Source organism: Micromonospora sp. NPDC000668 (genome assembly GCF_042897975.1).
In the GTDB taxonomy this organism is placed as follows: domain Bacteria; phylum Actinomycetota; class Actinomycetes; order Mycobacteriales; family Micromonosporaceae; genus Micromonospora.
Map to the genome: position 1 here is coordinate 811,652 of NZ_JBIAYP010000003.1, position 54,804 is coordinate 866,455.

The following is a 54,804-nucleotide window of genomic DNA, read 5'->3' on the forward strand; positions in this document are numbered from 1 at the left end:
GCTCGGGCACCAGGTGGTCGACCCGGACGGGGATGCCGACGCCGCCCGCGGCGGTGACCAGCTCGGCGGTCTCCTCGATGGTCTCCGACCGGTCCATCTCCGAGCGGCCGGCGCGGCTGCTGCGGCCGGTGGCGTACACGGTGGCCCCGGCGGCGCCGAGCTGGACGGCGATCTGCCGACCGGCACCCCGGGTAGCGCCGGCGACGAGCGCGATCTTTCCTGCGAGCGGTTGTGTCATGCCTTCGAGGCTGCCAGCAATACCTGACAGCCTCCGTCCGAATTCCGGATCGGGTCACGAGCGGCCGGCGGGCATCCACGCCGCCCTGTCGAGCTGCCCCATTTGTGGGGCAGCTCGACGTCTGGGCACGCTCGACGTCTGGGCACGCTCGACGTCTGGGCACGCTCGACGTCTGGGCACGCTCGACGTCTAGGCCCGCTCGACGTCTAGGCCCGCTCGACGTCTAGGCCCGCTCGACGTCTAGGCCCGCTCGACGTCTGGGCACGCTGGACGTCTGGGCCCGCTCGACGGGCGGCGAGCCACCCGTGCCACGCCCCATATCTGGGGCAGCTCGACAGGCCCGCATCCAGTCATGCCCGGCCGAACGGCTGCCCGGCTGTCACTGCACGTCGAACTCGTTGCCCTCCGGGTCGGTCATGGTGGTGTGCACGCTGCCCCGGTCGGCGACCTCGCGCAGCACGGTGGCGCCAAGCCCGACCAGCCGCTGCACCGTCGCCTCCCGCTCGTCCGGGCCGGCGTGCAGGTCGATGTGCAGCCGGTTCTTGACCTGCTTGGGCTCCGGCACGGCCTGGAACAGCAGCCGGCGGCCGAGACCGATGCCGCTGACCGGTTGGACCGGGTCCTCCGGGTGGCGGACCGCCGCGAGTTCCCGAAAGGCCCGCCGGCCGTCGACCTCGACGTACTCGTCCGACCCGACTCTGCCGGCCGCGGCCAACTGGTCGATGAGGGCGCTGTTGTCCTCGACCTCGTATTCGAGGGCCGCCGCCCAGAACCGGGCCAGCGCGATCGGCTCCGCGCAGTCGACGACGAGCTTCCATGCCAGGGCCATCTGGATCCCCTTCACCTTCGTCGGCGACCCGCAGCGTGCGGACCACCCCTGTAACCGTTTATAGTGGTTACGTGACCGACGTCGCAAGTGGAATCACCCTGGTGTCGCTGCAAGGGGCCCGTTTCCTCTTCGATCCAGGAGCGCTCTGCCTGGAGTTCCTCACCAGCGGCGGGCCGGGCATCGGGGCCCGTTTCGAGGTGCTGCACCGCCCGGCGGATCTCGCCGACTGGCTGGGGCGGTCGCGGCTGCGCTTGGACCCTGCCCGGGTCGACGTCGACCCGGCGGAGTTGGCCGCCGCGCGGCGCCTGCGGGACGCGCTGTGGCGGCTGGTGTGCGCCCGCACCGGCACCCGGCCACCGGCCACCACGCCCACGGACTTCGACGCGACGCCCGGCGACCTCGACACCCTCAACGAGGCGGCGGCCGCTGCGCCGCTGGCACCCCGGCTGGATGCGGACGGGACGCGGCACTGGGTGCTCCCGGCCAGCGGGCAGCAGGCCCTCGCCAGCATCGCCCGGGACGCGATCGACCTGTTCAGCGGGCCGTACGCCGACCGGATCCGGGAGTGCGGCGCGCACAACTGCTACCTGGTCTTCGTGGACACCTCACGCCCCGGGCAGCGCCGCTGGTGCAGCATGGAGCGCTGCGGCAACCGGCACAAGGTCCGGTCGCTGCGCGCCCGCCGGGACGCCTAGTCCACCAAGCGACAGCGCCCCTCAGTCCGCGAGGCGACAGCGCCGCTCAGTCCGCGAGCCGGACGCGGACCCGGCGATTGGCCCGGCCCTTGCTCTCCACCTTGACCACCTGCACCTTGCCGATCTGGGCGGTGGAGGCGACGTGGGTGCCGCCGTCGGCCTGCACGTCCAGCCCGACGATGTCGACGATCCGGACCTCCTGCTCGTCCGGCGGAATGAGGTTGGACTGGGTGCGGATGATGTCCGGCAGAGACAGCGCCTCGACGCGCGGCAGCACCCGGACGGCAACCGCACGGTCGGCGGCCACCTCGGCGTTGACCAGCTCCTCGATCCGGCTCTTGAAGTCGGCCGGCACCTCGGGCAGGTTGAAATCCATCCGAGCCTCGCCCGGTTCCATGTTGCCGCCGGTGACCAGCGCGCCGAAGTCGCGGAACACCACTCCGCAGAGCACGTGCAGCCCCGAGTGGGTGCGCATCAGCCGGGTGCGGCGCTCGTCCTCCACCGCGCCGGTCACCTCGGTGCCGGGCGGCGGCAGCGGATCACCCTCGGCGGGAATCAGGTACGGGTCGTCGCCCTTGCGGGTGCCGACGATCCGGGTCTGCACGCCCTGCCAGAGCAGCACCCCGTGGTCCGGCGGCTGCCCCCCGCCGCCCGGATAGAAGGCCGAGCGGTCCAGCACGATGCCCTGCTCCGGGTCGGCGTGCAGGACCGTGCAGGTCCACTCGCGCAGGGTCGGGTCGGCAAGGTCCAGCCGGTGCGTCCGGCCATGTTGTGTGACGCCCATGACAGGGAACGCTACTCGTTCAGGAAGCTGGACACTCGCTCCCGCAGGTCGGCGCGTTCCGTCCAGAGCACGCCGGGCCGGTCGTACACGTGCAGGGTGGCCTGGGGCAGCGCGGCCGCGAGCTGCTCGGCCACCTCGACCGGGTGCAGATCGTCGCCCGCACAGCCGATCACCAGCGCCGGTGCGGTGACCGCCGCCAGGGCGGTGGCGTCGCGCAGCGGCGCCTGCTCCGGCAGGGTGGCCAGACCGTCGGCCAGACCGTCGCGGAGCAGCTGGTCGAGCCGCTGCCGCAGGTACGCCCAGCCGGCCGGGGTGTTGCGCACCGCCGTCGGCAGCTCCAGCGAGACGATGTCGGCGACCGCCGAGGCGTCCCCGCTCTCCACCGCCTCCAGCAGGTCCGTGACGCGTTCCTGGGCGACCTGGCCGCGCGGCTGGTCAAGCACCGCCGGGAGGAAGAAGACCAGCTTCTCGAAGCGTTCCGGGCTCTCGGCCAGCAGCCGGCAGAGCGCACCCGCGCCGAGGCTCACCCCGAACGCCCGACTGGCGCCGCCGAGATCCGCGACGGCGCGCAGATCCCGGGCCAGGTCCAGGTAGCTCCACTGCCCGGCCGGCGCGTCGGAGCGGCCGTGCCCGCGGAACTGGAAGAACACCTTGCGGCCGGTCACCCCGCTGCCGAAGGGGCGGGTGGTGGCGATGCCGTTGCCCAGCCCGTGCGCGAACACGGTGACCGGATCACCGGTGCCGGTGACCAGCCGCTCCAGCCGTACCCCGTGCGGGGTGGTGATCAGCTCGGTCTCCGGCTCCGGCAGCGCCGGCCGGCCGGTACGCGGACCACCCGGACCGGGCCCCCAGGTGCGAGGCCCACCGTCCGGCGGGGGTGGCCAGCGGAAACTTCTCACCAGAACCCTTTGCCGTCGCTCAGGTCGCGCAGGCCGACCCGGACGTCGAGCAGGTAGATGAGGGCGGCGGCGATGCCGATCAGTCCGAAGAGGCTGATCGGACCGAAGCCGAGAAGGGTCAGCACCAGGCAAACCGCCAGGATGGCGATCCAGCCACCCTTGGGCAGCGTCCCGATGGCGGGGAAGCCGTCGGAGCGCTGTGTGACGGCGTGCACCAGCGCGACACCCTGGATGATCAGCGCGAAGACGAGCAGGATCAGCTCGATCACGTAGCGGACTTCGAACGCGAAGATCGGCGCGGCGTTGGCCATGCCGGCAAGCTTATGTCGACGACCCCGACTACGTCCGACAAGGACGCCGCCGGGGTCGTCGACACCACGAACTACTCGGCCGCCGGACGGGTCCGCTTGGTGGCCCGGGGCAGCTTCGCCGACGGGGTCGCGGCCGGCTTGGCGGCCGGCTTGGCGGCCGTCCGCGCCCGGGCGGCCTTCTTGACGGCGGCCGGCTTGGCCTCGGCGATCTCGGCCACCTCGGCCGGGCTCGGCACGTCGGCCGGGCTGGACACCTGGGCCGGGCTCACCGGGGCGGTGGCTACCGCGTCGGCGGTCGCCGGCGCCACGGCCTGGGTCGCCTCGATGTCGGCGTTGACCGTCTCGGCGGCCTCCAGCACGCCGGCGCCGACGACCCGCTCACCACGGGCGACCAGGGCGCCGTACGCGGCGAACGCGCGCTCCTGCGCGGCCTGGGCACCGGCGACCACCACAGCGGCGTTACGGGTCGCGGCGGCGCGCAGCTTGTCGAGGTCGGTGACCTCGCGGAGCTTGGCCAGGTCGGCGGACTCACGGAGCTTGGCCAGGTCCAGCTCGGCCTGAGCCCGGCCGCGCAGGGTCTCGGCGGTCTCGTTGGCGGTACGCAGCGTCTCGGTGGCCTTCTGGCGCAGCTCGAAGCCGGTCAGCACGGCCCGGCCGCCCAGGTCGGCGACGACCCGGGTGCCGAGGACGCCGACCACGGCCGGCAGCTTGCGCAGCTGCTGGAGGGCCAACTCTCCGGCACCGGCGGCGGCGTAGATCGGGGCGGGGATGCGGTTGGTCTTCGGCTCGGTCATGAGGTCTCCTCTTCGGCCGCGTCGGCGGCCTTCCGGACCGCCGGACCGGCGGCCTTCTTCTCGGGGGTGCTGGTGCTGGGCGGGGCGGGGGCGGACCCCGCCTCGGTGACGGCGACCGACTCGAGCACGGCCTCGGTCGGGGTGCCGCCCGCGGTGGTGGGGCCGGTCGCGGCCAGGTTGGCCACGTCGGCCGGCTGGTCGGCGATGTCGGTCGGGGTGGTCACCCCGGCCGCGCCGCCGGTGTTCGTGCCGGCGCCCTCGGCCTTGGCCTCGGCCTCGGCCAGCCGGGCGTTCTCCCGGCGGAAGGTCTCGTAGATCTGGCTGAGCGACTGCTTCTGGGCCATCGTCAGGTCGGCGTCCACCGCGATGGCGGCGAGCACACCGTGGCCTTCCTTGTCGTCGAGCAGCCCGGCCCGCAGGTACATCGCCGGGGTGGATACCCGCAGGGCGCTGGCCAACTGCTGGAGCACCTCCGCGCTGGGCTTGCGCAGGCCGCGCTCGATCTGGCTGAGGTACGGGTTGCTGACCCCCGCCTGCTCGGCGAGCTGCCGCAGCGAGATCTTCGCGTTGCGCCGCAGATCGCGGATGAACCCGCCGACGTCGGGGAGGTCCTTCGGTGTGGCCATGACACCGACGCTAACCGACCCCGCTAGCTCCTGCAAGCAAAACGCTAGCAAGAGTTAGCAAGGTCTCAGCATCTTGTTTGCGCGCCGCTCGTCGGATCCGTACCGTCCGTCCGTGCACAAGACCACAGTCAATGGAGCAGTCATCGCGTACGACGAGGCTGGCAGCGGCTCGCCCGTCGTGCTGCTACACGCCGGCATCGCCGACCGTCGGATGTGGCGGGGGCAGTTGTCCGCGCTCGCCGCCCGGCACCGGGTGATCGTCCCGGACCTGCGCGGCTACGGCGACTCCGAGTTGCCTCCGATCCCGTTCGCGCACCACGACGACGTGGCCGGCCTGCTGGACGCGCTCGACCTGCCCCGGGCCGCCCTGGTCGGCTGCTCCTTCGGCGGGTCGGTGGCCATCGACACCGCGCTGGCGTATCCGGACCGGGTGAGCGCGCTCGCGCTGTTCGGCACGGCAGTCTCCGGCAACGAGTGGTCCGAGGAGGCCAACGACCTCTGGGACAGCCTGGTCGGCGAGGTCGATCCCGACGACTTCGCCGCCGGAGCGGCCGGTGAGGTGCGGTTCTGGGTGGTCGGCCCGGGCCGTCAGCCGGCCGACGTCGACCCCGGGCTGATCGCGTTCGCGCAGGAGATGGATCAGCGCGCGCTCGCCGCCGAACTGGCCCTCGGCGCGGTGGAGGTGGGCGAGCTGACGCCACCGGCGATCGAACGCCTCGGCGAGCTGCGGCTGCCCGTCCTGGTCACCGCTGGCGCGGCGGACGTGCCGGACATCCGCCGGCTCGCCGACCGGATCGCCGCCGAGGCGCCCGACGCGGTACGGCTGCCCGACGTGCCGGACGCCGCACACCTGCTGCCGCTGGAGCGCCCCGAGCCGGTCAACGCGGCCCTGCTCGACTTCCTGAGCTGAGCCCGCCCGACTCCGCAGAGCCCGCACCGAGGGTGTCGGGCGAAGAGGCTGATACCTCAGAGGCATATTTATGCCTCTGAGGTATCGCGCTCATCCGTGAGTGGCCGGCCCCGACGGTCGGGACCAGCCGCCGCTCACCAGAGCGGACGGACCGCGCCGACCGGGACGCCGCCGCCGAAGAGCGGCACCTCGGCGTATTCGGCAAGCACCGGGGCGTCCACGCCGAGCCGGCGCAGCGCGGAGACCAGCACCGGCATCCGGGCCCGGTCGGCGCCATCGTCGATCTTGAGCGCCACCGCGCCGACGCCCGGCAGGCCCACGGCGATCACGCCCTCGGCGCCAACCTTCGCCAGCAGGCCCGGAACGCCGCGCATCAGCCGGGTGTCGTCGGCCCGGGTGCCACCCACGATCTCCGGGTGGGCGCGCATGGCGTCGGCCACCGCGCGCGGCACCGAACCGGGCTCGGCGTCGACCAGCCGGAGGTACGCCCCGGCCAGACCGGTCAGCGATACGGCGAGCACCGGGGCGCCGCAGCCGTCCACCCCCACCGCCGCCGCCTGCTCACCGGTGAACTCCTCGATGGCTGCCCGCAACCGCTGCTGCAACGGGTGCTCCGGCCGCCAGTAGCCGTCCAGCGGCCACCCGGCGGCCTGGCAGGTCAGCAGCATCCCGCTGTGCTTGCCGGAGCAGTTCATCTGCACCCGGGTCGGGCCGCCCCCGGCGCGCAGCACGGCCTCCCGGGCCGCCGCGCCCACCGGCAGGTCGGGCGGGCAGTGCAGGGCCGAGGCGTCCAACCCGGCCCGATCCAGCAGCGCACCGACCCGGGCCAGGTGGAATTCCTCACCCGCGTGACTGGCCGAGACCAGCGCCAGGTCGGCCGGGTCGGTCAGCGGCAGGCCGGAGCGGAGCATCCCGATCGCCTGCATCGGCTTGCTGGCCGAGCGGGGAAAGATCGGTGCGGTCACATCCCCGACGGCTGCCACCGGCACACCGGCGGCGTCCAGCACCACCACCGAGCCGCGGTGCGCGCCCTCCACGAACCCGGACCGGACCACCTCTGCGAGCGGCGCGCCGCCCTCGTACGTCTTTCCCACGTGCTGGACGGTACCGACGGTCCCGGGGGTCTCGGCGGCGGGGTGACCAGGTCGTCCACCGCCCGGGTGACAGGGGTGCCCGACAGAGCCGGCCTTACAGGCCGAGCAGCTCGCGGGCCTCCGCGGTGGTCAGCGGCGGCCGCTGGGCGAGCTGGGCGAAACCGACCGCGCGGGCGACCAGTTGCATGTTGGACTCCACCGGCCGGCCCTTGGCGTACGTCACGGTGTCCTCCATGCCGACCCGCAGGTGCCCGCCGGTCGACAGCGAGGCCAACATGACCGGGATCGTGCTGCGACCGATGCCGGTGGCCGCGAAGGTGGTGCCCTCCGGCAGGTCCCGCAGCATCCGGTGCGCCGCGACCAACGTCTCGGTGGTGCCCGGCATACCGCCCGGCACACCCATCACGAAGTCGACGTGCACGTGCCCCCCGGCCGGCAGGCCGTACTTGCCCAACAGCCGCTGCAACGCGGACAGGTGGCCGAGGTCGAAGATCTCGTACTCCGGCACGATCCCGCGCTCCTGCATCCGGGTGTGCAGGTCGACGATGAACTCCCAGCGGTTGAGGAAGACGTCGTCGCCGAAGTTGACCGTGCCCATGGTGCACGAGGCCATGTCCGGGCGGGCGTCGAGCACGGCCAGCCGGGATGCCTCCGGGTCGGTCACCGCGCCGCCGGAGGAGAGCTGCACGATCAGGTCGGTGCTCTCGCGGAGCGCCGCCACGGTCTCCCGCAGGCGCACCGGGTCGAGGGTCGGCCGCGCCGCGTCGTCGCGGATGTGGACGTGGATCACGGCAGCGCCGAGGGCCTCGCACTCCTTGGCGGTGAGCACCAGCTCGTCGAGCGTCACCGGCAGCGCCGGCACCTCCGCCTTGGCCGACTCCGCGCCGGTCGGGGCTACCGTGATCAACGTCCCTGTCGTCATGCCGGCGATCCTAGACGGCCCGGTCAGGCCGGGTCGATCGCCGCCGCGGTCTCGCCGATCCGCAGCGCGGCGTCCTCCGGGACGTTCCGCTTCAGCACCGCCAGGGCGATCTGGCCCAGCTCGTGGTGCAGCACGGCGGTGCCGACGAAGCCCACCGCCCGGCCGTCGAGGGTCACCGGCGTACCGGCGGTCGGCGGCTGGTCGGTGGTGATCCCGTCCAGGTGCAGCAGCACCAGCCGACGCGGCGGACGGCCCATGTTGTGCACCCGGGCCACCGTCTCCTGCCCCCGGTAGCAGCCCTTGTCCAGGTGCACGGCCGGGCCGATCAGGTCCACCTCGGCCGGGATCGTCCGGTGGTCGGTGTCCACCCCGACCCGGGGCCGCCGGGCAGCCACCCGGATCGCCTCGTACGCCCAGAGCCCGGCGACCGGTACGCCAGCGCCGCGCAGCTCCGCCACCACCTGCTCCATCGCGGCCCGGGGCACCAGCAGGTCCACCCCGAGCGGGCCGCGTCGGGCCCACCCGCCGGTGGGTAGCGGGCGTACGTCGTACCGAACGCTCGCTCGGGGTGGCACGGCACCGGCGGTGAACTTCGGACCCGGCACGGCGATCAGGTCCGGTGCGGCCATCCCGGTCACGCCGAGCACGCCCAGCACGTCCGTCGCCGCCGGCCCGACCAGGGACAGCAGCGCCCGCTCGGCGGTGGCGTCGCGCGGCTCGACCTTGCTGAAGAACCGCATCTTCTCCAGGTACGCCAGCAGGCCGGCGGTCGCCCCCGGCTCAGTGTCCAGCCAGGTGGTCTCGCCATCCTCGGCGACCATGGCATGTTGCTCGACGTGCCCGTGCGGGGACAGCACCAGCAGCTCGGTGCCGTCGTTGGCGGCCAATGTCGCCAGGTGCTGCGAGGTGATCGTGTGCAGCCAACTGGCCCGCTCCTCCCCCGGCACCGCGATGATCCCCCGGTGCGACCGGTCGACCAGGCCGACCTCGGTGTCCAGGATGCGCTGCTCGCGCAGGGGGTCGCCGTAGTGCGCGGCCACCCCTCGCACCCCGGCCGCCGCGTGTGCCGGCTCCGGCTGGTCGCGGCTGGCCTCGTCGATGCTCTCGACGGCCACCGCACCCGCTATGTCGATCATTTCTGGTCCCCGTTCTCGCAGCGTCCGCAGACACCGAAGAGTGACACGTGCCCGATGTCCACCCGGAACCCGCGCTGCGCGACCAAATGGTCGGCGAGCGGGCGGAGCAACTCCGGATCGATCTCGTCGATCGCGCCGCACTCCCGGCAGACCAGGTGGACGTGCTGGTGCTCACCGGCCGCGTGGTAGGTCGGCGAGCCGTGCGAGAGATGCGTGTGGGTCACCAGGCCGAGCCGTTCCAGCAGCTCCAGCGTGCGGTAGATGGTGGTGATGTTGACGCCGGCAGCGACCTCCCGCACCGCGTTGTGCACCTGCTCGGGGCTGGCGTGGCCCAGATCGAGCACCGCTTGGAGGACAAGCTGCCGCTGGGCCGTCAGCCGCAGCCCACGGGCCCGCAGCATTTCCGCGAGGGAGGATTCGGACACCGTCCGATCATAGTTCGGCAACCATGCCGATCTCCGCATCGCGATGGACCGCCGCTAGGCTCGACGGTCATGGTGATGTCGTCCGTCGGAAAGGTCGCGGCCGACCCGACCGCGCGGATCGTCGTCCTCGGCCGCGGCCCGGTGCCGGCCGGCGAGCCCGTGCTCCGCGGTGACGACCTCGGTGTGCTGCGCGGCGACGGCCTCTTCGAGACCATGCACCTGCGCCAGGGCCGGCCGTGGCTGCGCGACGAGCACCTGGCCCGGCTGGCCGCCTCGGCTGCCGCCGTCGAGCTGGCCCTGCCACCCATCGCCGCGCTGATCGACCTGCTCGACACCGTGCGCGCGGGCTGGCCGGCGCGGGTGGAGGGGGCGCTGCGACTGGTCTGCACCCGGGGCCCGGAGGCCGGCGGCCCGCCGAGCGTCTACGCCACGCTGACCGAGGTGCCCGCGTCGTCCCGGGTGGCCCGTCGGGACGGGATCAGCGTGGCAACCCTGCCGCTGGGGGTGCCAGCGGGGGCACGCACCGGACTGGACTGGCTGCCCGCCGGGATCAAATCCACCTCGTACGCGGTCAACACCGCCGCCCGCCGCTGGGCCGACCGGGCCGGGGTGGACGACGTGCTCTGGATCTCCTCCGACGGGTACGCGCTGGAGGGCCCCACCGCCAACGTGGTGTGGCTCACCGGCGGCACGCTCTGCACCGTGCCCGCCGCCACCACCGGCATCCTGCCCGGCACGACCGTCGCCTGGCTGCTGGGCCACGCTGGCGAGCTGGGCCTGGCCGCCGCCGAGCGGATGGTCACCCCGGCCGAGCTGCACGCGGCGGACGGCATCTGGTTCACCTCGTCGGTCCGCGGGCTCACCGAGATCCACACGCTGGACGGGGTGCGCCGTGCGCGCTGCCCGCGTACCCCCGCCCTGCACGCCGTGCTGGGTTTCCCCGTCCCGTAACGGTCAGCCGCCGACCCGGACGAGCCGGGCGGACAGGTGCGGGCTGAGCCCGTGCCCCATCGCGGCCATGTCCTGGGCGTAGAGCAGCGCGCCCTCGACGATGCCGAAGAGCCGGTGCCCGCCGGTGACCTCCTTGGCGGTCGCCGTCCGGACCACCGCGTCGGTGGCGAACTCGACCTGGGTGCCGTTGCGCTTACCGAGGTGGAGCTCCATCACCCCGCTCGGGGTGGTCAGCAGAGCCTCCAGCTCGTCGGTGGCCCGGCCGTCCACCAGCACCGGCCGCCACCAGCCGACCTCACGCCCGGCGGGGCGGACCGGCTTGCTCTGCTCGTCGAGGATCCAGGCGCGGGACTCGTAGTGCAGGAACGGACGGCCGTCGTGGCTGATCCGGATTTCCTGGGCGTAGTCGAAGTCCTCGACGGTGGGGAAACCACCCTTGCCCCGGCCGCGCCACAGGCCGATGTAGGGCAGCAGGCCGTCCAGCGCCGGGTGCAGCTTCGGCCCGACCCGCAGGTCGTGACTCTCCTCGAACGGGTACGGGTCGACCGGCGGCGCGTTCAGCCACGGCGGCTGCAGCGGGTTCTCGTCGCTCACCAGCGTCACCAACGTCCTCTCGATATGCGTACGGCGAGGTAGACCAGGCCACCGGCGAGCCCGCCCAGGCCGGCGACCAGCAGGCTGACGAACCCGATCTCGGTAACCATCCCGGCCATCCTATGCTGGGCCTCATGGCCCGCACTCTCGTCGTCAAGGCCACCGCGGGGGCGGACGCCCCGGAGCGGTGTGCGCAGGCGTTCACGGTCGCCGCCACGGCGGTCGCGGCCGGGGTGGACGTATCGCTCTGGCTGACCGGCGAGGCGACGTGGTTCGCGCTGCCCGGCCGTGCCCAGGAGTTCGAGCTGCCGCATTCCGCCCCGCTGGCCGAACTGCTGCACGTCATCCTGACCAGTGGCAGGGTGACCGCCTGCACCCAGTGCGCGGCCCGGCGGGAGATCGGCCCGGACGACGTACTGCCCGGCGTCCGGATCGCGGGCGCCGCGGCCTTCGTCGAGGAGGCGCTGGCCGAGGGCGCGCAGGCCCTGGTCTACTGACCAGCGGCGGGACGACCCGGACGGTAGGGGCGGAGTGCGGATACCGACCCGACATCTCGGACGGCTGCCTACGATTCGGATGTGACCGAGGCGACGGAGAGATTCTTCGAATCACTGCCGGCGCGTGCCCCGGAGGTCCTCGGCGGCCTGGTCGCCGGAACCCTTCAGATTGACCTCGGCACCGACGACCAGACGACCGAGCACTGGCTGGTCCGGATGCGGCCGGGGTCGGTGCAGGTCAGCCGCAACCGCGGGCCTGCCGACGCCATCTGGTACAGCAGCACGGCCCTGTTCGACCGGCTGGTGACCGGCGAGGCCCAGGGGGTCGCGGCGGTGCTGCGCAACGAGAGCACGTTCAGCGGGAACGTGGTGCTCTTCCTGGCCTTCCGGCGGTTCTTCCCGAACCCGCCGGGCACCCGCGACCCGCGCGAGGTGGCTCGGAAGCAGGCCGGGCGGATGGCGTGAACGATCTCGTCAGCATCCTGGACGGCAACACCTTCCTGGTCAGCGACCGGACGGGGGACATCGAGCCGTCCTACGACTTCCCGACCGGGCTGTTCTCCTTCGACACCCGCTTCCTGTCCAACTGGGTGCTCACCCTGGACGGCGAGCGGCTGCACGCCCTGTCGATGGACGATTCCGAGTCGTACCGGACCAAGTTCTTCCTGGCCCCCGGCGAACCGACGCACTACCTGGACGCCAAGGCGTCGGTGATCCGCAGCCGGGCGATCGTGGGCAGCTTCGAGGAGGAGCTGACCGTGCTGAACCACACCGGCGAGGAGGTCGAGTTCACCGTCCGGGTGGAGATGGCGTCTGACTTCGCCGACCTTTTCGAGATCAAGAACGCCCGGCGGAAGCGCGGTCAGACGACGATTTCGGTGGCCGACAACGAGTTGCGCCTGACCTACCGGCGGGAGGCGTTCCACCGGGAGACGCTGATCACCTCCAGCGCACCGGCCATGGTCGACTCCTCCGGGATGACCTTCCAGATCCGGATCGCCCGGAACAGCGAGTGGAGCACCCGGCTGCACGTGTCCACCGTCGTCTACGGCGCGCGGGGAGAGGACATCCGGGCCACCCTGCCGTACGGCGGCAGCCGCAGCGCGGACGCCATCCGCGCCGAGCAGCAGGAGCTGATCGACCGGGCGCCGAAGCTCGGCTGCGACTGCGAGCCGCTGGCCGGGGCGTACCGGCGCAGCCTCAACGACCTGGCCGCGCTGCGCTATGAGTCGATCGCCCTGGGCGTGCGGCTGCTCGCCGCCGGGCTGCCCTGGTTCATGACCCTGTTCGGCCGGGACAGCATCATCACCTCGTTGCAGGTGCTGCCGTTCCTGCCGGAGCTGATCCCGCCGACCATCGTGATGCTGGCCGGCCTGCAGGGGCACCGGGTGGACGACTTCCGGGACGAGGAGCCGGGCAAGATCCTGCACGAGCTGCGGTACGGGGAGACCGCCGGTTTCGAGGAGCAGCCGCACTCGCCGTACTACGGGTCGGCCGACTCGACGCCGCTGTTCATCATCCTGATCGACGAGTACGAGCGCTGGACCGGCGACTCCGAGTTGATCCGGCGGCTGGAACCGCAGGTGCGCGCGGCGCTGGAGTGGATCGACACCTACGGCGACCTGCTCGGCACCGGCTACCTCTGGTACCAGACCCGCAACCCGGAGACCGGCCTGCAGAACCAGTGCTGGAAGGACTCCTGGGACGCCATCTCGTACGCCGACGGCCGGTTGCCCGGCTTCCCCCGGGCCACCTGTGAGCTGCAGGGCTACGCGTACGACGCGAAGATCCGGGCCGCCCGGCTGGCCCGGACGTTCTGGAACGACCCGGCCTACGCCGACCGGCTGGAGCGGGAGGCCGCCGCGCTCAAGCAGCGGTTCAACCACGACTTCTGGATCGCCGACCGCGGGTACTACGCGCTCGCCCTAGACGCCGACGGGAAGCAGGTCGACGCGCTGTCCTCGAACATCGGGCACCTGCTGTGGAGCGGAATCGTCGACGAGTCCCGGGCCGGCAAGGTGGTCGAGCACCTGCTCGGGCCGCGGCTGTTCTCCGGTTGGGGGGTACGGACCCTCGCCGAGGACCAGGGCCGGTACAACCCGATCGGCTACCACGTGGGCACCGTCTGGCCGTTCGACAACTCGATCATCGCCTGGGGGTTGTGGCGGTACGGCTTCCGGAACGAGGCCGGGCTGATCTGCGACGCGATGCTGGCCGCATCCCGCTACTTCGATGGCCGACTGCCCGAGGCGTTCGCCGGCTACGCCCGCGACCTCACCGACTACCCGGTGGAGTACCCGACCGCGTGCAGCCCGCAGGCGTGGTCGACCGGCACACCGCTGCTGCTGCTGCGGGTGATGCTGGGGCTGGAGCCGCAGGGCGAGCACCTGATCATCGATCCGGCCGTGCCGCCGGGCATGGGCCGGATCGAGCTGCTGGACATCCCCGGCCGGTGGGGTCGGGTCGACGCACTGGGCCGCAGCCGCGGCCCGGAGGAGCAGCAGCCGGGCGTCTGATCCGGCGGGATGCTCGGCTCAGCCAGGGCAGCCGACGGTGGCGGCCAGCCGGGCGGCGTCCGGGGTGAGGTCGGCCAGCACGGTGACCGGGCCGGCGCGGTACGCGTACACCGGGGGGTTGTCCAGCAGCGGGTTGCCGCCGGCCAGCGGTGCGAGCCCGCCCGGCGACGCGGCCGGGTCGGGACCGGCGGCGGACCGCGCGGTACGGGCCGACGCGCCGCCCGGACAGGGCGCGGTGACCAGCTCCGGCGCGGCGTCGGCCGGCCGGCCGAGCGCCCGCAGCGCGGCCGTCAGGGCGGCGACCTCCGGGCCGCCGTCGGTGGTCGAGGGCGGGGTGTAGCCGGAGCCAATCGGCCGACAGCCGGTGTCGACGGTCAACCGGATCCGACCGTCCCCGGTCGGCCGTCCCTGGACGGCGACGAACTCACCAGCGTCGGCGCGCAGCACCGGGCCGTCCCGCCCGGACCCGACCCAGGCCCGCCAGTTCGCGGGAAGTCGCTCGGCGATCCCGGCCAGGACGGTGCGCTCGGTGCCGGCGGGCGCGAGCACAGCGACCTCCCGGCGAAGCGTGGCACCGTCAGCGAGCGGGGTGACCCGGCAGCCCGACCCGATCCGCGCCGGGCTCAGCTCCAGCAGCCCGGCCGCGCCGGCCGCCCGGGCCAACTCGCCGACCGCCCGGTCGACCACCGGGCCGGCCTGGTCGAGGGAGCGCTGCTCTCGCACGGTCGGTGGATCGTCGCGGACCGACGTCCAGGCGAGCAGGGCCAGCAGCACGGCCCAGACCGCGCTCGCGACCAGCAGCCAGCGCCGCCGTCGCCGGGGTGCCGGCGCGGCGGGACCGGTCGACGGGGCCCACCCCGTCCGGACAGCACCGCTCACCCGGCCATGGTGTCACGGGCGATCCGCCGGCCCGGCGGCGACCGGCGCCCGCCGCGGCGGGTAGGCAGCCCGGGTCGTCGGGCGGTGATCAGGCGGGCCGGGATGGCGGGTCGAGCCGGTAGCCGACGCCCCGCACGGTGTGCACCCGCGGGCCGCCCGGCAGGCTGCGCAGCTTGTGCCGGAGCCGCTTGATCGCGGAGTGCACGACTGCGCTGTCGCCCAGGTACGCGCCGTTCCAGACGGCCGCGAAGAGCTGCTGGTAGCTCCACACCACCGGCGGCGGACCGATCAGCCGGGCGAGCAGCTCCCGCTCGGTGCGGGTGAGCGGGAGCGGATCACCGCACCAGGTGACCAGGCGCCCGGCCCGGTCGACGACCAGCTCGCCCCACGTGACCGGCCCCTGCGGCACCGCCGGCGGGCTGACCGGCGCGACGGCCGTGGCCGCGCCGCCCGGCGGCGACGGGAACAGCATGGCCCGCAGTTCGGCCAGGTCGACGCAGCTCACCACCGGGCCGACCCCGTCGAGCTGGCGCACCACCCGCTCCCGCACCGAGACGTCCGCGGTGACGCAGACGACGATCGGGACCCCTGCACCGGGCCTGGCACCTTCACCCGCACTGACCGTGAATTCCACCCGACGATAGTGACGTACGCCGATGGGTTTCGGGGGGCGACCCATGGCCGGGGTCACGCTACGTAACTGACTCCGACCATCTCGACCGGGAAACGACCGGGGCCGGTCACCCCGCGAGGGTGACCGGCCCCGGTCGATCAGAGGGTGGGCTGTCAGGCGACGGTGACGCTGACCTCGTTGATGCCCCGGCCGGCGGTGACGGCGGTGTCGCCGTTGCCGTGTCGGGACAGCGCGCGCAGCGTCCAGGAGCCCGGCGCGGCGAAGAACCGGAACTGGCCGGCGGCCGAGGTGACAACCTCGGCGGTGAACTCACCGGTCGAGTCGAGCAGCCGGACGTACGCGCCCGCCACGACCTCGTCCGCCTCGGAGCGGACGATGCCGGTGATCACGGTTTCCTTCTCCAGGTCCAGGCTGGCCGGCAGCGGCGCGGCCTGGTCCGGGGCGGCGCAACCCGCGGTGGTGGGAGCAGTCATGGTCAGGCCTCCCCGGGCTCGTCGCCGAGCGCGACCGGCACGCCGACCAGCGAGCCGTACTCGGTCCAGGATCCGTCGTAGTTCTTCACGTTGCGGTGACCCAGCAGCTCCTGGAGCACGAACCAGGTGTGCGAGGAGCGCTCACCGATCCGGCAGTAGGCGATGGTCTCCTTGCCGTCGTCGAGCCCCGCGTCCCCGTAGATCCTGCGCAGCTCGTCGTCGGACCGGAAGGTGCCGTCCTCATTGGCCGCCTTGGACCACGGGACGCTGATCGCGGTGGGGATGTGCCCGCCACGCTGCGCCTGCTCCTGCGGCAGGTGGGCGGGGGCGAGCAGTCGGCCGGCGAACTCGTCGGGGCTACGCACGTCGACCAGGTTCTTGGTGCCGATCGCGGCGACGACCTCGTCGCGGAAGGCCCGGATGGAGGTGTCCGGCTCCTGCGCGACGTACTGGGTCGCCGGACGGGTCACCGCGTCGGTGACCAGCGGGCGGGCGTCCAGCTCCCACTTCTTGCGACCGCCGTCGAGCAGCTTCACGTCGCGGTGGCCGTAGAGCTTGAAGTACCAGTAGGCGTACGCGGCGAACCAGTTGTTGTTGCCGCCGTACAGGATGACGGTGTCGTCGTTGCTGATGCCGCGCCCGGAGAGCAGCGCCTCGAACTGGGTCTTGTTGACGAAGTCCCGGCGGACCTGGTCCTGCAGGTCGGTCTTCCAGTCGATCTTGATTGCGCCGGCGATGTGGCCGGTGTCGTAGGCCGAGGTGTCCTCGTCGACCTCGACGAAGACGACGCCCGGGGCGTCGAGGTTCTTCTCGGCCCACTCGGCCGAAACGAGTGCGGTGTCGCGACTCATCGAATCACTCCCTGGTGAGGATGGATGGTGAGCCAACGCGCGAATATCGATGGGTTTGACTGTCGCACCGCGCGCGGGACCCAGCGGAAGGACGGGATCACGGGTTCGTGCGACGGCGCCGCTGCCGGGCGTTCGGTGGGATCACCGGAGGGTACGAGAACCCTGCGTGCCGGTGGCCGCCGTCAGGCGGCCGAAAACAGCCCCGCCGTCAGATGACGGGGCGACACAGGCAGGTGGCCACGCGGCACAGGTCGACCGCGCGCCGTTTGGTGAGGTGGGTCCCCATGGCCACGGAGCCTACCAGCCAGTGACCGTGCTGCCACTGGGTCGACCAGCATCCGGGAATCCAGGGCCGACCGCCGGCGTCCCTCCGCCCGGCGGCCGGCTGGCCGATCAGCTCGCGGAGTTGATCGGCACGTTCTTCGCGTCGGCGGTGACCGCCAGCCCTTCGGGCAGCGGCCGGACCTCCCGAACGGCAAGCTGGAAGGGAAGGTCGGGCAGGGGCACGTCGATGGAGATGCCCTTGGCGTAGTTGTTCAGCAGCGCGCGGGCCAACGGCAGGTTCGGCAGGCCCTCGGCGTCCAGGTCGTTGAAACGCAGCGCGACGGCGCCACTCTTGGCGACCGTGACGTCGGCGGTGCCGCTGACGGTGAGCGTCTGGCCGAGGATGTCGACCGGGGCGGTGACGGCGAGCTTGCCGCCCTGCTCACCGAGGGTGAGCCCGGGCCGGTCCAGCAGCGCGGCGAGACTCTCGTAGCTGATCGTGCCGGTGCCGTTGACCGTGTCGGCGACAACGTCGCCCTGCCCGGTGCGCAGAGTGTCCAACGAGGCCCGCACGTTGCGGGCGTCCACGTCCAGCACCAGCAGCCGCACGGCGTCGCCCTCAACCGAGGCCTGCACGTCCCGCAGCTTGATGGAGATCCGCTGGTAGCGGCCGTCGAGCACCTGGGTCAGGAACGGAGTTCCGCCGACCTCCACATCGGGCGCGGCGGCCTGCGCGCCCTGCTTGGTGACCTCCTGGCTGACCCGGTCGGCGATGGCCCGCTCGGCCACCCCGACCGCCACCCGGTCCGCGATCACCAGCAGCCCTGCCACCAGCAGGAGCAGGACGACCAGGCCGATGAGCAGCTTGCGACCGCGCCGTCGGGGCCGGGCCCCGTCCGCCGGATACTCCTGCGCCACGCCGCCTCCTGTCTCCGTCCGCCGCTTGCGGCGGATCGTCGGTACCGGTTGCCGCAGCGCGGCGCACCACCCGTAGGTACCCGACCGGTCCCGGGCTCAACCGTGACTCAGAGAAAGAGCATGCACATGGCGTACGCGGCCGGCGCGGCCAGGGCGAAGCCGCCGAGCGGACCCTGCATGTGCCGGGCGACCCACATGGTGGGTGGCTCGCCGGCCATCAGCCGGCCCGCCTCCGCGTACCCGACGGCGAGGTCGGAGAGGACGGCGGTGACCGCCGCGACCAGGCCGATCACCGCAGCCCGCGTCGGCGTGAAGGGTGCCACCAGGTAGCTGCCGAGCATCGCGCTGACCAGCGTGCCGACCATCGCGCCGGCAACCACGCCGGCGGCGCCCCGGGGGACCTGCGGGGCCAGCCGGGGCCAGGGCAGCACCGCGTCGGTGAGCCGGGCGACGGTCAGCGCGACCCCGCTCGCGGTCAGGCAGACCGTGATCGCCTGGGTGCCGGCCGGGATCCTGCTGAGCACGATCAGGGTGCCGAAGGCCACCACTCCGACCACGATGAGCAGCGTGGCGCCGAGCGAGTCGGTGACCCGGACCCGGTCGACCCGTCGGACCAGCTGACCGAGCACCGCGGCGAGGAACCCGCCGGCCGCCAGGTAACCCAGGGGCGCCAGGCCGGCGACGTCGGTCTGCACCGCGGCGATGTCGACGACCGCGGCGACCGCGGCGCTGACCCCGGCGACCAGCAGCAGCGCCGGTGGACGCATGGCCATCGTCCAGGCGAGCACGAACAGCAGTTGGACGCCGAAGATGATGAAGGCGAACGGCAGCCGGTGACCGGGGCCCGAGGTCTGCGCGCCGAGCACCAGGCCGACACCGAGCAGTGCGGCGAAGCCGGCGATGGTCAGCGCCAACGAACGGCGCACCTCGACCGGGGGTACGACCTCCTCCTCCGGCTCGTCGATCTCGTCTTCGGAGCGGCGGGCCGGCTCGCCGGCGCGGCGTGCCCGGCGGGGCCCACCCCGCTCGCGGCGGTTGCCGTCGATGACAGGCGGGCCGGTACGCGGCGCAGGCGGGTGACCACGGGTCGGTGCGGCCGGGCCCGGGCGGGGCCCGTCGGGCCACGATTCGCGGCCGGCGTCGGGCGAGGTGGAGGGAAACACGCCCCGATCGTGCCAGACCGACCGCCCGACGCGGTGGTCACGGGTTTCAGCAACGTTAAAACCTGTGCCACGATCAGGGGCAAGCTGGACAAACGGGAAATTGCCTGACGGCACAGCCAAGGCGATCGGTTAGGCTCAACGCGTTACCCGCCCGTCAGCGACGCCGGGACCACGCAATTTCTCAGCGCACTCCCCCGTGAGTGTGTCTGGTCGCGCGCGGCCGAGCGCCGCCGGGACGGAGGTGATCGTGGAGATCCTGCTGCTGGTGACCGCACGCGCAGGGGAACCGTCCGCTGTTCTGCCGGCACTCGACCTGCTGCCGCACTCGGTCCGCACCGCACCGCGCGACGTCCGCACCCTGGTCGCGGGGCCCAGCCCCGACGCGGTGCTGGTGGACGCGCGGTCGGAGCTGAGCGAGGCCCGGGCGACCTGCCGGATGCTGCACGCCACCGGGCTCGGGGTGCCGCTGGTCGCGGTGGTGACCGAAGCCGGCCTGATCGCGTTGAACGCGGACTGGGGCGTCGACGACGTCATCCTCGCCGCGGCCGGCCCCGCCGAGGTGGAGGCGCGACTGCGGCTGGCGGTGGGCCGGCTGAGCAACGCGACCGCTGGCGCCGGCGGCTCGATCCGGGCCGGCGAGCTGACCATCGACCCGGACACCTACGCGGCCAAGCTGAAGGGGCGCCCGCTCGACCTCACGTACAAGGAGTTCGAGCTGCTGAAGTTCCTGGCCCAGCACCCGGGCCGGGTGTTCACCCGGGATCAGCTGCTGCGCGAGGTCTGGGGCTACGACTACTTCGGCGGCACCCGCACGGTGGACGTGCACGTCCGACGGCTGCGCGCCAAGCTCGGCTCGGAGTACGAGTCGATGATCGGCACCGTCCGCCAGGTGGGTTACAAGTTCGTCGTACCGCCCTCGCGGTCGCTGCCCGAGGCGGAGCACGCGCCGCTGCCCGTCTGATCCGCACCCAGGCGGAGGAACGATTCCCCGTATGCCCTTTTGGCGCAGCTCGTCAGTTCTATTCTGACTGCCGGGTTTGTCGGAGAAAGGGGCGACGGTGCGCGCAGTGACCACGGGGACCACGGGCCGGCGTGACCGGTCAGCCAGGCGGAAGCCGTGAAGTGGAGCAACCCGACCGTCCGGGCGGCGGGAATCGTGGTGTTGGTGGTGACGGCGCTGCTCGGCTCGGCGTACGTGCTGGGCCGCAGTCTCATCCCCGACCAGCCTCAGCGGCAGGGAACCGGGGTCAACACGAACGCCGACGGGCCGTACTACGCCGACCAGCCCACCGACGACGCGTCCAGCGCGGCCCCGACCACCAGCAGCGGCCCCGCCCAGGCCGGTCAGGACGGGTCGGGGCGGGACGCCGAGGGCGAGAAGCTGTTCGGCGCGCACTCCACCACCGGCACTCCACGACTCGCGCTGACCTTCGACGACGGACCGGACCCGCGATACACCCCGCAGGTGCTCGCCACGCTGCGCGAGTTCGACGTCAAGGCCACGTTCTGCGTGGTGGGCGAGAACGCCCAGGCCCATCCCGATCTGATTCGGGCGATCGTGGCCGATGGGCACACCCTGTGCAACCACTCCTGGCACCACGACGTCACCCTGGGCAATCGTTCGGCGGACACGATTCGCGCCGACCTGTTGCGGACCAACGAGGCGATCCGGGCAGCGGTGCCGGACGCGCCGATCGTCTGGTATCGCCAGCCCGGCGGCGCCTGGACCTACCCTGTGGTGTCGATGGCGCAGCAGCTCGGCATGACCCCGCTGCACTGGTCGGTGGACCCGGCGGACTGGGAGGCCCCCGGCGCCTCCAAGATCGCCGCGTCAGTGCTCACCCAGGCCGAACCAGGATCGGTGGTGCTGCTGCACGACGCGGGTGGGGACCGGCAGGGCACGGTGGACGCGCTGCACCGGATCCTGGCCGACCTCACCGGACGGTTCGAGCTGGAGGCGCTGCCCACCGACCCGACGTGAGCCGGTCGGGGATCCCGGCCGACCGTCGTCCCCGGCGACTACGGTGACGGGATGAGCAGCGCGGAGCCGACCAGCGACCAGGTGACCCGGACCGACCGACTGGCCCCGGCGGAGATCGCCGACGTGCTGGCCCTGGCCCGCTCCGCAGGCGACACCGACGGCGCGGACCCGCTCGACGAGCACGTCCTGCTCCGGCTTCGTGATCCCGGTGCGCCGGCCGTGCACCTGATCGCCCGCGCCGACGACGGCACCCTCACCGGGTACGCGCACCTGGACACCACCGACCCGGTCGGCGGGATCGGGGTGGAGCTGGTGGTGCACCCCGCGTACCGCCGGAGGGGCACCGGGCGGGCGCTGGTTCGGGGCGTGCTCGCCTCGGCCACCGGGCCGCTGCGGGCGTGGGCGCACGGCGACCACCCGTCGGCCGCCGCGCTCGCGGTCGACCTCGGGTTCACCCGGGTGCGGGTGCTCTGGCAGCTACGCCGGCCACTGGCCGCCCCGCTGCCCGAGCCGCGGCTGGCCGATGGGGTGGTGCTGCGCGCGTTCCGACCGGGCGCGGACGACGCGGCCTGGCTGGCCCTCAACGCGCGGGCCTTCGCCGAGCACCCCGAGCAGGGTCGGTGGACCTCGGACGACCTGCGGGTCCGCCTCGCCGAGCCGTGGTTCGACCCGGCCGGCTTCCTGCTCGCCGAGGAGACCGCCACGGGCCGACTGCTCGGCTTCCACTGGACCAAGGTGCACGAGCGCCCGGGGTCGGCCCGGATCGGCGAGGTGTACGTGCTCGGCGTGGAACCGACCGCGCACGGCGGCGGGCTCGGCCGGGCGCTGACCACCGCCGGGTTGGCGTACCTGCGGGACCGGCGAGGGCTGGACCGGGTGATGCTCTACGTGGACGACTCGAACACCGGCGCGGTGGCGCTCTATGAGCGGCTGGGCTTCGCCCGCTGGTCTGCGCACATCAACTACCACCTGGGCTGACCAGCGGAGTTGACCTCCGGGCAGCCGCTGCGACCGGGTCACCGGCGGGTAACGGCCACGCGTCGGCGGGATAACGCCCAACCGGATATATGACCATACTTCCGACAGGTGTACCCGAGTTCACTTAACGGACAACCCACCCTCAGCAAGCGGTCACCTCGAGGGGCGTACGTGTTCACCTTGCGTTCACTTGCGACCGGCGAACCGGCTACCTGGCACTTCTAACTTTCGTGTCAGCCGGTCAGTGCCGGTCCTCGGGCCCCGGGATCGGGGCGCCAAGTCAGACGCGAAGGGAAACCCCTCAGGTGAAGCTCCAGCGGTACGGCACTCTTGCCTGCCTCGCTCTCGCCGCGACGCTCGGTCTCAGTGCATGCGGCTCGGACAACAACGAGCCCACCTCCAGCGCCAGCGCTTCGGGCTCGGCCGCCGCGGTCGACTGCGCCACCGGCACGCTGAACGCCCAGGGCTCGTCGGCGCAGAAGAACGCCATGGCCGAGTGGATCAAGGCGTACCAGCAGAAGTGCCAGGGCACCACGATCAACTACGAGCCGACCGGCTCGGGCGCCGGCATCCAGGCGTTCATCGCCGGGACTGCCGACTTCGCCGGCTCCGACTCCGCGCTCAAGCCGGAGGAGCAGCCGCAGGCTGACGCGAAGTGCGTCGGTGGCAAGGCCATCCACCTGCCGATGGTGATCGGCCCGGTTGCCGTCGCCTACAACGTCAGCGGCGTGGACAACCTCCAGCTCAAGCCGGCCACCCTGGCGAAGATCTTCGCCGGCAAGGTCACCAAGTGGGACGACGCGGCGATCAAGGCCGACAACCCGGGTGCCACCCTCCCGGCGACCACCATCCAGACCGTCCACCGTTCGGACGAGTCGGGCACCACCGACAACTTCACCAACTACCTCTCGAAGACCGCCGAGGCCGACTGGACCCTCGGTAAGGCCAAGCAGTGGAAGGGCCCGGGCGGCACCGGCGCCAAGGGCTCGGACGGTGTGGCCAGCTCGGTCAAGGGCGCCGACGGCTCCATCGGCTACATGGAGTGGTCGTTCGCCGAGAACGCCGCTCTGAAGATGGCCAAGATCGGTAACGGCAACGGCGAGTTCGCCGCGCTGACCGCCGAGGCTGCCGGCAAGACCATCGCCGGCGCCAAGGTCGAGGGCCAGGGCGACGACCTCAAGCTGTCGATCGACTACAACACCAAGGAGGCCGGGGCCTACCCGATCGTCCTGGCGACGTACGAGATCGTCTGCAGCAAGGGCCTCCCGGCCGACAAGCTGCCGCTGGTCAAGGGTCTGCTGGGCTACGCCGCCAGCACCGAGGGCCAGGCTGCCATGACCGAGTTGGGCTACGCCCCGCTGCCGGAGAGCGTCCGCACCAAGGTCGAGGCCGCAGTCAAGAACATCTCCTGACCGACACCACTCCGCAACCGAATCGAGCGAGCAGATGGGTGACACCCCACCCCGCTCGGCCGACGCCGGCACCGGCGGGACGCGCGTGACCCAGAGTCACGAGTGGCCCGCCGGTGCCTCGGCGCGTGTGGCCGAGGCACCAGTCAGCACCCGTCCCCCGGGCGGCACCGGGCTGGGCGGCGGCGGCGCGCTGCCGCGCAGCCGTAAGTTCGGCGCCGAGCGGGCCTTCCGCGGTCTCACCCTGGCCGCCGGCACCGCCGTTCTGGTCATCATCGCCGCCATCGCGATCTTCCTGGTCGCCAAGGCGGTGCCGGCCCTGCGCGCCAACACCGAGAACTTCTGGTCCTACGAGGGCTGGTCCCCCAACGAGACGCAGCCAAAGTTCGGCATCGGTGCGCTCGCCTTCGGCACCGTGCTCAGCTCGGCGCTGGCGCTGCTCATGGCGGTACCGGTCGCACTCGGAATCGCGCTCTACCTCTCGCACTACGCGCCCCGCCGGCTGGGCACCGCGCTCGGCTTCCTGGTCGACCTGCTCGCCGCCGTGCCGAGCGTGGTTTTCGGCCTCTGGGGGCGGGACATCTTCATCAACCCGGTCCGGGATTTCTCGGTCTGGCTGAACAAATACTTCGGCTGGCTCCCGATCTTCGGCGGCGACGGCCCGTTCGGTAAGTCGATCATGCTGGGTGCCCTGGTACTCGCGATCATGGTGTTGCCGATCATCACCTCGCTCTCCCGCGAGGTGTTCCTCCAGACGCCGACCGCGAACGAGGAGGCCGCCCTCGCCCTGGGTGCCACCCGCTGGGAGATGCTCCGCACCGCAGTGCTGCCCTACGGACGCCCCGGCATCATCGCCGCGGTGATGCTCGGGCTGGGCCGCGCCCTCGGTGAGACCATCGCCCTGGCGATGACCCTCGGCATCACCTTCGGCGTCTCGTTCAACCTGATCCAGAACGGCGGCAACACCATCGCCGCCAACATCGCCAACGCGTTCGGCGAGGCGAACGAGACCGGCCGGGGCGCACTCATCGCCTCCGGCCTGGTGCTGTTCGCCATCACGCTGATCGTCAACATCACGGCGCGGGCGATCATCTACCGCCGCCGGGAGTTCACGGAGTCGGCCGCATGACCACAACCGTCACCTCCCACCGCACTCGTCCGCCGGCCCAGCCTCCCTCGCTGCGGGCTCGGCGGCTGCCCTGGTACGCCGCACCGGCCATCGCCGTGGCGGCCCTGGCGCTCTCCGCCGTGATCGTCTACGGCACCGGCACCGGCGGCCCGGTCCTCGTGGTCGCCCTCGGCGCGGTGCTCTACCTGGTCGGGCTCTTCGCCGCGGCGAACGCGGTCGAGGGGCGCCGGTCGGCCCGCAACCGCACCTGGAGCGCGTTGATCCACTCCGCGTTCGTGCTGGCGGTGCTGCCGCTCGTGTCGGTGGTCTGGACGCTGGTCAGCAAGGGCGCCGAGCGGCTGGACCTCAACTTCTTCCAGACCTCGATGAACAACATCGGGGCCCGAGACACCAACGGCGGCGCGTACCACGCGATCATCGGCACGCTGGAGCAGGTCGGCGTCGCCACCCTGATCACCGTGCCGCTCGGCATCCTCTGCGCCATCTACGTCGTCGAGTACGGCCGGGGCAAGTTCGCCTTCGCGATCCGGTTCTTCGTGGACGTGATGACCGGCATCCCGTCGATCGTCTCCGGCCTCTTCGTGCTGGCGTTCTGGGTGCTGGTCGTGTCGCCGTGGTTCAACGACGGTCGGCCGAGCTTCTCCGGCTTCGCCGCCGCGCTCGCGCTGAGCGTGCTCATGCTGCCCACCATCGTCCGGTCCACCGAGGAGATGCTCCGCCTCGTCCCGGCGCCACTGCGCGAGGGCGCCTACGCGCTCGGCGTACCCAAGTGGAAGACCATCCTGCGGGTGGTGCTGCCGACGGCGCTGCCCGGCATCGTCACCGGCGTGATGCTCGCCATCGCCCGTGCGGCCGGCGAGACCGCGCCGGTGCTACTGGTCGCCGGCGGCGGTGCCGCGATCAACACCAACCCCTTCGAGAACAACCAGTCGTCACTGTCCCTCTTCGTCTACCAGCAGGCCGGCGACGCGTCGAGGTACGCGCCGGCACGGGCATGGACCGCGGCACTCACCCTGGTCGCCCTCGTGCTCATCCTGACGATCGGGGCGAAGCTGCTGGCCCGTCGTAACAGGCTCAGCCGATGAACCCCGGAGGTTCCACCATGGCCAAGCGCGTCGCAGCCTCGAACGTCACCGCCTACTACGGCGGCTTCAAGGCGATCGAGAACATCAACCTGACCGTCGAGCCGAAGACGGTCACCGCCCTGATCGGCCCGTCCGGTTGCGGCAAGTCCACCTTCCTGCGGTCGATCAACCGGATGCACGAGGTGCTGCCGGGGGCCCGGGTCGAGGGCAGCCTGACCATCGACGACCAGGACATCTACGACCGGGACGTGGACGTCACCGCGGTTCGGCGCATGATCGGCATGGTCTTCCAGCGGCCGAACCCGTTCCCCACCATGAGCATCTTCGAGAACGTGGTGGCCGGGCTGAAGCTCAACGGCGTCCGGAAAAAGTCGATCCTGGAGGACGCGGCCGAGAAGGCACTGCGCTCGGCGAACCTGTGGGACGAGGTCAAGGACCGGCTGGGCAAGCCCGGCGCGGGCCTCTCCGGCGGTCAGCAGCAGCGGCTCTGCATCGCCCGGACCATCGCGGTCGAGCCGCAGGTCGTGCTGATGGACGAGCCCTGCTCGGCCCTGGACCCGATCTCGACGCTGGCCATCGAGGACCTGATGTTCCAGCTCAAGGACAAGTTCACGATCATCATCGTGACGCACAACATGCAGCAGGCCGCGCGGGTGTCGGACCGGACCGCCTTCTTCTCGATCGAGAAGACCGGCGACCCGGGCCGGCTGATCGAGTACGACAACACCCAGAAGATCTTCAGCAACCCGAGCGTGAAGAAGACCGAGGACTACATCACCGGCCGCTTCGGCTGAGCCGTCCGCAACCGGTCACCGGCGCCCCGCCCACCCGGCGTGGGCGCCGGTGTCGTATCCGACGTCGCCCGTGCGCCGCCACCTCCAAGATCGTGCTCGAACATGGAAGTAGTGGCCTCCGTCGCACGACGACCCCACTACTTCCTGGATCGAGGGCGATCTTGGAGGGCGAGCGCGGCAGGACAGGCGAGCGGCTCAGCCGAGCACGAAGCGGGGCTCGCCGTCGGGCGGCAGGTCCAGGCGGGGGGTGATCGGGGTGGCGGCGTCCCGGCTGGCCGCCGCTCGCGCCACTCCGGCCAGATCGTCGGCCGCCGCCACCTGGGCCAGCGTGACCAGCGTCGGCGGCAGCATGGTCAGCTCGCCCGCCTCGGCCCGGGCCAGCGCGTCCGCCGGGCGAACCCACAGGGTGTGGTCGGCCTCGCCGGAGACGTCCCGGGTCCGCTGCCCCTCAGGCAGCAGGGCGACGAAGAAGTACGTGTCGAAGCGGCGCGGCTCGAACTCCGGCGTGATCCACCGGCTCCACGGCAGCAGCAGGTCCGACCGCAGCGTCAGGCCCCGGTCGGCGAGCAGCGCCGCGAAGCCCAGGCGACGCCCCTCCAGGTCCTGCCGGGCAGCTTCCCAGTCGTCGCCGCTGACGTCGCCCACCACGGTCGCCGGGTCCGGGCCGGCGAGCAGCACGCCCGCCTCCTCGAAGACCTCCCGGGCGGCGGCGCAGACCACCGCCTGGGCGGCGTCCGGGGCCACCCCGAGCCGCCCCGCCCACTCGCTCGGCGCCGGGCCGGCCCAGTCCAGGTGGGCCTCGGAGTCGGAGCGGTCCACCCCGCCGCCGGGGAAGGCGTACATCCCGCCGAAGGTCATCGCGGCGACCCGGCGGATGACGTACACCTCGAAGTCGGCGCCGGTCGGGCGGAGCAGCAGGACGGTGGCCGCGACCCGGGGCACCGCCGGGGTGCCGCCCTCGGCCTGGAACCGGCGGGCGTGCTCGACCAGGGCGGCCGGGGCGGCGAAGCCGTCGCTGTCGATCGTCATGCCCGCGAGCCTAGTTCCCCGCGACGCGCCTACCGGGAGCGCGCCCAGCCCACAAAGCGGGTTCGGCGCCGTATCGGCGATGTCGGGGTGTCCTGGTCGCGGGATAGCGCGATATCGCCGACACGGAGTCGATCACGATCAGGCGCGCACCCCCGGGCGGGCATGGCCGGCGAGCCGGCGGTTCACCTGGCTGGGCTAGCGTGCCGACATGACTCGTTGGGGCATCCTGGCCACCGGCCACATCGCCAGCCGTTTCGCCGAAGACCTCCGGTTGGTGCCGGACGCCGAACTGGTCGCGGTCGGCTCCCGCGCCGCCGACAGCGCGCAGCGCTTCGCCGAGAAGCACGACGTGAAGCGCGCCTACGCCTCCTGGGTGGAGCTGGCCGCCGACCCCGAGGTGGACGTGATCTACGTGGCCACCCCGCACGCCGCGCACTACGAGGCGGCCATGACCTGCCTGACCGCCGGGCGCCCGGTGCTGCTGGAGAAGCCGTTCACCCTCGACCTGGCCACCAGCGCCGAGCTGGTGGACACCGCCCGTGCCGCCGGGACCTTCCTCATGGAGGCCATGTGGATGCGGACCAACCCGATGATCCTGCGGGTGGTGCAGCTGATCGCGGAGGGCGCGATCGGCACGGTGAGCAGCGTCCGGGCCGACTTCGGGGTGTCCGGGCCGTTCCCGGCGGAGCACCGCATGCGGGCCGCGGCGCTGGGCGGGGGCGCCCTGCTCGACCTGGGGGTCTACCCGATCAGCCTGGCCCACCTGCTGCTCGGTGTGCCGCAGCAGATCCGGTCCTGGGCGCAACTCGGCCCGGAGGGGACGGACGAGAACACCGGCATCCTGTTCGGGTACGACACCGGCGCGCTGGCCACCCTGAGCTGCGGCATGGTCGGGTCGAGCGGGCAGACCGCCTCGATCACGGGCACCGCGGGTCGGATCGACCTGCCGGAGCCGTTCTTCCGGCCGGGTTCGCTGGTCCTGCACCGCGACGGCGCCGAGCCGGAGACGATCACCGCCGACACCGTCGGTAACGGCTACCAGTACGAGGCGATCGAGGTGCAGCGCTGCCTGGCCGCCGGGCTGACCGAGAGCCCGCTGGTGCCGCACGCCACCACGCTTGAGGTGATGGCCCTGCTGGACGCCGTACGCGAGCAGATCGGCGTGCGGTACGCGTGAAGGAAAGGGCCCCTTGTCGGCTGACAAGGGGCCCTTTCGTCGTGGCGCGTCGGGGTGCGGTCAGCCGAAGAGCGGCCGGACCAGCAGGTAGGTGAGGCAGGCGATCAGCGCGGCGGCCGGGAACGTGACGATCCAGGCGATCACGATGTTGCCGGCGACGTTCCAGCGGACCGCGGAGAGCCGCTTGGTGGCGCCCACGCCCATGATCGCCGAGGTGATCGTGTGGGTGGTGGAGATCGGCGCCTTCAGCACCAGGGCGTTGAAGTAGAGCACCGCGCTGGCCACCGTCTCGGCGGCGAAGCCCTCCGGCGGGCCCAGGTCGATGATCTTGCGGCCGAGGGTGCGGATGATCCGCCAACCGCCGGCGTACGTGCCCAGCGCCAGCATCGTCGCCGAGGTCCAGAACACCCAGCCGGGGATGTGGGACTTGTCGTCCTGGAAGCCGCCCGTGTACAGGGCGAGAACCACGATGCCCATGGTCTTCGCGGCGTCCTGCATGCCGTGGCCGACCGACATGGCGGCCGCCGAGGCGGTCTGCGCCCACCGGAAGCCCCGGTTGAGCTTGCCCGGCTGCCCCTTCCGGAACAGCCAGAGGATGGCCAGCATCAGCAGGTAGCCGAGGGTGAGACCGACGATCGGCGAGAGCACCATCGGCAGGATGACCTTCTCGCCGATGGTGGCCCACTGCACGATGCCGCCGGTGGACAGCAGGGTCGCGCCGACCAGGCCGCCGAAGAGCGCGTGTGACGACGACGACGGCAGACCGAAGTACCAGGTGATCAGGTTCCAGGCGATGGCGCCGAGCACCCCGGCGAAGACCACCCCGAGGCTGGCGACCCCGGTGGGCAGGGTGACCAGGCCGTCGCCGACGGTCTTGGCCACCCCGGCGCCGAAGTGGGCACCGACGAAGTTGCCGACCGCGGCGAGCAGCAGGGCGATCCTGGGTGTCAGCGCCCGGGTGGAGACGCTGGTCGCGATCGCGTTGGCGGCGTCGTGGAAGCCGTTGGTGTAGTCGAACGCCAGGGCCACCGCGATCACCGCCAGCACGGCGATGAGTTCGGGGGTCACAGGCTCAGGACTCCTTGACGGCGATGGTCTCGACGGTGTTGGCCACGTGCTCGAAGGCGTCGCAGGCGGCCTCCAGCTCGTCGGCGACCTCCTTCATCTTCAGCACCGTCAACGCGTCGTACTCGCCGGAGAAGAGACGGACGAGCAACTGCCGGTTGATCCGGTCGCCCTCGTTCTCCAGCCGGTTGCACTCGATCCAGTAGTCCTCGAGGTCCTTCATCGACTTCAGCCGCGGCATCGCGTCGGCGGTCAGCTTGGCCTGCTGGTCGAGCACGTTCACCATCTCGTGCAGCTCGCGGGGAAGCGCCGGGAGCTCGGTCAGCCCGTACAGGTAGAGCAGGTCGCCGACCGCCTCCAGGTGGTCCATCACGTCGTCCAGCAGCGAGCCGAGCCGGTAGATGTCCTCCCGGTCGAACGGCGTGATGAAGGTCGAGTTGATCTTCTTGTAAAGGTCGTGGGTGATCTGGTCGCTGTCGTGCTCGACCTCGGTCAACCGCTCGCTGACCGACTGCACATCGACGCCGGGCAGGGCCAGTTCGTTCAGCAACGCGGTGCCCCGGACCAGGTTCTGCGCGGCCCTGGTGAAGAGCTCGTAGAAGGCGCCCTCGGTGGGGCGGAAGGAAAACTTCACAGCACAGACCTCGTCGCGTCGGTGGAAGGGTGGCGGTGCCCGTCGGGTACCCGCCCGGTGAATGCTAGGAAACGGCGGAACGGCGAATTCGTCGGCCCACCCCTGGCCAGGCCGCATTCACCGGTCGTTCACCTGCTGTTCATCTCGGGCGTCCCACCCGCCCCCGCGTCCCCAGCACAGAGCCGCTCCCGCTCGTGCGCCACGTCGAAATCGGCAGCCGGATACCCCAGATCAAGCGTGTCGAACGTCTCCCGCAACAGGTGGGCCACTGCCCAGTCCCGGTACCATTTGCGGTCCGCCGGCACCACGAACCACGGCGCGGCGTCCGTGCCGCACCGGCTCAGCGCCTCGGCGTACGCGGCCTGGTAGTCGTCCCAGAGAGCCCGGGAGTCGACGTCCGACGGGTTGTACTTCCAGTGCTTGCGCGGGTCGGTGAGCCGCTCCAGCAGCCGCCCGCCCTGCTCGGCGTAGGAGATGTGCAGCATCACCTTGACCAGGGTCACCCCGCCATCGGTGAGCTCCCGCTCGAAGGAGTTGATGTCGTCATACCGGGCCCGCCAGGTGGCCTCCGGCACCAGCGAGCCGACCCGGGCGATCAGCACGTCCTCGTAGTGGGACCGGTTGAACATCCCGACGTACCCCGGTGGCGGCAGCGCCCGCCGGATCCGCCACAGGAAGTCGTGCCGCAGCTCCTGCGGGGTCGGCGGACCGAACGAGCGGATGTGCAGGCCCAGCGGGTTCATCGCCCCCGCCACCCGCTTGATCGTGCCGTCCTTACCGCCGCAGTCCATCGCCTGGAGCACCAGCAACACCCGACGCGCCGGCCCGTCCGACCCGGCCTTGGCCATCGCGAAGAGCATCTCCTGCTGGCGGCCCAACTCGCCGCCGACCAACTCCACCTGCTCGCGGGCCCAGGCCTTGCGGCGCTCCCCGGTCACCTCCGACGCCGGCAGACCGGGCGTGGACCGGGGGTCGATCGCGCCGAGATCCACCGGTGCGGTGACCCGCAGCAACTCCCGCACGGAGCCGCCGACGGGCGCCACGATCTGCGCTTGCTGGGGTGCGCTCATCCTCGGATCATCGCCCACCCGCCGGCCATCCGCCCGCCGAGCGCAGCCCTGCCCGGGCCGGCTGTCACGTTCGGGGCTGCCGGCGCGTCCAGTTGGCGGGAGGATGTACGCCGGGACGAGCCGGCCGGGGAGGGTGGTGGGTCGTGCAGGACCTGGCGACGGAGTTCGAGGCCAAGCGGGGCCGGCTGCTCGCGGTGGCCCACCGCATGCTGGGCAGCCGCAGCGAGGCCGAGGACGCGGTGCAGGAGACCTGGCTGCGCTACGCCGGCGCGCTCGCCGACCCGGCGGCCCGCGCCGAGATCCGCGACCTGTCCGCCTGGCTGACCACCGCCTGCGCCCGGATCTGCCTGGACGTGCTCCGCTCGGCCCGGGTCCGGCGTGAGGCGTACCACGGGGAGTGGCTGCCGGAGCCGGTGGTGAGCCCGGTCGGCGCCACCCCGCCCACCGACGGGTACGCCCCCGACCCGGCGGAGCGGGCGGTGCGCACCGACCAGGTCGGCACCGCGCTGCTGGTGGTGCTGGAGCGGCTCGCGCCGGAGCAACGGGTCGCCCTCGTGCTGCACGACGTGTTCGCGGTGCCGTTCGCCCGGGTCGCCGACGTGCTCGGCACCACCGAGGCCGCCGCCCGGCAGCTCGCCTCCCGGGCCCGGCGGGCGGTCACCGCGCCGGACCTGCCCCGACACACCGCCGAGCCGGCCGAACAGCGCCGGGTGCTGGCCGCGTTCATCGCCGCCACCGAGTCCGGTGAGCTGGATCCGCTGCTCCGGGTGCTCGCGCCGGATGTGGTTCTCATCGGCGACTCGGGCGGGCATTTCCCGTCCGCCCGCCGACCGGTGGTCGGCGCGGACAAGGTGGGCCGCTTCGCACTCGGTCTCTTCGGCCGGGCCGGCCGGTACGCCAGCCGGGTGCTGTCCCGGCCGGTGCTGGTCGACGGCGTACTCGGCCTTCAACTGGAGACGGTGCACACCGACGGCCGGCCGATCCGCCTGGTGACCGCGTTCGCCGTGGACCAGGGCCGGATCACCGCCATCTACAACCAGCTCAACCCGGAGAAGCTGACCGATCTGCCGCCACTGAACGACGACGACCACTGGCCGCCGCGCTGGTGAGCTGGCTCAGACCACCAGGGCCAGCCACTTGCGGTACGAGGTGGCGAACGGCTCGGTGCCGTCGCCGAGCGCGCCGAACAGCCACCGGGCCGCCGCCTCGGCCTCGACCACCACGTCCTCCGGGTAGCCGTACCGGGCCCGGTGCTCGGCGAACTCGTCCTCGTCGAGCAGCTCCACCAGGCCGGTGGCCCGGCGCCGGACCACGTCCAGGTCCAGGTCGATCAGATGGACCGTGTCGTCGGATTCCCAGCGGGCCGGGGTGGCGATGTCGCAGTAGACCTCGCTGGTCCGCGGCGGCGGGTTGAACATGCCCGTCCACCAGGCGTGGCGCGGCACCAGCAGGACGAACGGGATCTTCTCCACCGACGGACGGCCGTGGTAGACCGACTCGGTGCCCGCGGGGACGCCGAGCCAGACGCCGAGGTCGTCCTCGGCGAGCCGGCGGGCGGGATAGTCACGGTGGGCGCTGCCGTCGTACTTGCGGTAGATCACTCGGACCACGTCGCTCGGCATGATTCGCACCCTAACCGATACTGCCCACGCGTCGTAGCACAGCTGTAACCGGACGGGCCGGCCCACCAACCGGTACCGCGCCACGCGGGCGGATGGGCGCGGCCCGTGTCGGGCACGACGGGTACCGTCGCACGGTGACTCCGCCCCGCACCGCCACCGGTTCCGCCACCCCGTCGGCCCGTGCCGGGAGCCGGCGGCGGGGTGCCCGGCCCAGCGGCACCGAGCTGCTCGCGGCGGCGGTCGGCGCGGTGCCTGGCGGTGCTGCGCGCCCCGGCCAGCAGCAGATGACCACCGCGATCGAGGAGTGCGTGACCAGCGGCGAGCACCTGCTCGTCCAGGCGGGCACCGGCACCGGCAAGTCGCTGGCCTACCTCGCGCCGGCCCTCACCGTGGACGGCCCGGTGGTGGTCTCCACCGCCACCCTGGCGTTGCAGTCCCAGTTGGTCGACCACGACCTGCCCCGGCTGGCCGACGCGGTCGAGCCGCTGCTCGGCCGGCGGCCCACCTTCGCGGTGCTCAAGGGCCGCCACCACTACCTCTGCCTCGCGCGACTGGACAACTCCACAGAGGAGGAGCCGGAGGACACCCTCTTCGACACCCCGGCCGCCCGCCCCGGCGGCGGCACGAAGTGGCTCGGCGAGGCGGGCCGGATGGGCAAGCAGATCGAGCGGCTGCGCGGCTGGGCGGAGAAGACCGCCACCGGCGACCGGGACGAGCTGGACCCGGGCGTCGACGACCAGGCCTGGCGGCTGGTCTCGATGCCGGCCCGGGAGTGCGTCGGGGCGACCCGCTGCCCGTTCGGGGCGGAGTGCTTCGCCGAGGCGTCGCGGGCACGGGCCCGCGAGGCCGACATCGTGGTGACCAACCACAGCCTGCTCGCGGTCGACATGCTGGCCGACCGGCACATCGTGCCGCCGCACAAGCTCCTCATCGTGGACGAGGCGCACGAGCTGGCCGACCGGGTCTCCTCGGCGGCCCAGGCGGAGCTGGTGCCGGATCTGATCGACCGGTCCACCCGGAGGGCCCGCCCGCTGCTGCGGCCGGAGACCGCCGAGTCGCTCACCGCGGCCGGCGACGCCCTCGCGGTCGGGCTGGCCGAGGCACCGGCCGGGCGGATCACCGCCGGGCTGCCGGCGCCGCTTCGCGAGGCGTGCACGCTGCTCGACGCGGCGACCCGCGCCGCGCTGGACGCGATCGGCGAGGTCAAATCCGACGATCCCGACCCGGTCCGCAAGCAGCAGGCCAAGGCGGCGTTGGACGAGCTCTCCACGACCGCGCAGCGGCTGCTGGAGGAGGCCGAGCACGACGTGGCCTGGGTGGAGAAGAACGACAGCGGCAGCCGGCGCGCACTGGTGGTCGCGCCGCTGTCGGTGGCCGGCACCCTCGCCACCCACCTGTACGACGAGCGCACCGTGGTCGCCACCTCGGCCACCCTGGCACTCGGTGGCCGGTTCGACACGGTGGCCCGCGCCCTCGGGCTGGACGCGCCGCCGGTCCCGGCGTCCCCGGCCGCCGCCGCGCTGGCCGCCCGCACCGGCCCGGGCCGCCCGGCCGCCGAGACGCCGGGCCGCCGGCTGGCCGACGACGCCATCCCGGGTGCCACCATCCCGGCGACCGAAGGTCCGGGCTGGCGGTCGCTGGACGTGGGCTCGCCGTTCGACTACGCCCGGCAGGGCATCCTGTACGTCGCGGCGCACCTGCCCCGGCCCAGCGTCTCCGGGCTGCCCGAGGCGGCCGGGGAGGAGCTGATCGCGCTGGTCGAGGCGGCCGGTGGGCGTACTCTCGGGCTCTTCTCCTCCCGGCGGGCCGCGCAGCAGGCGGCGGAGCTGCTGCGCGCGCGGACCGACCTGCCGGTGCTGCTGCAGGGTGAGGAGGCGCTGCCGCTGCTGGTCCGCCGGTTCCGCGAGGAGCGCGCCAGCTGCCTGTTCGGCGTGATGTCGCTCTGGCAGGGAGTGGACGTGCCGGGCGACGCCTGCCAGCTCGTGGTCATCGACCGGCTGCCCTTCCCCCGGCCGGACGAGCCGCTGGCGGCGGCCCGCGCCGCGGCCGTGGACGCGGGCGGCGGCTCCGGCTTCGCCGCGGTCAGCGTGCCGATCGCGGCGGTCCGGCTGGCCCAGGGGGTGGGCCGGCTGATCCGGGCCACCGGCGACCGGGGGGTGGTCGCGGTGCTCGACTCCCGGCTGGAGACCGCCCGCGGTTACGGGCCGTTCCTGCGTCGTTCGCTACCGCCGTTCTGGTACACCACCCGCCCCGAGGTGGCCCGCGGTGCGCTGCAACGCCTCGCCACCGCCTGACCGCCCCCACCGCACACCACGCCGCCGCTCAAGATCCGCACAACATCAGGGAAAGAGTGGCCTCCGACAGCGGGGAGACCACTCTTTCCAGGAAACCGTGTGGATCTTGAAGTGAGCCGGCGGGTCAGGGAGCCTGTGCGGCGACGACCACGGCGTCCGGCGGGGTGTCCGGGACCGTCCGGGCGGCCAGCCTGCGGACCGCGGTGTTCAGCACCGCGATCAGCGGCACGGAGACCAGCGCGCCGGTGATCCCGGCGAGCACCACCCCGGCGGCGATGCCGATGATCACCGCGAGCGGGTGGAGGGCCACCGCCCGTCCCATGATCAGCGGCTGGAGCACGTGCCCCTCCAACTGCTGCACGCCGATCACCACACCCAGGATGATCAACGCGGTGACCGGGCCGCTGTCGACCAGCGCCACCAGTACCGCCACGCCGCCGGAGAGCGCCGCACCGACGATCGGGATGAACGCGCCGAGGAAGACCAGCGCGGCCAGCGGGAAGGCGAACGGAATGTCGAAGATGACCAGGAAGATGCCGATGCCGACCGCGTCGATGAAGGCGACCAGCACCGTCGCCCGGACGTAGGCGACCAGCGTCTGCCAGGAGGCCCGGCCGGCGTCGTCGACCTTCCACCGGGCGGCCACCGGCAGCAGCCGGACCAGGAAGCGCCAGATCCGGCTGCCGTCGCGCAGGAAGAAGAACGTGGCGAAGAGCACCAGCAGCGTGCCGGTCAACACCTCGGCCAGCGTGGCGGCGGTGCTCAGCGCGCCGCTGGTGAACTTCGAGGTGTTGTCGTTGATCCAGCCCTGCGCCTCGTCGATGTAGCGGTCGAGCTGGTTGTCGGAGACGTGCAGCGGGCCCGTCTTCAGCCAGTTCTGGATCTGCCGGACGCCCTCCGAGGACTTCTCGCTCAGCTCCGGCACTCCCCGGATGAACTCGTTGACCACCAGGGTGAGCGTGCCGATCACCGCCGCCAGGCCGCCGACCAGCACCACCGCCGTCGCCAGCGACCGGGGCAGCCGGGCCCGCAACAGCCAGCCCACCGCTGGCGCGAGCAGCGCCGAGAGCAGTAGCGCGATGGCCAGCGGAATGATCACGATCTTGACCGTGCCGACGATCCGGAGCAGCGCCCAGGCCACCACGCCGATCACGATCAGCCGCCAGCACCAGGCGGCGGCGATCCGCAGCCCGTGCGGGACGTCGGCGTCGTCGCGGCTGGAGGTCGAGCTGTGCACGTCCACCGGAGGTTCCGCGCCGACGACCGTGGCCGTCGGCGGCGCGGCGGGCCCCGGCACGGCGGGCGAGGCCACCCCGACGGGCTCCGGGACGTCGCTCGACGCGCTCCGATCGGCGCGTACCGAGTCCCGTCCTGACTGGTAGGCGCGGCGGAGCCGCCCGCGTACCCGCTCGAAGCGGCTCAAGCGCACCTCCTGGGAGAGAAACCGGCCCGCCCACGACGACAGGTCGGACAGCATACGTCCGTTCCCGACACCGTAGGGCAGTTCCGCCACACATTGCCCCGGTCACCTCGGGCGTAACCACCGGCTGCCGGCCGTCGCCGACACGGTAGCGTCTGCGGCGTGACCGCCGACCAGGATCTCGACGCCGGCCTGCCGATCCGCCTGCTGCACGACCGGGTGCTGGTACGGATGGAGAGCAGCGAAGGCGAGCGCCGCTCCACCGCCGGCATCGTCATCCCGGCGACCGCCACGGTCGGCAAGCGCCTCGCCTGGGCCACCGCCGTCGGAGTGGGGCCGAACGTCCGCGCCATCGTCTCCGGCGACCGGGTGCTCTTCGACCCGGACGACCGCTCCGAGGTCGAGCTGCACGGCCGTGGGTACGTGCTGCTGCGGGAGCGGGACGTGCACGCCGTGGCCGCCGAGCGCGTCGACAACGACTCCACCGGCCTCTACCTCTGAGACCTCCCCCAACCCCGCGCCGCACACCGGCGTGGGCGGCCGGGCACCGGCGCGCGGCGTCGCTCCGTTTGCCGGGCCGCACGACGGGAAGCCATCCGGCGACCGTGGCCCTGGGGAGGGACGATGCCGGTATTCCTGAAGAAGCTGTTGGCCTGGGGCAGCCTCGCGTTCCTGATCTACTTCATGGCGTTCCGGCCGGACGGTGCCGCGCAGATGTTCAAGGCGATCGGGGCGATGCTGGTCGCGATGGCCCAGGGCCTCGGTGACTTCCTCACCACCCTGATGACCTGATCCGCCGGCCTCCCATCAGTGTTGACCGGGCGGCCAGGGCGCGGGCGCCGCCGGCCGCACGCCGTACCAGCCGGGTGGGGCGTACCCCACCGGCGGTGGCGGCGCGGCCAGCAGCACCGGAATCGGCACCACCGGCTCGTCCGGCGCGGCCACCGGACGCTGCGAACCGTCCGGGAAGCGCAGGTGGTAGCGGCTGCCGTCCCAGACCCCGACCGGGGCCTGCGGGTCCCGACCCACGAAGAACGACCGGTACGAGGTGATCGACTCCAGCAGCTCCCGCTCCTCACGAGCCGTCCGCTCCCGATCGGCCGGCTTGCGGTCCAGGCCGCGCAGCGTCCCGTCGCGCAGCAGGGCCAACCGGGTGGCGGCGAACTGGTACCCCCGCATCGCCCGCACCCCGGCGTCCCCGGCCACCCGACGCGCCCAGCTACGGGCCGCGTGCCGGCGACCGAGACTGCTCAACGCGGCCACCTCGGGCGGGCTCAGCCAGCCGGCGCGCACGTAGTCCGGCAGCGTCCGCTCGGTGAGCCGCCCCTCCCACGCACGCAGCCACACCGCCAGCCCCACCATGCCGAAGAAGACCGGCACCATGAGGCCCAGGAAGCCGTACAGCATGATCACCGTCTCGCCGGTGGCCTGGGTCAGCGTGGGCAGCAGGTTCCAGGTGCCGTGCAACATCATGGCCAGCAGCAGGCCGGCGACCGGTGCGAGCACCCGGACCCGGCGGTCGGCCGTCCGGGCGGCGACACCCAGCCCCACACCGGTCATCGAGGTGAAAAGCGGATGGGCGAAGCCGAACAGCAGGATCCGCACGATGAAGATCGCGATGACCTGCTGGGTGCCGGTCGCCGGGCCGTACCGGTCGGCGCCGGCCGCGTAGCCGTACCCGCCCAGGTAGAGGATGTTCTCCACCATGGCGAAGCCGACCGCGGAGAGCCCGCAGTAGACCAGGCCGTCGGTGATCCCGGACCACTCCCGGCGGCGGAACACCAGCAGCAGGATCGGGCCGAGTGCCTTGGTCAGCTCCTCGATGAACGGCGCCACCAGCACGCCGGTGAGCGCGGCCGGCAGTCCCCAGTCATTGAACCGGGCGGCGGCGAACTCGTTCACGGTGAGCGAGGCAGCCGTGGAGACGAACGCACCCCAGGCGAAGCAGAAGATCAGGTACTTCAACGGCTCCGGCTCGTAGCGGTCCAGCCAGAGGAAGCAGGCGACCAGCACCGGCACCGGCAGGACGGCGGCGACCAGCCCGATCAGCAACGCCTCGACGCCGAGCGACTGGCCGAGCGTGAAGACCATGAAGCCCGCGCAGGCGGCGATGAACAACACCACCCCGGCCAGCACCAGGAACCGCCGCCGGTCTAGTCGGCGCAGCGGCATCCGGGGCGCCTCGCCGGCGGACGGGGCTGCGGGCGCGGGCGGCGACGGCAGGGGTGCACCGGGCGGGGTGTCGGCCATGCGGTCAGCGTAGCCATCCCCCGCCGGCTGGTTTGGTCGCATCGGCAGTCGCTATGCTGCCTGCAGGTCACGAGCGCCAGCGTCAAGCCCCGGCTTGCTGGCCGGCAACCCTCGTCGAGTTCGCGGTGGGGTGCCCCGGGTGATGACCGGGCCCAGCCCGATCGGCGTGCTGGGCAAGCGCGGACCCCGTCCCGACACCAGACCCGGGGTCCCTGACCCCGGAGGTTCCGGCGTGTCCGTCACCCTCGTACCCTCGCTTCCCACCCGGTCCGCCGTGGCGCCCGCGCCGGCCCCGTCGGCGCCGCTCGACGTACTCGGCGTACCGGGCGAGATCAACCTGGACTACGCGGCCAGCGCGCCGTGCGCGCGGGCCGCCGCCGACGCGGTGGCCGAGCTGCTGCCCTGGTACGCCAGCGTGCATCGCGGTGCCGGAGCGCTGTCCCGGCACTGCACGCTGGCCTACGAGCGGGCCCGGCAGACGGTCGGTGACTTCTTCGGCGCCCGCGCCGAAGACCACGTGATCTTCACCCGCAACACCACCGACGCGCTCAACCTGCTGGCCCGGGCGCTGCCCGCCGGCACGACGGTGGTCACCTTCGCCGGCGAGCACCACGCCAACCTGCTGCCCTGGCCGCGCGGCTCGGTCCGGCTGCCGGTGCCCACCGACCCCGCCGGGGCGGTACGCGCCCTCGCCGCCGCCCTCACCGAGCTGCGCCGGGACAGCAACCCGGCGCTGCCCGTACTGGTCGCGGTGACCGGGCGAGCAACGTGACCGGCGAGCGATGGCCGGTGGCCGAGCTGGCCCGGGTGGCCCACCGGCACGGGGCCCGGATCGCCCTGGACGCCGCGCAGCTCGCCCCGCACGCCCCGGTCGATCTGCTCGCGCTCGACGTGGACTACCTGGCCGTCTCGGGCCACAAGCTGTACGCGCCGTTCGGCGCGGGCGTGCTGATCGGCCGGGCGGACTGGCTGGACGTCGCTCCGCCGTACCTGGCCGGTGGTGGCGCCACCAGCCACGTCGGGCCGGCCACCCACGACGTGACCTGGACGACCGGCCCGGCCCGACACGAGGGCGGTACCCCGAACCTGGTCGGCGCGGTGGCGCTGGCCGCGGTGTGCGCGGCGCTTGCCGACGCGGACCGGGTCGCGCTGGCGGCCCGCGAGCAGGCACTGCTGGCCCGGCTGCGGACCGGCATCGCCGCCCTGCCGCATGTGGTGGAGCTGCGCACCTTCGGCCCGGACGCGCCCCGGGTCGGCATCGTGTCGTTCGTGGTCGCCGGGTGGGACTCCGCCGACGTGGCCGCCCGGCTGGCCGCCGAGCACCGGATCGGCGTACGGGACGGGCTGTTCTGCGCCCATCCGCTGGCCCGGCGGCTGCTCGCCGAGGCGGCGGGGACCGGCCGGCGGGACCTGCCGCCCACCGCCCTGCGCGCCAGCATCGGCCTGGGCAGCACGGCCGCGCAGGTGGACCGGCTTCTCGCCGCACTCGCCGCGTTGGGCTGAGGGCGGGCGGAGCGCCGCGGCCCCGGTCAGCCGACCGGTGGGGCGGTGGGCGGCTTCGGCGTCTCGCCCGGCTCGGCCGGTTCACCGATCGGCCGCTCCTGCTCCCCGAAGGCGGTACGGATCCACCGGTTCGCCTCCTCCTGGTCGATCCCGGAGGCCACCAGCAGGTCGCTCGCGGTGGTCCGGATCTGGGCGATCACCACGCTGCCCGAGAAGCCGACCCCGGCTCCGTACGCCCGACCGGCCTCGCTGACCGCCCGCAGCGACCGCTCCCGGGCCTTCTCCGGTTCCTCGCCCACCGCGAACTCGTGCTTGAGCAGCCGGACCGACTCGGCGAGGTGGCCGATGCCGTCCGGCATCGGATCCGGCACCGGCTCCTCGTCCTCGATCAGCGTCACGGCCCGGCGGATCAGCGTGCCGGTGTTGCGCATCGCCCGGTCAATCGGGTCGGCCGCCTCCGCGTAGTGGGTCAGCTCGTCGCGCCGGTGCCAGCGGGCCGGGGAGAGGGTGGCGGTCTCCTTCGCCCCCTCGATCGCCTCGGCCAACGTGGCCAGCTCCTCCTTGTTGTTGCGCAATCGTTCGAGCGCCTGCTGGATGCCGGCGCGGTCCCGGTTGCGCAGCCCGTCGGCCGTGGCGTCGAGCTGGGCGGCGAGCAGGTCCAGCGCCGGTCGGGCAGCGCGATTGAGCACCCGGAGCGGGTTCAGCGGCAGCAGCACCGCCGTCACCAGCAGCGCGATCCCACCACCGAGGAACGCGTCGACGAAGCGCGGGATCTCCAGATTCTCGGTCTGCGGACTCAGCGTGACGATCAGCACCGCCGTGGCCGCCGCCTGGATGACGATGGCCACGCTGGCCCCGGCGAAGATGGTGAGCAGGATCGCCACCGTGACCACCAGGCCGAGCTGCCACGCCCCGGTGCCCAGCAGGTAGATCAGGAAGTCGCCGATGGCCACCCCGATCCCCACCCCGACGATCAGTTCCACGGTCCGGCGGAACCGCTGACCGACCGACGCGGCCAGGGTGCCGACCGCGGAGATCGGCGCGAACACCGGCTGCGGGTTGCCGAGCAGCCGGTGCGAGACGTAGTACGCCAGCCCGGCGGCCAGCCCGGCCTGCACGGCCAGCCCGCCGGCCATTCGCACCCGGTGCAGCCGGTCGTGCAGCGTGGCCCGACTGCGATGGCGCAGCTCCTCGGTGGCCTCGGCGATCCGCGCGCCGTCGATGTCCACCAACCCTTCGCGCAGCGCCGTACGCCGCACCATCGGAGGTCGCTTGTCCCGGGGCACGGCCATGGGCGCGACTACCCGTGGCACACGCGCTGAATCCTCCCGCTCCGCGCCGCTCGCGTCGGATGCGGCAGACTCGGGCGGTGGCCGATCTGTTGGACCGGTGGCGGGCGGCAGCCCGGGGCGCCGGGGCGAAGCCCGGCGCGGACACGACCCGGGCTGGGGAGCAGTTGCTCTCCCGGTGGCGGGAGCCGCACCGGCACTACCACACGGCGGTGCACCTGACCGCCGTGCTGGACGTGGTGGACCGGCACGCGGGGCTGGCCGACCGGGCCGACCTGGTCCGGCTGGCGGCCTGGTGCCACGACGCGGTCTACGACCCGCGGGCCGCCGGCGACGCCAACGAACGGGACAGCGCCACGCTGGCGGGGACCGTGCTCACCGAGCTCGGGGTGCCGGCGCCCGCGGTGGCCGAGGTGCGCCGGCTGGTGCTGCTCACCGCCGGGCACGTGGTGGCCCCGGGCGACCGGGACGGCGAGCTGCTCTGCGACGCGGACCTCGCTGTGCTGGCCGCCCCGCCGGCCACCTACGACCGCTATGCGGCGGCCATCCGGCGGGAGTACGCGCACGTGCCGGAGCCGGCCTTTCGGGTGGGCCGAGCCATGGTGCTCACCGGCCTGCTGGCGCTGCCGGCGCTGTTCCGGCTGCCACCGCTGGCCGGCCGGTGGGAACAGCCGGCCCGGAACAACCTGCGCCGCGAACTGGCCACGCTCACCGCTGCCGGGCCGCCGGCGGACTGACCAGATGCTTCGGGCGGCGCAGGCCGGCGTCCCGGAGCAGCCGGACCAGCTCCCGGCTCGGCACCACCTGGGCACCGAGCCACACCGCCGCCGCGAACCGCTCGGCCGGGATGTCGTAGTGGTCCCGGTCGAAGCCGCGCCGGGGCGCACCCAGCGCCTCGGCGAAGGCGTGCAGTTCGGCGTAGGAGACGTCGCTGATCAGGTGCGACCAGAGCCGACCGCGCCACGGCCAGGCAGGCCGGTCCAGGTAGAGCATGGTGCCCAAGTTAGCCCGCGCAGTTGATCACGTTGATGATCGGCGGTCGGCAACCTAGCCTCAGCTACATGGCCCCCACCCCACTCCTCGACGACCTGCGCGCGGCGCTGGGCGAGACCGCCGTGCTCACCGACCCGGACCTGCTGCGCATGCACCAGCGGGACGAGGCCGACCTCTGCGCCGCCGGCACCCCGCTGGTGGTGACCCGCCCGCGCACCACCGAGCAGGTGGTCGCGGTGATCCGGGCGGCGGCGCGGCACGGCGTACCCGTGGTGCCGCAGGGCGCGCGGACCGGGCTGGCCGGCGCGGCCAACGCCGTGGACGGCGCGGTGGTGCTGAGCACCGTCGCCATGGACGAGATCCGGGAGATCGACCCGGTGAGCCGGATCGCGGTGGTCCAGCCGGGGGTGGTCAACGCGGCGCTGGCCGCGGCGGTGGCCAAGCAGGGGCTCTGGTACCCGCCGGACCCCGGCTCCTGGGAGTCGTCCACCATCGGCGGCAACGTGGCCACCAACGCCGGCGGCATGTGCTGCGTCAAGTACGGCGTGACCACCGAGTACGTGCTCGGCTTGGAGGTGGTGCTCGCCTCCGGCGAGGTGCTGCGCACCGGCCGGCGTACCGCCAAGGGGGTGGCCGGCTACGACCTGACCCGGCTCTTCGTCGGCTCGGAGGGCACCCTCGGGGTGATCACCGAGGTGACCGTCGCGCTGCGCCCCGCCCCGGCCGAATCGCTGACCCTGGTGGCGGTCTTTCCCTCCACTGCGGCGGCCGGCGCGGCGGTGGCCGAGATCGCCGCCCGAGGGCTCACCCCCAGCCTGCTGGAACTGCTGGACCAGACCCACCTGCGGGCGATCGAGGCGTACCAGCCGATGGGGCTGCGGACCGACGCCCAGGCTCTGCTGCTGGCAGCCGCGGACACCGGCAGCCGGGCCGCGGACGACCTGGCCGGCCTGGCCGAGGTGTGCGAGGCGGCCGGCGCCGACGAGGTCTACGCGGCCACCGACGCGGTGGAGGCGGCGGCGCTGCTGCAGGCCCGGCGCCTGGCCCACCCGGCGATGGAGAAGTTCGCGGCCGACGCCTACCCGGGCGGCAACGGCGGCCTGGTGATCGACGACGTGGCGGTGCCGCGCGGCTCGCTCGCCGCCCTGCTGGACGGCGTGGCCCGGATCGCGGTGGACTGCGACGTGCCGATCGGCGTGGTGGGGCACGCCGGAGACGGCAACATGCACCCGAACATCGTGGTCGACCGGGCCGACCCGGCGAGCCTGGAGCGGGGTCGGCGGGCGTTCGACGAGATCATGCAGCTCGGCCTGGACCTGGGCGGCACCTGCACCGGCGAGCACGGCGTGGGGCTGCTCAAGCGGGACTGGCTGGCCCGGGAGATCGGCCCGGTCGGGGTCCGGGTGCACCACGCCATCAAGTCGGCGCTGGACCCGGACGGCCTACTCAACCCCGGCAAGGTGCTCTGACCCGGACCCGGACCCGGACCCGGCGAGGCCCGGCCGACGCCTCGGTGCAGGATCAGCCCTCGACCTCGGCCGGGGTCGCCTGGGTGAGCAGCAGCAGGATCTCCCCGGCGACCTTCGTGCGCTCCTCGCCGGGGCAGTCCTGCGAGGTGACCAGCCCGGCGGAGGTGAGCAGGCTGGAGGTCAGCGCGTCGATGCAGGTCGGCCGGTACTGCCGGACCTGATCGGTCTCCTTGGCCAGCGTCGGGTCGGCGAGCAGCACCTGGAGCCGTTCGGTCTGCTCCGGGGCGAGGGTGCCCCGGGAGGTGACCCCGTCACCGGCACAGTCGAGGCACTGCCACGCCCCGTCCCGCTCGACGCTCAGCGTGCGCAGCGGGCCGTCGGCGCCGAGCCTCTGGAGCAGGCTGACCTGCCCCGCGGCGACCGTCGTGGGAACCTCGAGCGCCGGCCCGCCGGCTGCGACTCCGGCCGACTGCACCCCCGGTGTGTCGCCGCCGTTCCGGTCGAACAGCGAGCACCCGGTCAGGGCGCTGGCCAGCGCCGCAGCGAGAAGGGGAATGAGCAGGCGGGAGGGCGCGCGGTACAGCACGCGCGGAAACCTACCCCACCGTAGGTTCGACCGAAACCACCATCCGGGCCGGTATCGATGGTTACCCTTCGGTAACGTTTCTTTTCGTCACCGAGTGGACGGGCGCAACTCAGCCTGATCGTCGTCGCCACCCCGGTCGGCCGCGAAGCCCCGAACGTCCGGAGCGCCGAGCCGGGCCGCGTCCGCAGCGGCGTCGTCCGGCATCAGTTGGGACTGCCGCTCCGCCTCCACCCGTGCCCGGTAGTGCTCGACCTCGCGTGCCTGGGTGGCCGCGTCCCAGCCGAGCACGGCACCCATCAACTCGGCGGCGTGTTCCGCCGACTCCAGCCCTCGATGGCTGGTCTCGAAGGAGATCCGGGTCCGCCGGGTCAGCACGTCCTCCAGGTGCAGTGCGCCCTCGGCCCGCGCCGCGTAGGTGACCTCCGCGGCCAGGTACTCGGGGGCACCGGCCAGCGGGGACGCGAGCAGGGGATCGGCGTCGGCCAGCGCCAGCAGGTCCAGCGTGAGGGTGCCGTACCGCTCCAGCAGGTGCTCCACCACGCCCACCGGTACGCCGTGCCGGCGGGCCAGGTCGGCCCGGTCCCGCCACATGGCCGGGTAGCCGTCGGCGCCGAGCAGCGGCAGGTCGGCGGTGCGCGAGGCGCGCGCGCCGCCCAGCCGCCGGGCGGCCCGGTCGACCACATCGGAGGCCATCACCCGGTACGTCGTGTACTTGCCGCCGGCGACCAGCAGCAGCCCGAGCATCGGCTCGAAGACCGCGTGCTCCCGGGACAACTTCGAGGTGGAGTCGGCCTCGCCGGCCAGCAGCGGGCGCAGCCCGGCGTAGACGCCCTCGATGTCGGCGGTCGTCAGCGGCCGGTCCAGGACGACGTTGACCTGCTGCAGGAGGTAGTCGATGTCGCGGGCCGAGGCAGCCGGGTGGGACCTGTCCAGCCGCCAGTCGGTGTCGGTGGTGCCGATGATCCAGTGCCCGCCCCACGGGATGACGAAGAGCACCGAGCTCGCCGTACGCAGGATGAGCCCGGTCTCGCCGGTGATCGCCGAGCGGGGCACCACCAGGTGCACCCCCTTGGAGGCGCGCACCCGGACGCCGGGCCGCAGGCCCACGTCGTTGAGCATCCGGGACATGTCGTCGCTCCACACCCCGGTGGCGGCGATGACGGTGCGGGCGTGCACCTCGAACTCCGCGTCCGGTGAGCCGGCCGGCGCCTCCAGGTCGCGGACCCGGACGCCGGTCACCTCACGCGCCTGCCGGATCAGCCCGACGGCGCGGGCGCTGCTCACCACCGTGGCGCCGAGGCTGGCCGCGGTGCGGGCCAGGGTGACCACCAGCCGGGCGTCGTCGACCTGCCCGTCGTAGTACCGGATCGCCCCGGCCAGCGCGTCGGCCCGCAGGCTCGGGAAGATCCGCCGCGCACCCTCGCGGGTCAGGTGCCGGTGCAGAGGCATGCCCCGGCCACCGCCGAAGACCCCTGCGAAGGCGTCGTAGGCGGCGACGCCAGCGCCGTAGTACGAGCGGCGGAAGATCCGGGCGGGCAGGTCCCGCAGGCCCCGACCGGCCGGCAGCGGCACCAGGAACGGCACCGGGCGGACCAGGTGTGGCGCGAGCCGGGTGGCCAGCAGGCCGCGCTCGGTCAGCGCCTCGTGGACCAGGTGGAACTCCAACTGCTCCAGGTAGCGCAAGCCACCGTGGATGAGCTTGCTGGACCGGCTGGAGGTGCCCGCGGCAAGATCGCGTGCCTCGACCAGGGCCACCTTCAGGCCTCGGGAGGCCGCGTCCAGGGCGGCGCCGGCACCGGTCACCCCACCCCCGATGACCAGCACGTCGAAGCGCTCGCCGCGGAGTCGGCGCAGGTCGGCAGCGCGGCGGACCGGCGAGAGCTGACCGGCTACGGATCGGGAGATATTGGGGTCGCGCACCTGTCCACCGTAACCGCCGATGCCATCGTGCCGACATGCGCCGCCCGCCCCGTACTGTTCACGTCATGCAGGTCGGCTCTCCGTCACCCGCTGGTCCACCGTCGCACCACCAGCCGTCGTACCCGGGCCGGGCCAGTCCGTGGCCGGTGGTCGCGGCCGTGCTGGCCGGCTGCTGGACGGTGGGGGTCACCGTGGCCACCCAGGCGGGTGGCTGGCTCACCGACCAGGTGCTGCTGGGCTTCGGACGGGACCGGATCGGTTCGCTCTGGCCGCTGCTGGGCCTTGCCACCGTCGTGCTGGTGGGCACGCCCGCGCTGCTGCTGGCCCTGCTGCCCCGGTCGGCCGCGGTCCGCGCCACCGGCCGGGCCTGGCTGGGCGGGGCGCTCGCGCTCGGTGTGCTCACGCTGCTGCGAATCGTGCCGCCGGTGCACCACGAGGCGTACCTCGCCGCGCTGGCCGCCACGGCGGCGCTCACCGCGCTCGTCCTGCGCTGGACGGCACGCCGCTCGGCGCGTCGCTCAACGTCCGGCGGGTCGATCGGCGCGACGCCCGGCAGGGACGCCGCCGCACCCCCGATCGGAAGCGCCGCGCCCGGCGACATCGCCAGTGCCCCCGAGCCGACTGGAAGCGCCGCGCTGGCGGACATCATCGGCGGCTCGGCCGGACCCGGGCGGAGGCCGGCCCGGCCCGGTCCGGTGCCGCTGCTCGCGGTCGCCGCCGGGCTGGCGCTGCTGCTGCCGTGGGCGTGGCTGGGCGCGCTCGGCGGCCTGCTGGAGACCGCGCTCGCCCTGCTGGCGGCGGCCGCACTCGGCGCGCTGGCCGCGACGCTGCTGGACGCCGCCTTCTGGTCCCGGTTCGCGATCGGCCGGCCTCCCCGGCCGGCCCGGTTGGTCCTGGTCGGCGGCCTGGTCGCCGGGGTGACGCTGCTGCTGCTCGCGGCCGGCACCGGCCAGTCCGGCGCGCAGCTACCCGCGCTGCTGACCCTGCCGCCGGTGGGCTTCGCGCTGGCCGCCCTGTGGGCCGCGACCTGGCGTCCGGCCGCCGACGGGACGGCAGACGCCGGGGAACCGACGGCGGACGCCGGGCGCGCTGGTCGGGCGGCGACCGGCTGGCTGGTGGGCCTGACCGCGCTCGGCCCGCTGGCCTTCACCGACCCGGAAGAGATCAGCGTGCTGTTGGCCGGCACCCGCGACGTGCCGTTCTGGGTAGCGGCCGCCGCCGGTGTCGGGCTCGCCGTCGCGGTCCTGGTCGCCATCGGGTACGCGCTGCTGCTGGCCCGGCCGGCCGCCCGCACGCCGAGCCGGCGGATGGCCGCGCTGACCGCAGTGGTGCTGCTGGTCACGGCCGTCGTCGTCGACGTCGGGCCCGGGCAGCCCGGCCTGTACGGCGAACGGCTGCTGGTGGTGCTGCGCGAGCAGGCCGACCTGACCGGCGTGCCGGCCGGTGTGCCGGGCCGGGCGGGGCGGGACGCCCGGGCGGCGGAGGTGTACCGGCGACTGGTGACCACCGCCGACCGGAGCCAGGCCGACCTCCGTCGGGAGCTGACCCGGCTGCGGCTCAACCCGGTGTCGTACTACCTGGTGAACGCGGTCGAGGTGGACGGCGGTCCGGCGGTGCGGGCCTGGCTCGAGCGCCGACCGGGGGTGGCCCGGGTGCTGGTCAGCCAGCGACTGCGGCCACTGCCGGCCCCGGCCGGGCAGAGCCGGGGCACCGCCCCCGCGCCGACCGGTCCGGAATGGAACATCCGCCAACTCGGCGCCGACCGGGTCTGGTCGCAGCTCGGGGTGACCGGCGCGGGCATCGTGGTGGGCAGCTCGGACTCCGGGGTGGACGGCACCCATCCGGCGCTGCGGGCCGGGTTCCGGGGCGGGGACGACTCCTGGTTCGACCCGTGGGACGGCACCCGGACCCCGACCGACCAGGGCGGGCACGGCACCCACACGGTGGGTAGCGCGGTCGGGCGGGGCGGCATCGGGGTGGCGCCGGACGCGCAGTGGGTGGGCTGCGTCAACCTGGACCGCAACCTGGGCAGCCCGGGGCACTACCTGGACTGCCTTCAGTTCATGCTGGCGCCCTTCCCGGCCGGCGGTGACCCGTTCACCGACGGCCGGCCGGAGCGCGCCCCGCAGGTGCTGACCAACTCGTGGGGCTGCCCACCGATCGAGGGCTGCGACCCGGGTGTGCTGCGACCGGCCACCGCCGCGCTGGATGCCGCCGGGATCTTCGTCGTCGCGGCGGCCGGCAACACCGGCCCATGGTGCGAGTCGATCGCCGACCCGCCCGCGCCGTACCCGGACGTGTTGACCGTGGGCGCGGTGGACGCGCAGCGACGGGTTGCCGAGTTCTCCTCGCGGGGGCCGGTACCGGGCGGCCCCCGCAAGCCGGACGTGCTGGCGCCGGGCGTGGACGTGGTGTCGGCCATGCCGGGCGGCGGGTACGCCGCGCTCGACGGCACCTCGATGGCTACCCCGCAGGTGGCCGGGGTGGTGGCGCTGATGTGGTCGGCGAACCCGGCGCTGGTCGGCGACCTGGCCCGGACCCGGCAGATCCTGCGGGACACCGCCACGCCGGCCGTGCCGACCTACCGCTCCCGCAACACGGCGGACGCCTGCGGCGGCCCGGCGAACGTCACCGGGGCCGGCCAGGTCGACGCCTACGCCGCCGTCCGAGCCGCCCGGCCCTGAGCCTGCGGTTGTCCTCATCGAGACGATGGCGGGAGTCGAAACCGGTACTCGGTGATCTAGGGTCGCGACCATGGACGCCGAGATCACCATCACCGAGCTGACCGTCGACCTGACCCCCGCCGTGGTGCGGCTCTGCGAGCAGGCGCTCGACCTGCCGGAGGACGCCACCGAGGCGGGGCCCGTGGTGGACGCGCTCTGGCCCCGGGCCGCCGCCGACCGGCTGGTGGTCGGGCTGGGCGCGTACCGGGGTGGGGACCTGGTCGGGGTGCTGCTCTGCTCGGTGTCTTCGGCCGACCCGGGCCTCGGGCACGTCGACCTGGTCGCGGTGCTTCCGGAGCAGCGTCGCCGGGGTGTCGGCCGGGCGCTGCTGGAGCGGGCCGAGCAGGTGCTCGCCGAGCGCGGGGCGACCGAGGTGCTGCTGGCCGGGAACCCGCCGTACTACGCCTGGCCGGGCATCGACGTGCGCTACACGCCGGCGGTCTGCACCGCCCTGGCACTGGGTTACCGGCAGGATCGGACCGCCTGGAACATGACCGCCGATCTGTCGTACGACGAGTCGCCGGCGCTGCGGTCCACCGAGGCGGCGGAGCGGCGGCTGGCCGGGCAGGGCATCACGGTACGTCGGGCCGAGCCGGCGGACCTACCGGCGCTGGCCGCGTTCGCCCGGTCCACCTTCGGTGGCGCGTGGGACGGGGAGCTGGCCGGGTCGGTGGGTCGCGAGGGCGCCGGTTGCCACCTGGCGGAGCGGGCTGGCGAGCTGCTCGGCTTCGCCGCCTACGGTTCGTCCCGACCGAGCTGGTTCGGGCCGATGGGCACCGCGCCGGCCGCCGAGGGTTCGGGCATCGGCGGGGTGCTGCTGCGGCGCTGCCTACGCGACCAACAGTCGGCGGGGCTGGACCGGGCGCAGATCGGTTGGGTCGGGCCGGTGCCGTTCTATTCGGGCAGCGCGGGCGCCCGGATCGAGCGGGTCTTCTTCCTGTACCGACGGACGCTCAACGGCAAATAACGGGCGAATAGGATATAGACCCAGATAGTCCCATTCGCCCGCGTCGGGCATCGACGCCCCCTACCGTTTCGGTAGAGGAGGCAGCCATGACCACGGATGACGACCAGACCGAGGACGGCCCGCCCGTCACCTGGAAACCGGTCGGCGAACTCCCCGGCCAACTGCCGTTCGACCGGCTCGACTACGGCGACGCCGAGCAGTTGGCCGAGATGGCAGAACCGGTGATCGAGGAGCCGCAGGAGATGGTGGACGCACCCATCCAACTGCCTCCGCCGTACGACCGGGCGCAGAAGCGGCGCAACCAGCGCCCCCTGCCCACCTGACGACGAACGGGGCGGACCGCGTCAGCGGCCCGCCCCGTTCGGTGTCGGAACTGGACTCAGAAGTCCATGTCCCCGCCACCCGGGCCAGCCGGGGCAGCCGGGGTCTTCTCCGGCTTGTCCGCGACAACAGCCTCGGTGGTGAGGAAGAGCGCCGCGATGGAGGCGGCGTTCTGCAGCGCCGAACGAGTCACCTTGGCCGGGTCGATGATGCCCGCGGCCAGCAGGTCCACGTACTCGCCGTTGGCGGCGTTGAGGCCGTGACCCGCTTCGAGGTTACGGACCTTCTCCACCACAACGCCGCCCTCGAGGCCGGCGTTGACGGCGATCTGCCGCAGCGGGGCGTCCAGCGCGACCTTGACGATGTTGGCACCGGTCGCCTCGTCGCCGACCAGGTCCAGCTTGTCAAAGGCGGTCTTGCCGGCCTGCACCAGCGCGACGCCACCACCCGGGACGATGCCCTCTTCGACGGCGGCCTTCGCGTTGCGAACGGCGTCCTCGATGCGGTGCTTGCGCTCCTTGAGCTCGACCTCGGTGGCCGCGCCGACCTTGATCACCGCAACGCCGCCGGCCAGCTTGGCCAGCCGCTCCTGCAGCTTCTCCCGGTCGTAGTCGGAGTCGCTCTTGTCGATCTCGGCCCGGATCTGGTTGACCCGGCCCTGGATCTGCTCGGCGTCGCCGGCACCATCGACGATGGTGGTCTCGTCCTTGGTCACCACGACCTTGCGGGCGCGGCCCAGCATGTCGAGGGCGACGGCGTCCAGCTTGAGGCCGACCTCCTCGCTGATGACCTGGCCACCGGTGAGGATGGCGATGTCGGCGAGCATGGCCTTGCGGCGGTCACCGAAGCCCGGCGCCTTGACGGCGACGGACTTGAAGGTGCCCCGGACCTTGTTGACGACCAGGGTGGCCAGGGCCTCGCCCTCGATGTCCTCGGAGATGATCAGCAGCGGCTTGCCCGACTGCATGACCTTCTCCAGGATCGGGAGCAGGTCCTTGACCGACGAGATCTTGCTGTTGACGATCAGGAGGTAGGGGTCGTCGAAGACGGCCTCCATGCGCTCCGGGTCGGTCATGAAGTAGGCCGAGATGTAGCCCTTGTCGAAGCGCATACCCTCGGTGAGCTCAAGCTCCAGGCCGAAGGTGTTGCTCTCCTCGACGGTGATGACGCCTTCCTTGCCGACCTTGTCCATCGCCTCGGCGATGATCTCGCCGACGGTGCTGTCGCCAGCAGAGATGGAGGCGGTGGAGGCGATCTGCTCCTTGGTCTCGACGTCCTTGGCGAGCTTGGACAGCTCCTCCGAGACGCTCGCGACCGCGGCCTCGATGCCCCGCTTCAGGGCCATCGGGTTGGCGCCAGCGGCCACGTTGCGCAGGCCCTCACGAACCAGGGCCTGGGCCAGGACGGTCGCCGTCGTCGTGCCGTCACCGGCAACGTCGTCGGTCTTCTTGGCGACCTCCTTGACCAGCTCAGCGCCGATCTTCTCGTACGGGTCCTCGAGCTCGATCTCCTTGGCGATGCTCACACCATCGTTGGTGATGGTGGGGGCACCCCACTTCTTCTCGAGCACGACGTTGCGGCCCTTGGGGCCGAGGGTCACCTTTACGGCGTCAGCGAGCTGGTTCATGCCTCGCTCGAGGCCGCGGCGCGCCTCTTCGTCGAACGCGATCATCTTGGCCATACGGCGTTGTCCTCCTGGACACTCACGGGCCACCCGAGATGTGTGCCTCGAATGGGCCGCCTGGTGTACGCACCTTGGGACGTCGCCACCTGGCGACGACGACGTCCTTCGGCCGGGCCGGATAGCCCGCGACGACCGGCCATGTGCCGCCCCGGCGTCTCCACGCCGGTGCAACCTGGCCCCACCGTCCCGACCATTGGCACTCGCGGTATGCGAGTGCCAATACCTTGTTTAGCACTCTCCCCTGCCGAGTGCAAGCACGACTGCCGCTGTCAGCCGAGTTCCGCGGCCAGCCCGGCGCTGTTCACCGGCCCCTCATGAGCCCGCTGCTCGACGTACGTCACCAGCAGCCCCACCATCTGCGCCAGATAGGCGGGGAGGGCCAGCACCGCTCCGAGGGCGAGGACCAGCACCACGCCGATCGCGGAACCTGGAGCGGCGAGCGGATCGACTCCAAACGGGGCGGTGCCGACCCCCTCCAGCACGCTCGCGACGAAGGTGCCGACAATCACCACCGCCCCCACCAGCGCCACCCGCCCCAGCAGCAGCCCCAACCGGTCGTGGAACATCCTGAACGACCGGCCGATCGGGTTGTGCCGCTCGAAGAGATAGACCGGCCCGGCCATGCTAAGCGCGAAGGTGAGGTAGATGCCGGGCAGGACGCAGAAGCAGATGCCCAGGCCGACGATCAGGCTGATCGCCAGCGTCCACCCCCAGAGCCCGAGCGCCCGGCGCAGGCCGTAGCGCAGCGCCTCACCCAAACTCACCGGCCCACCGGCCGCCTGACGGGTGATCACCCAACTGCCGGCGGCCCAGCCCACGGACTGCACCAACCCGATCAGCACGCTGCCGACGATGATCACCAGGAACAAGGACGCCAGGTCGGTGAAGAAGTTGTCGGGCAGCGAGGTCGACTCGTCGACGGCGTTCGTGTCCCACTCCGCGGTCGGATCCAGCCCGAGCGAGAGCACCGACAGCACCGCCGCCGGCAGCACCTGGGTGAGCAGCAGGATGGGCAGCAGCAACCGCCAACCGCGCTGGAGCGCACCCAGGCACCGGTTGAACCAACCGCCCAGCCCGGCGCCGGGCGGCGTGACCAGCCGGTCGGACGGGTCGATGCCGGGCGGGTACCACCCGGCGGCCGGTGGCCCGGGATACCAGTGCTGCCCGCCGTACGGCCCGGAGCCGATCGGGTAGCCGCCGGTGGGCGGGAACACCCAGCCCTGCGGCGGCGCGCCCGGTGGCGGCCCCCAAGCAGGCACGGTCGGATCCCAGCCGGGCGGACTGCCCGGCGGCGGGCCTCCAGCCGAAGCGGGCAGCGCGGTCGGATCCCAGCCGGGCGGGGTGCCCCCGGGCGGGAGCCCAGCGGCACCGGGCGCGGTCGGGTCACCACCGGGCGGCGGACCGGACGGGTCGGGCTGACCCGGTGGTGGGGCGGCCGGGGGCGGCTGGTCGGACATGAACCCTCCTCAGCAACGGCTGGAACGGTTCACGATCCTCCAGGGTCCAGCCGCGCGGCGCAGCCCCGGGCCGGCGGCCTTACTGGCGGTGCCCGCTCAGGCGACGACGCGCACCCGCTCCGCCTGCGGACCCTTCTGGCCCTGGGCGATCTCGAACTCCACCCGCTGACCGTCGTCCAGCGCCTTGTAGCCGTCCATCTCGATCGCGGAGAAGTGGACGAACACGTCCTGACCGCCGTCGACGGCGATGAAGCCGTAACCCTTTTCGGCGTTGAACCACTTCACGGTGCCCTGTGCCACGGTGCACTTCCTCACTCTGCGCGGCGTGCCATGCCCCTAGCGCGCGGCACGGGCCGGCGCCGTCGGACCACCGCCTCGGCGATCGATGACTACCGCTGAAACAGGTGACCGAAATCGCACGCTACACGAGGAGTGACGGCCGCGCACGACCACAAATCGGGCGCATCGGCGCCGTTTCCGACAGCACGAAGTCGGCCTCGTTTTCGATCAACCCGATCCACGCTCATGACTACCACGGCGCGGGCAGCCCGC

General features: G+C 72.8%; 57 protein-coding genes, 1 pseudogene and 1 riboswitch (1 of these 59 running past the window's edge). Of the genes and pseudogenes, 24 read left to right on the top strand and 34 right to left on the bottom strand.

Features of this window, described 5'->3' with window-relative positions; all coding sequences use genetic code 11:
* Together ACFY29_RS20025 and ACFY29_RS20030 are read right to left on the bottom strand one after the other, a co-directional pair.
* On the bottom strand, window positions 1-238 hold the beginning of the coding sequence (locus ACFY29_RS20025; RefSeq protein WP_386988106.1) for an SDR family oxidoreductase. The gene continues 677 nt to the left of window position 1, outside the view; only the first 238 of its 915 coding nucleotides appear in the window; its start codon is at window positions 236-238; its stop codon lies beyond the left edge, outside the window.
* A 379-nt stretch (window positions 239-617) separates the two neighbouring features.
* Entirely contained in the window at window positions 618-1,067 is a 450-nt protein-coding gene (locus ACFY29_RS20030) for a VOC family protein (RefSeq protein ID WP_386988109.1), read from the bottom strand.
* A 71-nt stretch (window positions 1,068-1,138) separates the two neighbouring features.
* On the opposite strand from ACFY29_RS20030, the gene ACFY29_RS20035 reads away from it, so the two are divergent.
* Window positions 1,139-1,762, top strand: coding sequence for a CGNR zinc finger domain-containing protein (locus ACFY29_RS20035; protein WP_386988112.1), 624 nt, complete (start codon window positions 1,139-1,141; stop codon window positions 1,760-1,762).
* Window positions 1,763-1,808: 46 nt separating this feature from the next.
* Here ACFY29_RS20035 and ACFY29_RS20040 read toward each other — a convergent pair whose 3' ends face one another.
* The 5 genes from ACFY29_RS20040 to ACFY29_RS20060 form a co-directional block, all read right to left on the bottom strand.
* Window positions 1,809-2,546 (bottom strand): alanyl-tRNA editing protein, encoded by a 738-nt coding sequence (locus tag ACFY29_RS20040; protein ID WP_386988113.1) that lies wholly within the window; start codon window positions 2,544-2,546, stop codon window positions 1,809-1,811.
* A gap of 11 nt (window positions 2,547-2,557) precedes the next feature.
* The gene (locus ACFY29_RS20045) at window positions 2,558-3,445 is read right to left on the bottom strand and encodes an alpha/beta hydrolase (protein ID WP_328420862.1); all 888 of its coding nucleotides are present in this window, start codon (window positions 3,443-3,445) and stop codon (window positions 2,558-2,560) included.
* Window positions 3,442-3,756, bottom strand: a complete 315-nt coding sequence (locus tag ACFY29_RS20050) for a DUF2516 family protein (protein ID WP_328420864.1) — start codon at window positions 3,754-3,756, stop codon at window positions 3,442-3,444. The genes ACFY29_RS20045 and ACFY29_RS20050 overlap by 4 nt, the downstream gene beginning before the upstream one ends.
* Before the next feature lie 71 nt (window positions 3,757-3,827).
* Window positions 3,828-4,550, bottom strand: a complete 723-nt coding sequence (locus tag ACFY29_RS20055; protein ID WP_386988118.1) for a hypothetical protein — start codon at window positions 4,548-4,550, stop codon at window positions 3,828-3,830.
* Window positions 4,547-5,176 carry a helix-turn-helix domain-containing protein gene (locus ACFY29_RS20060; RefSeq protein WP_386988121.1) on the bottom strand — a complete coding sequence of 210 codons (630 nt, stop codon included), beginning with the start codon at window positions 5,174-5,176 and terminating at the stop codon, window positions 4,547-4,549. The genes ACFY29_RS20055 and ACFY29_RS20060 overlap by 4 nt, the downstream gene beginning before the upstream one ends.
* A gap of 112 nt (window positions 5,177-5,288) precedes the next feature.
* Here ACFY29_RS20060 and ACFY29_RS20065 point away from each other — a divergent pair, with 112 nt between their 5' ends.
* On the top strand, window positions 5,289-6,086 hold the full coding sequence (locus ACFY29_RS20065; RefSeq protein ID WP_386988124.1) for an alpha/beta fold hydrolase: 798 nt from the start codon (window positions 5,289-5,291) through the stop codon (window positions 6,084-6,086).
* Window positions 6,087-6,220: 134 nt separating this feature from the next.
* On the opposite strand, the gene ACFY29_RS20070 is transcribed toward ACFY29_RS20065, so the two are convergent.
* From ACFY29_RS20070 to ACFY29_RS20085, 4 genes are all read right to left on the bottom strand, one after another.
* Window positions 6,221-7,180, bottom strand: coding sequence for an asparaginase (locus ACFY29_RS20070; protein WP_386988127.1), 960 nt, complete (start codon window positions 7,178-7,180; stop codon window positions 6,221-6,223).
* A 94-nt stretch (window positions 7,181-7,274) separates the two neighbouring features.
* Complete coding sequence (locus ACFY29_RS20075; protein ID WP_355601631.1) at window positions 7,275-8,102, bottom strand: 3-keto-5-aminohexanoate cleavage protein; 828 nt, start codon at window positions 8,100-8,102, stop codon at window positions 7,275-7,277.
* 23 nt (window positions 8,103-8,125) lie between these two features.
* A complete protein-coding gene (locus ACFY29_RS20080; RefSeq protein ID WP_386988130.1) occupies window positions 8,126-9,238 on the bottom strand; it encodes a YgfZ/GcvT domain-containing protein in 1,113 nt (370 codons plus the stop codon).
* The gene (locus ACFY29_RS20085) at window positions 9,235-9,663 is read right to left on the bottom strand and encodes a Fur family transcriptional regulator (RefSeq protein WP_386988133.1); all 429 of its coding nucleotides are present in this window, start codon (window positions 9,661-9,663) and stop codon (window positions 9,235-9,237) included. The genes ACFY29_RS20080 and ACFY29_RS20085 overlap by 4 nt, the downstream gene beginning before the upstream one ends.
* Window positions 9,664-9,738: 75 nt before the next feature.
* Between ACFY29_RS20085 and ACFY29_RS20090 the strand changes: the two genes are divergently transcribed.
* On the top strand, window positions 9,739-10,614 hold the full coding sequence (locus ACFY29_RS20090) for an aminotransferase class IV (RefSeq protein WP_386988136.1): 876 nt from the start codon (window positions 9,739-9,741) through the stop codon (window positions 10,612-10,614).
* A 3-nt stretch (window positions 10,615-10,617) separates the two neighbouring features.
* Here the strand turns inward: ACFY29_RS20090 and ACFY29_RS20095 are convergent, their stop codons facing one another.
* A complete protein-coding gene (locus ACFY29_RS20095) occupies window positions 10,618-11,208 on the bottom strand; it encodes an FABP family protein (RefSeq protein ID WP_328420882.1) in 591 nt (196 codons plus the stop codon).
* Between the two features lie 5 nt (window positions 11,209-11,213).
* Window positions 11,214-11,318 (bottom strand): small membrane protein MtfM, encoded by a 105-nt coding sequence (mtfM, locus tag ACFY29_RS20100; protein ID WP_030327764.1) that lies wholly within the window; start codon window positions 11,316-11,318, stop codon window positions 11,214-11,216.
* Between the two features lie 12 nt (window positions 11,319-11,330).
* On the opposite strand from mtfM, the gene ACFY29_RS20105 reads away from it, so the two are divergent.
* From ACFY29_RS20105 to ACFY29_RS20115, 3 genes are all read left to right on the top strand, one after another.
* Window positions 11,331-11,705 carry a DsrE family protein gene (locus ACFY29_RS20105; protein ID WP_328420884.1) on the top strand — a complete coding sequence of 125 codons (375 nt, stop codon included), beginning with the start codon at window positions 11,331-11,333 and terminating at the stop codon, window positions 11,703-11,705.
* A gap of 81 nt (window positions 11,706-11,786) precedes the next feature.
* Entirely contained in the window at window positions 11,787-12,170 is a 384-nt protein-coding gene (locus tag ACFY29_RS20110; RefSeq protein WP_386988141.1) for an SCP2 sterol-binding domain-containing protein, read from the top strand.
* On the top strand, window positions 12,167-14,221 hold the full coding sequence (locus tag ACFY29_RS20115; RefSeq protein ID WP_386988144.1) for a glycogen debranching N-terminal domain-containing protein: 2,055 nt from the start codon (window positions 12,167-12,169) through the stop codon (window positions 14,219-14,221). The genes ACFY29_RS20110 and ACFY29_RS20115 overlap by 4 nt, the downstream gene beginning before the upstream one ends.
* Window positions 14,222-14,239: 18 nt before the next feature.
* On the opposite strand, the gene ACFY29_RS20120 is transcribed toward ACFY29_RS20115, so the two are convergent.
* The 7 genes from ACFY29_RS20120 to ACFY29_RS20150 form a co-directional block, all read right to left on the bottom strand.
* A complete protein-coding gene (locus tag ACFY29_RS20120; RefSeq protein ID WP_386988146.1) occupies window positions 14,240-15,100 on the bottom strand; it encodes a hypothetical protein in 861 nt (286 codons plus the stop codon).
* Between the two features lie 88 nt (window positions 15,101-15,188).
* Window positions 15,189-15,734, bottom strand: a complete 546-nt coding sequence (locus tag ACFY29_RS20125) for a winged helix-turn-helix domain-containing protein (protein ID WP_386988149.1) — start codon at window positions 15,732-15,734, stop codon at window positions 15,189-15,191.
* A gap of 152 nt (window positions 15,735-15,886) precedes the next feature.
* The gene (locus ACFY29_RS20130; protein ID WP_328420892.1) at window positions 15,887-16,207 is read right to left on the bottom strand and encodes a DUF1416 domain-containing protein; all 321 of its coding nucleotides are present in this window, start codon (window positions 16,205-16,207) and stop codon (window positions 15,887-15,889) included.
* A 2-nt stretch (window positions 16,208-16,209) separates the two neighbouring features.
* Complete coding sequence (locus tag ACFY29_RS20135; protein ID WP_386988153.1) at window positions 16,210-17,058, bottom strand: sulfurtransferase; 849 nt, start codon at window positions 17,056-17,058, stop codon at window positions 16,210-16,212.
* Window positions 17,059-17,266: 208 nt separating this feature from the next.
* Window positions 17,267-17,344, bottom strand: coding sequence for an Ms5788A family Cys-rich leader peptide (locus ACFY29_RS20140; protein WP_310503780.1), 78 nt, complete (start codon window positions 17,342-17,344; stop codon window positions 17,267-17,269).
* Between the two features lie 107 nt (window positions 17,345-17,451).
* Window positions 17,452-18,240 carry a DUF2993 domain-containing protein gene (locus tag ACFY29_RS20145; RefSeq protein WP_386988156.1) on the bottom strand — a complete coding sequence of 263 codons (789 nt, stop codon included), beginning with the start codon at window positions 18,238-18,240 and terminating at the stop codon, window positions 17,452-17,454.
* Between the two features lie 107 nt (window positions 18,241-18,347).
* On the bottom strand, window positions 18,348-19,403 hold the full coding sequence (locus ACFY29_RS20150; protein WP_328420898.1) for a hypothetical protein: 1,056 nt from the start codon (window positions 19,401-19,403) through the stop codon (window positions 18,348-18,350).
* 241 nt (window positions 19,404-19,644) lie between these two features.
* Here ACFY29_RS20150 and ACFY29_RS20155 point away from each other — a divergent pair, with 241 nt between their 5' ends.
* The 7 genes from ACFY29_RS20155 to pstB all read left to right on the top strand — a co-directional run bounded on the left by ACFY29_RS20155 (window position 19,645) and on the right by pstB (window position 26,779).
* Window positions 19,645-20,364: a response regulator transcription factor gene (locus tag ACFY29_RS20155; protein WP_328426127.1), complete on the top strand. Its 720-nt coding sequence runs from the start codon at window positions 19,645-19,647 to the stop codon at window positions 20,362-20,364.
* A gap of 156 nt (window positions 20,365-20,520) precedes the next feature.
* Window positions 20,521-21,384, top strand: a complete 864-nt coding sequence (locus ACFY29_RS20160) for a polysaccharide deacetylase family protein (protein ID WP_386988159.1) — start codon at window positions 20,521-20,523, stop codon at window positions 21,382-21,384.
* A 51-nt stretch (window positions 21,385-21,435) separates the two neighbouring features.
* The gene (mshD, locus tag ACFY29_RS20165; RefSeq protein ID WP_386988162.1) at window positions 21,436-22,362 is read left to right on the top strand and encodes a mycothiol synthase; all 927 of its coding nucleotides are present in this window, start codon (window positions 21,436-21,438) and stop codon (window positions 22,360-22,362) included.
* A gap of 305 nt (window positions 22,363-22,667) precedes the next feature.
* A complete protein-coding gene (pstS, locus tag ACFY29_RS20170; RefSeq protein WP_328420904.1) occupies window positions 22,668-23,774 on the top strand; it encodes a phosphate ABC transporter substrate-binding protein PstS in 1,107 nt (368 codons plus the stop codon).
* 34 nt (window positions 23,775-23,808) lie between these two features.
* A complete protein-coding gene (gene pstC, locus ACFY29_RS20175; RefSeq protein ID WP_355601653.1) occupies window positions 23,809-24,900 on the top strand; it encodes a phosphate ABC transporter permease subunit PstC in 1,092 nt (363 codons plus the stop codon).
* Window positions 24,897-25,985 carry a phosphate ABC transporter permease PstA gene (gene pstA, locus ACFY29_RS20180; protein ID WP_328420908.1) on the top strand — a complete coding sequence of 363 codons (1,089 nt, stop codon included), beginning with the start codon at window positions 24,897-24,899 and terminating at the stop codon, window positions 25,983-25,985. The genes pstC and pstA overlap by 4 nt, the downstream gene beginning before the upstream one ends.
* Before the next feature lie 17 nt (window positions 25,986-26,002).
* Window positions 26,003-26,779: a phosphate ABC transporter ATP-binding protein PstB gene (gene pstB, locus ACFY29_RS20185; RefSeq protein ID WP_328420910.1), complete on the top strand. Its 777-nt coding sequence runs from the start codon at window positions 26,003-26,005 to the stop codon at window positions 26,777-26,779.
* Between the two features lie 195 nt (window positions 26,780-26,974).
* Here the strand turns inward: pstB and ACFY29_RS20190 are convergent, their stop codons facing one another.
* The gene (locus tag ACFY29_RS20190) at window positions 26,975-27,808 is read right to left on the bottom strand and encodes an NUDIX hydrolase (RefSeq protein WP_386988167.1); all 834 of its coding nucleotides are present in this window, start codon (window positions 27,806-27,808) and stop codon (window positions 26,975-26,977) included.
* Between the two features lie 208 nt (window positions 27,809-28,016).
* Here ACFY29_RS20190 and ACFY29_RS20195 point away from each other — a divergent pair, with 208 nt between their 5' ends.
* Entirely contained in the window at window positions 28,017-28,985 is a 969-nt protein-coding gene (locus ACFY29_RS20195) for a Gfo/Idh/MocA family protein (protein WP_386988171.1), read from the top strand.
* A 60-nt stretch (window positions 28,986-29,045) separates the two neighbouring features.
* Here ACFY29_RS20195 and ACFY29_RS20200 read toward each other — a convergent pair whose 3' ends face one another.
* The 3 genes from ACFY29_RS20200 to ACFY29_RS20210 all read right to left on the bottom strand — a co-directional run bounded on the left by ACFY29_RS20200 (window position 29,046) and on the right by ACFY29_RS20210 (window position 31,754).
* Window positions 29,046-30,053, bottom strand: coding sequence for an anion permease (locus ACFY29_RS20200; protein WP_328420916.1), 1,008 nt, complete (start codon window positions 30,051-30,053; stop codon window positions 29,046-29,048).
* A gap of 4 nt (window positions 30,054-30,057) precedes the next feature.
* On the bottom strand, window positions 30,058-30,684 hold the full coding sequence (locus ACFY29_RS20205) for a DUF47 domain-containing protein (protein ID WP_053655020.1): 627 nt from the start codon (window positions 30,682-30,684) through the stop codon (window positions 30,058-30,060).
* 128 nt (window positions 30,685-30,812) lie between these two features.
* The gene (locus ACFY29_RS20210; RefSeq protein ID WP_328420918.1) at window positions 30,813-31,754 is read right to left on the bottom strand and encodes a PPK2 family polyphosphate kinase; all 942 of its coding nucleotides are present in this window, start codon (window positions 31,752-31,754) and stop codon (window positions 30,813-30,815) included.
* 143 nt (window positions 31,755-31,897) lie between these two features.
* On the opposite strand from ACFY29_RS20210, the gene sigJ reads away from it, so the two are divergent.
* Window positions 31,898-32,863: an RNA polymerase sigma factor SigJ gene (gene sigJ / locus ACFY29_RS20215; RefSeq protein ID WP_386988178.1), complete on the top strand. Its 966-nt coding sequence runs from the start codon at window positions 31,898-31,900 to the stop codon at window positions 32,861-32,863.
* Between the two features lie 6 nt (window positions 32,864-32,869).
* On the opposite strand, the gene ACFY29_RS20220 is transcribed toward sigJ, so the two are convergent.
* Window positions 32,870-33,376 carry a DUF402 domain-containing protein gene (locus tag ACFY29_RS20220; protein ID WP_328420921.1) on the bottom strand — a complete coding sequence of 169 codons (507 nt, stop codon included), beginning with the start codon at window positions 33,374-33,376 and terminating at the stop codon, window positions 32,870-32,872.
* A 92-nt stretch (window positions 33,377-33,468) separates the two neighbouring features.
* Here ACFY29_RS20220 and ACFY29_RS20225 point away from each other — a divergent pair, with 92 nt between their 5' ends.
* The gene (locus ACFY29_RS20225; RefSeq protein WP_386988182.1) at window positions 33,469-35,670 is read left to right on the top strand and encodes an ATP-dependent DNA helicase; all 2,202 of its coding nucleotides are present in this window, start codon (window positions 33,469-33,471) and stop codon (window positions 35,668-35,670) included.
* Window positions 35,671-35,794: 124 nt separating this feature from the next.
* Here the strand turns inward: ACFY29_RS20225 and ACFY29_RS20230 are convergent, their stop codons facing one another.
* Window positions 35,795-37,147, bottom strand: coding sequence for an AI-2E family transporter (locus ACFY29_RS20230; protein ID WP_386988185.1), 1,353 nt, complete (start codon window positions 37,145-37,147; stop codon window positions 35,795-35,797).
* Between the two features lie 105 nt (window positions 37,148-37,252).
* Between ACFY29_RS20230 and ACFY29_RS20235 the strand changes: the two genes are divergently transcribed.
* Together ACFY29_RS20235 and ACFY29_RS20240 are read left to right on the top strand one after the other, a co-directional pair.
* Entirely contained in the window at window positions 37,253-37,591 is a 339-nt protein-coding gene (locus ACFY29_RS20235) for a GroES family chaperonin (RefSeq protein ID WP_386988187.1), read from the top strand.
* 123 nt (window positions 37,592-37,714) lie between these two features.
* On the top strand, window positions 37,715-37,882 hold the full coding sequence (locus ACFY29_RS20240) for a hypothetical protein (protein ID WP_386988190.1): 168 nt from the start codon (window positions 37,715-37,717) through the stop codon (window positions 37,880-37,882).
* Window positions 37,883-37,897: 15 nt separating this feature from the next.
* Here the strand turns inward: ACFY29_RS20240 and ACFY29_RS20245 are convergent, their stop codons facing one another.
* Window positions 37,898-39,382 carry a PrsW family intramembrane metalloprotease gene (locus ACFY29_RS20245; protein WP_328420931.1) on the bottom strand — a complete coding sequence of 495 codons (1,485 nt, stop codon included), beginning with the start codon at window positions 39,380-39,382 and terminating at the stop codon, window positions 37,898-37,900.
* A gap of 23 nt (window positions 39,383-39,405) precedes the next feature.
* A riboswitch (SAM riboswitch) is annotated at window positions 39,406-39,526 on the top strand.
* Between the two features lie 46 nt (window positions 39,527-39,572).
* Here ACFY29_RS20245 and ACFY29_RS20250 point away from each other — a divergent pair.
* A pseudogene (locus tag ACFY29_RS20250) lies at window positions 39,573-40,843 on the top strand (aminotransferase class V-fold PLP-dependent enzyme).
* Window positions 40,844-40,869: 26 nt separating this feature from the next.
* Here the strand turns inward: ACFY29_RS20250 and ACFY29_RS20255 are convergent.
* Entirely contained in the window at window positions 40,870-42,105 is a 1,236-nt protein-coding gene (locus ACFY29_RS20255; protein WP_386988529.1) for an aromatic acid exporter family protein, read from the bottom strand.
* Window positions 42,106-42,212: 107 nt separating this feature from the next.
* Here ACFY29_RS20255 and ACFY29_RS20260 point away from each other — a divergent pair, with 107 nt between their 5' ends.
* A complete protein-coding gene (locus tag ACFY29_RS20260) occupies window positions 42,213-42,869 on the top strand; it encodes a metal-dependent phosphohydrolase (RefSeq protein ID WP_386988193.1) in 657 nt (218 codons plus the stop codon).
* Here ACFY29_RS20260 and ACFY29_RS20265 read toward each other — a convergent pair.
* Window positions 42,841-43,125, bottom strand: a complete 285-nt coding sequence (locus tag ACFY29_RS20265) for a DUF4031 domain-containing protein (RefSeq protein ID WP_328420937.1) — start codon at window positions 43,123-43,125, stop codon at window positions 42,841-42,843. The two genes, ACFY29_RS20260 and ACFY29_RS20265, sit on opposite strands and share 29 nt — an antisense overlap.
* Window positions 43,126-43,193: 68 nt before the next feature.
* Between ACFY29_RS20265 and ACFY29_RS20270 the strand changes: the two genes are divergently transcribed.
* A complete protein-coding gene (locus tag ACFY29_RS20270; RefSeq protein ID WP_328420939.1) occupies window positions 43,194-44,594 on the top strand; it encodes an FAD-linked oxidase C-terminal domain-containing protein in 1,401 nt (466 codons plus the stop codon).
* A 52-nt stretch (window positions 44,595-44,646) separates the two neighbouring features.
* Here ACFY29_RS20270 and ACFY29_RS20275 read toward each other — a convergent pair whose 3' ends face one another.
* Complete coding sequence (locus tag ACFY29_RS20275) at window positions 44,647-45,180, bottom strand: hypothetical protein (protein WP_386988195.1); 534 nt, start codon at window positions 45,178-45,180, stop codon at window positions 44,647-44,649.
* Window positions 45,181-45,267: 87 nt separating this feature from the next.
* Window positions 45,268-47,085 (bottom strand): glycerol-3-phosphate dehydrogenase/oxidase, encoded by a 1,818-nt coding sequence (locus ACFY29_RS20280; RefSeq protein ID WP_328426131.1) that lies wholly within the window; start codon window positions 47,083-47,085, stop codon window positions 45,268-45,270.
* Between the two features lie 80 nt (window positions 47,086-47,165).
* Here ACFY29_RS20280 and ACFY29_RS20285 point away from each other — a divergent pair, with 80 nt between their 5' ends.
* The 3 genes from ACFY29_RS20285 to ACFY29_RS20295 all read left to right on the top strand — a co-directional run bounded on the left by ACFY29_RS20285 (window position 47,166) and on the right by ACFY29_RS20295 (window position 51,113).
* Window positions 47,166-49,784, top strand: a complete 2,619-nt coding sequence (locus ACFY29_RS20285) for a S8 family serine peptidase (protein WP_386988198.1) — start codon at window positions 47,166-47,168, stop codon at window positions 49,782-49,784.
* Window positions 49,785-49,854: 70 nt separating this feature from the next.
* Window positions 49,855-50,790 carry a GNAT family N-acetyltransferase gene (locus tag ACFY29_RS20290; RefSeq protein ID WP_386988200.1) on the top strand — a complete coding sequence of 312 codons (936 nt, stop codon included), beginning with the start codon at window positions 49,855-49,857 and terminating at the stop codon, window positions 50,788-50,790.
* An 86-nt stretch (window positions 50,791-50,876) separates the two neighbouring features.
* Window positions 50,877-51,113, top strand: a complete 237-nt coding sequence (locus tag ACFY29_RS20295) for a hypothetical protein (RefSeq protein WP_328420946.1) — start codon at window positions 50,877-50,879, stop codon at window positions 51,111-51,113.
* Window positions 51,114-51,169: 56 nt separating this feature from the next.
* Here the strand turns inward: ACFY29_RS20295 and groL are convergent, their stop codons facing one another.
* The 3 genes from groL to ACFY29_RS20310 form a co-directional block, all read right to left on the bottom strand.
* Window positions 51,170-52,792: a chaperonin GroEL gene (gene groL, locus ACFY29_RS20300; RefSeq protein ID WP_328420948.1), complete on the bottom strand. Its 1,623-nt coding sequence runs from the start codon at window positions 52,790-52,792 to the stop codon at window positions 51,170-51,172.
* Between the two features lie 272 nt (window positions 52,793-53,064).
* Complete coding sequence (locus ACFY29_RS20305; RefSeq protein ID WP_386988204.1) at window positions 53,065-54,252, bottom strand: hypothetical protein; 1,188 nt, start codon at window positions 54,250-54,252, stop codon at window positions 53,065-53,067.
* Between the two features lie 96 nt (window positions 54,253-54,348).
* Window positions 54,349-54,552 carry a cold-shock protein gene (locus ACFY29_RS20310; protein ID WP_007073263.1) on the bottom strand — a complete coding sequence of 68 codons (204 nt, stop codon included), beginning with the start codon at window positions 54,550-54,552 and terminating at the stop codon, window positions 54,349-54,351.
* Between the last annotated feature and the right edge of the window lie 252 nt (window positions 54,553-54,804).

Excerpts from the sequence above, each read along its gene's own strand:
- ACFY29_RS20220 (WP_328420921.1), bottom strand. The coding sequence starts at position 33,376 with ATGCCGAGCGACGTGGTCCGAGTGATCTACCGCAAGTACGACGGCAGC.
- ACFY29_RS20055 (WP_386988118.1), bottom strand. The coding sequence starts at position 4,550 with ATGACCGAGCCGAAGACCAACCGCATCCCCGCCCCGATCTACGCCGCC.
- mshD (WP_386988162.1), top strand. The coding sequence starts at position 21,436 with ATGAGCAGCGCGGAGCCGACCAGCGACCAGGTGACCCGGACCGACCGA.
- ACFY29_RS20295 (WP_328420946.1), top strand. The coding sequence starts at position 50,877 with ATGACCACGGATGACGACCAGACCGAGGACGGCCCGCCCGTCACCTGG.
- ACFY29_RS20140 (WP_310503780.1), bottom strand. The coding sequence starts at position 17,344 with ATGGGGACCCACCTCACCAAACGGCGCGCGGTCGACCTGTGCCGCGTG.
- ACFY29_RS20270 (WP_328420939.1), top strand. The coding sequence starts at position 43,194 with ATGGCCCCCACCCCACTCCTCGACGACCTGCGCGCGGCGCTGGGCGAG.
- ACFY29_RS20040 (WP_386988113.1), bottom strand. The coding sequence starts at position 2,546 with ATGGGCGTCACACAACATGGCCGGACGCACCGGCTGGACCTTGCCGAC.
- ACFY29_RS20190 (WP_386988167.1), bottom strand. The coding sequence starts at position 27,808 with ATGACGATCGACAGCGACGGCTTCGCCGCCCCGGCCGCCCTGGTCGAG.
- ACFY29_RS20060 (WP_386988121.1), bottom strand. The coding sequence starts at position 5,176 with ATGGCCACACCGAAGGACCTCCCCGACGTCGGCGGGTTCATCCGCGAT.
- pstB (WP_328420910.1), top strand. The coding sequence starts at position 26,003 with ATGGCCAAGCGCGTCGCAGCCTCGAACGTCACCGCCTACTACGGCGGC.
- ACFY29_RS20135 (WP_386988153.1), bottom strand. The coding sequence starts at position 17,058 with ATGAGTCGCGACACCGCACTCGTTTCGGCCGAGTGGGCCGAGAAGAAC.
- ACFY29_RS20265 (WP_328420937.1), bottom strand. The coding sequence starts at position 43,125 with ATGCTCTACCTGGACCGGCCTGCCTGGCCGTGGCGCGGTCGGCTCTGG.
- ACFY29_RS20240 (WP_386988190.1), top strand. The coding sequence starts at position 37,715 with ATGCCGGTATTCCTGAAGAAGCTGTTGGCCTGGGGCAGCCTCGCGTTC.
- ACFY29_RS20130 (WP_328420892.1), bottom strand. The coding sequence starts at position 16,207 with ATGACTGCTCCCACCACCGCGGGTTGCGCCGCCCCGGACCAGGCCGCG.
- pstA (WP_328420908.1), top strand. The coding sequence starts at position 24,897 with ATGACCACAACCGTCACCTCCCACCGCACTCGTCCGCCGGCCCAGCCT.
- ACFY29_RS20230 (WP_386988185.1), bottom strand. The coding sequence starts at position 37,147 with ATGCTGTCCGACCTGTCGTCGTGGGCGGGCCGGTTTCTCTCCCAGGAG.
- ACFY29_RS20225 (WP_386988182.1), top strand. The coding sequence starts at position 33,469 with ATGGGCGCGGCCCGTGTCGGGCACGACGGGTACCGTCGCACGGTGACT.
- ACFY29_RS20105 (WP_328420884.1), top strand. The coding sequence starts at position 11,331 with ATGCTGGGCCTCATGGCCCGCACTCTCGTCGTCAAGGCCACCGCGGGG.
- ACFY29_RS20075 (WP_355601631.1), bottom strand. The coding sequence starts at position 8,102 with ATGACGACAGGGACGTTGATCACGGTAGCCCCGACCGGCGCGGAGTCG.
- pstC (WP_355601653.1), top strand. The coding sequence starts at position 23,809 with ATGGGTGACACCCCACCCCGCTCGGCCGACGCCGGCACCGGCGGGACG.
- mtfM (WP_030327764.1), bottom strand. The coding sequence starts at position 11,318 with ATGGTTACCGAGATCGGGTTCGTCAGCCTGCTGGTCGCCGGCCTGGGC.
- ACFY29_RS20090 (WP_386988136.1), top strand. The coding sequence starts at position 9,739 with ATGTCGTCCGTCGGAAAGGTCGCGGCCGACCCGACCGCGCGGATCGTC.
- ACFY29_RS20210 (WP_328420918.1), bottom strand. The coding sequence starts at position 31,754 with ATGAGCGCACCCCAGCAAGCGCAGATCGTGGCGCCCGTCGGCGGCTCC.
- ACFY29_RS20080 (WP_386988130.1), bottom strand. The coding sequence starts at position 9,238 with ATGATCGACATAGCGGGTGCGGTGGCCGTCGAGAGCATCGACGAGGCC.
- groL (WP_328420948.1), bottom strand. The coding sequence starts at position 52,792 with ATGGCCAAGATGATCGCGTTCGACGAAGAGGCGCGCCGCGGCCTCGAG.
- ACFY29_RS20245 (WP_328420931.1), bottom strand. The coding sequence starts at position 39,382 with ATGCGACCAAACCAGCCGGCGGGGGATGGCTACGCTGACCGCATGGCC.
- ACFY29_RS20255 (WP_386988529.1), bottom strand. The coding sequence starts at position 42,105 with ATGGTGCGGCGTACGGCGCTGCGCGAAGGGTTGGTGGACATCGACGGC.
- ACFY29_RS20050 (WP_328420864.1), bottom strand. The coding sequence starts at position 3,756 with ATGGCCAACGCCGCGCCGATCTTCGCGTTCGAAGTCCGCTACGTGATC.
- ACFY29_RS20195 (WP_386988171.1), top strand. The coding sequence starts at position 28,017 with ATGACTCGTTGGGGCATCCTGGCCACCGGCCACATCGCCAGCCGTTTC.
- ACFY29_RS20305 (WP_386988204.1), bottom strand. The coding sequence starts at position 54,252 with ATGTCCGACCAGCCGCCCCCGGCCGCCCCACCACCGGGTCAGCCCGAC.
- ACFY29_RS20285 (WP_386988198.1), top strand. The coding sequence starts at position 47,166 with ATGCAGGTCGGCTCTCCGTCACCCGCTGGTCCACCGTCGCACCACCAG.
- ACFY29_RS20030 (WP_386988109.1), bottom strand. The coding sequence starts at position 1,067 with ATGGCCCTGGCATGGAAGCTCGTCGTCGACTGCGCGGAGCCGATCGCG.
- ACFY29_RS20290 (WP_386988200.1), top strand. The coding sequence starts at position 49,855 with ATGGACGCCGAGATCACCATCACCGAGCTGACCGTCGACCTGACCCCC.